Annotated in this window: 40 protein-coding genes, 1 tRNA gene and 1 pseudogene; 31 read left to right on the top strand and 11 right to left on the bottom strand. The window is 46.7% G+C overall.

Features of this window, described 5'->3' with window-relative positions:
* Positions 1 to 282 (top strand): annotated as a pseudogene (locus SPD80_RS01040) (aminotransferase); the annotation flags it as partial.
* Between the two features lie 435 nt (positions 283 to 717).
* Positions 718 to 2,289: a YfcC family protein gene (locus tag SPD80_RS01035; protein ID WP_320828065.1), complete on the top strand. Its 1,572-nt coding sequence runs from the start codon at positions 718 to 720 to the stop codon at positions 2,287 to 2,289.
* Between the two features lie 180 nt (positions 2,290 to 2,469).
* Here SPD80_RS01035 and trpS read toward each other — a convergent pair whose 3' ends face one another.
* A complete protein-coding gene (trpS, locus tag SPD80_RS01030) occupies positions 2,470 to 3,522 on the bottom strand; it encodes a tryptophan--tRNA ligase (protein ID WP_320828064.1) in 1,053 nt (350 codons plus the stop codon).
* Positions 3,523 to 3,939: 417 nt separating this feature from the next.
* On the opposite strand from trpS, the gene nrdD reads away from it, so the two are divergent.
* Positions 3,940 to 6,165, top strand: coding sequence for an anaerobic ribonucleoside-triphosphate reductase (gene nrdD / locus SPD80_RS01025; RefSeq protein WP_320828062.1), 2,226 nt, complete (start codon positions 3,940 to 3,942; stop codon positions 6,163 to 6,165).
* Positions 6,166 to 6,255: 90 nt separating this feature from the next.
* A complete protein-coding gene (gene nrdG / locus SPD80_RS01020) occupies positions 6,256 to 6,804 on the top strand; it encodes an anaerobic ribonucleoside-triphosphate reductase activating protein (protein ID WP_320828060.1) in 549 nt (182 codons plus the stop codon).
* A 3-nt stretch (positions 6,805 to 6,807) separates the two neighbouring features.
* On the opposite strand, the gene aroQ is transcribed toward nrdG, so the two are convergent.
* From aroQ to SPD80_RS00985, 7 genes are all read right to left on the bottom strand, one after another.
* Positions 6,808 to 7,797, bottom strand: coding sequence for a type II 3-dehydroquinate dehydratase (aroQ, locus tag SPD80_RS01015; protein ID WP_320828059.1), 990 nt, complete (start codon positions 7,795 to 7,797; stop codon positions 6,808 to 6,810).
* A gap of 169 nt (positions 7,798 to 7,966) precedes the next feature.
* The gene (locus SPD80_RS01010) at positions 7,967 to 9,295 is read right to left on the bottom strand and encodes a shikimate kinase (protein ID WP_320828058.1); all 1,329 of its coding nucleotides are present in this window, start codon (positions 9,293 to 9,295) and stop codon (positions 7,967 to 7,969) included.
* Positions 9,295 to 10,449: a bifunctional chorismate mutase/prephenate dehydratase gene (locus SPD80_RS01005; RefSeq protein WP_320828056.1), complete on the bottom strand. Its 1,155-nt coding sequence runs from the start codon at positions 10,447 to 10,449 to the stop codon at positions 9,295 to 9,297. Before SPD80_RS01005 ends, SPD80_RS01010 begins: the two co-directional genes overlap by 1 nt.
* Before the next feature lie 9 nt (positions 10,450 to 10,458).
* Positions 10,459 to 11,628, bottom strand: a complete 1,170-nt coding sequence (gene aroC, locus SPD80_RS01000; RefSeq protein ID WP_320828055.1) for a chorismate synthase — start codon at positions 11,626 to 11,628, stop codon at positions 10,459 to 10,461.
* A 2-nt stretch (positions 11,629 to 11,630) separates the two neighbouring features.
* Entirely contained in the window at positions 11,631 to 12,947 is a 1,317-nt protein-coding gene (aroA, locus tag SPD80_RS00995) for a 3-phosphoshikimate 1-carboxyvinyltransferase (RefSeq protein ID WP_320828054.1), read from the bottom strand.
* A gap of 10 nt (positions 12,948 to 12,957) precedes the next feature.
* Positions 12,958 to 14,040, bottom strand: coding sequence for a 3-dehydroquinate synthase (gene aroB, locus SPD80_RS00990; RefSeq protein ID WP_320605580.1), 1,083 nt, complete (start codon positions 14,038 to 14,040; stop codon positions 12,958 to 12,960).
* On the bottom strand, positions 14,037 to 14,900 hold the full coding sequence (locus SPD80_RS00985; protein ID WP_320828052.1) for a prephenate dehydrogenase: 864 nt from the start codon (positions 14,898 to 14,900) through the stop codon (positions 14,037 to 14,039). The genes aroB and SPD80_RS00985 overlap by 4 nt, the downstream gene beginning before the upstream one ends.
* 138 nt (positions 14,901 to 15,038) lie before the next feature.
* Between SPD80_RS00985 and SPD80_RS00980 the strand changes: the two genes are divergently transcribed.
* The 16 genes from SPD80_RS00980 to rsfS all read left to right on the top strand — a co-directional run bounded on the left by SPD80_RS00980 (position 15,039) and on the right by rsfS (position 29,591).
* Positions 15,039 to 15,115: transfer RNA gene (locus SPD80_RS00980), tRNA-Arg, on the top strand.
* 25 nt (positions 15,116 to 15,140) lie between these two features.
* On the top strand, positions 15,141 to 16,355 hold the full coding sequence (locus SPD80_RS00975; RefSeq protein ID WP_320828050.1) for a zinc ribbon domain-containing protein: 1,215 nt from the start codon (positions 15,141 to 15,143) through the stop codon (positions 16,353 to 16,355).
* A 159-nt stretch (positions 16,356 to 16,514) separates the two neighbouring features.
* Positions 16,515 to 17,063 (top strand): peptidylprolyl isomerase, encoded by a 549-nt coding sequence (locus SPD80_RS00970; RefSeq protein ID WP_320828049.1) that lies wholly within the window; start codon positions 16,515 to 16,517, stop codon positions 17,061 to 17,063.
* Positions 17,064 to 17,103: 40 nt separating this feature from the next.
* Positions 17,104 to 18,510, top strand: a complete 1,407-nt coding sequence (locus SPD80_RS00965) for a tetratricopeptide repeat protein (protein ID WP_320828047.1) — start codon at positions 17,104 to 17,106, stop codon at positions 18,508 to 18,510.
* Positions 18,511 to 18,579: 69 nt separating this feature from the next.
* Positions 18,580 to 19,626: a rod shape-determining protein gene (locus SPD80_RS00960; protein ID WP_320605590.1), complete on the top strand. Its 1,047-nt coding sequence runs from the start codon at positions 18,580 to 18,582 to the stop codon at positions 19,624 to 19,626.
* Between the two features lie 3 nt (positions 19,627 to 19,629).
* Complete coding sequence (mreC, locus tag SPD80_RS00955) at positions 19,630 to 20,631, top strand: rod shape-determining protein MreC (protein ID WP_320605592.1); 1,002 nt, start codon at positions 19,630 to 19,632, stop codon at positions 20,629 to 20,631.
* A 3-nt stretch (positions 20,632 to 20,634) separates the two neighbouring features.
* Positions 20,635 to 21,201 (top strand): rod shape-determining protein MreD, encoded by a 567-nt coding sequence (mreD, locus tag SPD80_RS00950; RefSeq protein ID WP_320605594.1) that lies wholly within the window; start codon positions 20,635 to 20,637, stop codon positions 21,199 to 21,201.
* Positions 21,202 to 21,209: 8 nt separating this feature from the next.
* Positions 21,210 to 23,249 carry a penicillin-binding protein 2 gene (gene mrdA / locus SPD80_RS00945; RefSeq protein WP_320605596.1) on the top strand — a complete coding sequence of 680 codons (2,040 nt, stop codon included), beginning with the start codon at positions 21,210 to 21,212 and terminating at the stop codon, positions 23,247 to 23,249.
* A 22-nt stretch (positions 23,250 to 23,271) separates the two neighbouring features.
* Positions 23,272 to 24,507, top strand: coding sequence for an FtsW/RodA/SpoVE family cell cycle protein (locus SPD80_RS00940; protein ID WP_320605598.1), 1,236 nt, complete (start codon positions 23,272 to 23,274; stop codon positions 24,505 to 24,507).
* Positions 24,508 to 24,515: 8 nt separating this feature from the next.
* On the top strand, positions 24,516 to 25,367 hold the full coding sequence (locus SPD80_RS00935) for a DUF697 domain-containing protein (RefSeq protein WP_320828045.1): 852 nt from the start codon (positions 24,516 to 24,518) through the stop codon (positions 25,365 to 25,367).
* Positions 25,368 to 25,637: 270 nt separating this feature from the next.
* Positions 25,638 to 25,997, top strand: coding sequence for a 50S ribosomal protein L21 (gene rplU / locus SPD80_RS00930; protein WP_320605603.1), 360 nt, complete (start codon positions 25,638 to 25,640; stop codon positions 25,995 to 25,997).
* 37 nt (positions 25,998 to 26,034) lie between these two features.
* Complete coding sequence (gene rpmA, locus SPD80_RS00925; protein ID WP_002563742.1) at positions 26,035 to 26,289, top strand: 50S ribosomal protein L27; 255 nt, start codon at positions 26,035 to 26,037, stop codon at positions 26,287 to 26,289.
* Between the two features lie 170 nt (positions 26,290 to 26,459).
* Positions 26,460 to 27,914: a GTPase ObgE gene (gene obgE, locus SPD80_RS00920; RefSeq protein WP_320828044.1), complete on the top strand. Its 1,455-nt coding sequence runs from the start codon at positions 26,460 to 26,462 to the stop codon at positions 27,912 to 27,914.
* Positions 27,915 to 27,917: 3 nt separating this feature from the next.
* Complete coding sequence (gene nadD, locus SPD80_RS00915) at positions 27,918 to 28,592, top strand: nicotinate-nucleotide adenylyltransferase (RefSeq protein ID WP_320605608.1); 675 nt, start codon at positions 27,918 to 27,920, stop codon at positions 28,590 to 28,592.
* Positions 28,570 to 29,238, top strand: a complete 669-nt coding sequence (gene yqeK / locus SPD80_RS00910) for a bis(5'-nucleosyl)-tetraphosphatase (symmetrical) YqeK (protein WP_320828043.1) — start codon at positions 28,570 to 28,572, stop codon at positions 29,236 to 29,238. The genes nadD and yqeK overlap by 23 nt, the downstream gene beginning before the upstream one ends.
* Positions 29,235 to 29,591 (top strand): ribosome silencing factor, encoded by a 357-nt coding sequence (rsfS, locus tag SPD80_RS00905; protein WP_320828041.1) that lies wholly within the window; start codon positions 29,235 to 29,237, stop codon positions 29,589 to 29,591. Before yqeK ends, rsfS begins: the two co-directional genes overlap by 4 nt.
* A gap of 20 nt (positions 29,592 to 29,611) precedes the next feature.
* On the opposite strand, the gene dinB is transcribed toward rsfS, so the two are convergent.
* From dinB to SPD80_RS00890, 3 genes are read right to left on the bottom strand one after another with little or no spacing between them, the layout of a single operon-like run.
* Entirely contained in the window at positions 29,612 to 30,907 is a 1,296-nt protein-coding gene (dinB, locus tag SPD80_RS00900) for a DNA polymerase IV (RefSeq protein WP_320828040.1), read from the bottom strand.
* Positions 30,908 to 30,924: 17 nt separating this feature from the next.
* Positions 30,925 to 32,169: a HAMP domain-containing sensor histidine kinase gene (locus tag SPD80_RS00895; protein WP_320828038.1), complete on the bottom strand. Its 1,245-nt coding sequence runs from the start codon at positions 32,167 to 32,169 to the stop codon at positions 30,925 to 30,927.
* 40 nt (positions 32,170 to 32,209) lie between these two features.
* Positions 32,210 to 32,890 carry a response regulator transcription factor gene (locus SPD80_RS00890; protein WP_320828036.1) on the bottom strand — a complete coding sequence of 227 codons (681 nt, stop codon included), beginning with the start codon at positions 32,888 to 32,890 and terminating at the stop codon, positions 32,210 to 32,212.
* A 247-nt stretch (positions 32,891 to 33,137) separates the two neighbouring features.
* On the opposite strand from SPD80_RS00890, the gene rpsP reads away from it, so the two are divergent.
* The 11 genes from rpsP to SPD80_RS00835 all read left to right on the top strand — a co-directional run.
* Positions 33,138 to 33,482: a 30S ribosomal protein S16 gene (gene rpsP, locus SPD80_RS00885; protein ID WP_320606265.1), complete on the top strand. Its 345-nt coding sequence runs from the start codon at positions 33,138 to 33,140 to the stop codon at positions 33,480 to 33,482.
* Positions 33,483 to 33,484: 2 nt separating this feature from the next.
* A complete protein-coding gene (locus SPD80_RS00880; RefSeq protein WP_320828034.1) occupies positions 33,485 to 33,793 on the top strand; it encodes a KH domain-containing protein in 309 nt (102 codons plus the stop codon).
* A gap of 10 nt (positions 33,794 to 33,803) precedes the next feature.
* On the top strand, positions 33,804 to 34,316 hold the full coding sequence (locus SPD80_RS00875) for a 16S rRNA processing protein RimM (RefSeq protein ID WP_320828033.1): 513 nt from the start codon (positions 33,804 to 33,806) through the stop codon (positions 34,314 to 34,316).
* Between the two features lie 11 nt (positions 34,317 to 34,327).
* Complete coding sequence (trmD, locus tag SPD80_RS00870; RefSeq protein ID WP_320605254.1) at positions 34,328 to 35,098, top strand: tRNA (guanosine(37)-N1)-methyltransferase TrmD; 771 nt, start codon at positions 34,328 to 34,330, stop codon at positions 35,096 to 35,098.
* Positions 35,076 to 35,684, top strand: a complete 609-nt coding sequence (gene lepB, locus SPD80_RS00865; RefSeq protein ID WP_320605256.1) for a signal peptidase I — start codon at positions 35,076 to 35,078, stop codon at positions 35,682 to 35,684. The genes trmD and lepB overlap by 23 nt, the downstream gene beginning before the upstream one ends.
* 25 nt (positions 35,685 to 35,709) lie before the next feature.
* Positions 35,710 to 36,621, top strand: a complete 912-nt coding sequence (locus SPD80_RS00860; RefSeq protein ID WP_320605258.1) for a glycine--tRNA ligase subunit alpha — start codon at positions 35,710 to 35,712, stop codon at positions 36,619 to 36,621.
* Positions 36,621 to 38,717, top strand: a complete 2,097-nt coding sequence (gene glyS, locus SPD80_RS00855; RefSeq protein WP_320828031.1) for a glycine--tRNA ligase subunit beta — start codon at positions 36,621 to 36,623, stop codon at positions 38,715 to 38,717. The genes SPD80_RS00860 and glyS overlap by 1 nt, the downstream gene beginning before the upstream one ends.
* A 25-nt stretch (positions 38,718 to 38,742) precedes the next feature.
* Positions 38,743 to 39,621: a pyruvate, water dikinase regulatory protein gene (locus SPD80_RS00850; protein WP_320605262.1), complete on the top strand. Its 879-nt coding sequence runs from the start codon at positions 38,743 to 38,745 to the stop codon at positions 39,619 to 39,621.
* Between the two features lie 248 nt (positions 39,622 to 39,869).
* A complete protein-coding gene (ppdK, locus tag SPD80_RS00845) occupies positions 39,870 to 42,647 on the top strand; it encodes a pyruvate, phosphate dikinase (RefSeq protein ID WP_320828029.1) in 2,778 nt (925 codons plus the stop codon).
* Positions 42,648 to 42,747: 100 nt separating this feature from the next.
* Complete coding sequence (locus SPD80_RS00840) at positions 42,748 to 43,824, top strand: deoxyguanosinetriphosphate triphosphohydrolase (RefSeq protein WP_320828027.1); 1,077 nt, start codon at positions 42,748 to 42,750, stop codon at positions 43,822 to 43,824.
* Positions 43,821 to 44,560: DUF6273 domain-containing protein (locus SPD80_RS00835; protein WP_320828025.1), on the top strand; the 740-nt coding region annotated here is incomplete at its 3' end. The genes SPD80_RS00840 and SPD80_RS00835, both read left to right, overlap by 4 nt.

Below are 44,560 nucleotides of genomic sequence, written 5' to 3'. Positions count from 1 at the left end.
CTCTTTACAAATAGAGACATCGCACAAGCATGGATTGATACGCAACAGCGCGTAAAATGGATTGCGCCAAAGGGAGTATCAACCTCGTATATACAGTTTGATATTCCTATAGATGATGAGACATTCTGTCTTGATTTGCTTAATACTTACGGTGTTTTACTTGTTCCTGGTAGCCGCTTTGAGTTGCCCTGTGGTGCTCGATTGGGCTACTGTGCTTCGCAAGATACGCTGGTTAAAGGTCTTGAGCTTGTAGGAAAAGCACTGAGTCAGTTTGATGTGTAACAGTAGGTGGTATGTAGTGCTAGACAGACTTAGCCAGAAACTTTAATTAAAAATAATTTTTTCTGGCTAAGTCAAGAATTATTCCATGAATGGTTTTTATAGTTTATACAATAAAAGATAGATAAATTAAGTATTTATGCATAAAAGTATCCTGAAATAAGGCTATCAGTGTTTTTTAGTAGCTGATAAAGAATATGGAATAAGGGGAGTGTACTGGCAATACAGGTATAAGCAGTTGATAAATCTCAACCACGTTCTTTTTAAAAAATCAAGTTTGTCCAAAAAACAACGCTCACCGACTATTGGATAACGGTCAGAAATATCTTGCCCATTTTTGCACCGAATCTGCAAAAATCATTATGTCAGTGATAGGCACCGTTTGCGTTGCCTTATTTGTTCGTTGTTGCTTATGTTTCTCGCGAAAGGAGAACGGTCATGGCAGACCAGGCACAGCCTAAGAAGAAGAGGGAGATGCTTACATCCTTCTCCATCATCTTCATTATCCTTGCTGCAGTATGTCTTATTACTGTTGCAGTAGCAGGCACCACCGAAGCTGTTACCGGCGCTACGCTCGGTGACTTTATGATGGCACCTGCTAAGGGATTTGCAGACGCTATTGACGTTTGCTTGTTCGTAATGGTACTTGGTGGATTCCTTGGAATCGTAAACAAGACCAATGCTCTTAATGATGGTATTGCGGTACTTGTTCGTAAGATGGGTGGTAACGAGATTGCTCTTATCCCTATTCTTATGGGTCTGTTTGCCATTGGCGGCTCCACCTATGGTATGTGTGAAGAGACCGTAGGTTTCTATGCGCTGCTTTCTGCAACTATGATGGCTGCTGGTTTTGATACCCTTACCGGTGCAATGATGGTTCTTCTTGGCGCTGGTGTTGGTTGCCTTGGCTCTACCGTTAACCCCTTTGCAACTGGTGTAGCATCTGCTGCTCTTACCTCTGCTGGTATTAAGGTTGACCAGTCCATTGTTTTGGGTATTGGTGCTACTTTGGCAGTTGTTTCTTACCTCATTGCTGTTATCTTTACCATTCAGTATGCTAAGCGTGTTAAGGCAGATCCTTCTCGTACGCTGCTTTCCGCTACTGAGCTTGCAAATGCAGAGGCTACCTATGGCGCTGCTTCTGAAGAGGCCAATAAGGACGTTAAGCTTACTGGCAAGCAGAAGGCTGTTCTTGGTGTCTTTGCTGCAGCATTTATCATCATGGTTATCTCCTTTGTACCTTGGGAGGACCTTGGCGTAAATGTATTTGTTTCCGATGCTGCTTCTCATGAAGAGGTTACTAAGGTAACGGCTGAAGACCTCACCAATACGTATAAGGACAAGAAGATTGGTGACCTTGCATTCACTGGTGATGTAGAGGCTGAGCTCACCACTTCTGTGACTGACAACGCTGGTTGGTCTTCCTTCCTAACTGGTACTCCTCTTGGTCAGTGGTACTTCGCAGAGTCCACCACTTGGTTCCTGCTTCTTGCTATTGTCATCGGTGTTATCGGTGGTCTTTCTGAGCATGAGATTGTTAATGAGTTCATGGCTGGCGCAGGCGACATGATGTCGGTAGTAATGATCATTGCTCTTTCCCGTGGCGTATCTGTAGTTATGGGCGCAACTGGTCTTTCTGAGTACGTTTTGAATGCTGCCGCTGATGCACTTGCTGGTACCTCTGGCGTTGTATTCTGCATTGGTAGCTACTTGCTCTACTTCCTGCTGTCCTTCCTTATTCCTTCCACGTCTGGTATGGCAACTGTTTCCATGCCTATCATGGGACCTCTGGCTCAGCAGCTCGGCTTCAACCCTGCAGTTATGATTATGATTTTCTCTGCAGCTTCTGGTGCTGTAAACCTGATTACTCCTACCAATGGTGCAATCATGGGTGGCTTGGCTCTGTCTCGTATTGAGTACGCAACATGGGTTAAGTTTGCTCTTAAGGTTGTTGCAGCTATTGCTCTGGCCTCTGTCGTTATCCTTACTATTGCAATGATGGTTCTCTAAGCCATTACCAAGTAGTATAGATAAGCCATTTTTAGGCTTGAGACTGCCTCCCATTTCTTGAATAAAGAAGTGGGAGGCATATTTATAGGGCAAGATATTCAAGAAAAGAAGGCGGATGAGACACTCTCATCCGCCTCTATGTGTAGGTAGGGTATTTGTTGGAAACTTGCTGGGATTGATTTAATAGATCATGCCCATAGCTTCGCGTACTTCATCCAGGGTTTTCTCGGCAACAGCCTGTGCCTTCTCATTGCCTTCATGGAGCACTTCTTTGATGTAAGGAAGATTGTGTTCATATGAACGACGACGTTCACGCAGGGGAGCAAAGTAGGTATTAACAGCTTCAGTAACATATTGTTTGAGCTGGCCAGCACCGCCCATACCAATTTCCTCAGCGATTTCTTGGGGATCACGACCAGTGCAAATGCTTGCAGTGGTAAGAAGTGCGCTTACACCAGGACGATTCTGAGGGTCAAAGGTAATAGTGCGATCAGAATCCGTTTTAGATTTCTTGATAAGCTTGGCGGTTTCTTCTTCAGTCATACAAAGAGAGATGGCGTTGCCATAAGACTTGGACATCTTGCGGCCATCAAGACCAGGAAGTAGGGGGGTAGAGGTAAGTAAACCAGATACCTCAGGGAATACCTTGCCATATCGTTCATTAAAACGACGCGCAATTTTGCTGGTAATTTCAATGTGAGGCAATTGATCTTTTCCTACAGGCACAATGTTGCCTTTGCAAAATAAGATGTCACAGGCCTGGTGTACCGGATAGGTGAGCAACAAACCGGTGAGTGCATGACCAGAAGCGGCTTGCTCTGCTTTTACCGTTGGATTACGTTCCATTTCTGCTTCAGTAACCAACGACAAGAAAGGAAGCATGAGCTGGTTTGCTGCAGGAATTGCAGAGTGGGTAAAAATCATGGTCTTCTCAGGGTCAATACCGCAGGCAAGATAGTCCATAACCATGTTGTATACATTGTCTTGGATATGCTCTGTGGTATCGCGGTCCGTAATAACCTGATAGTCCGCAATAATGATGTTGGTGGCTACACCAAGGTTTTGCAGGCGCACGCGTTCGGCAAGGGTGCCAAAATAGTGGCCAAGATGTAAACGCCCAGTAGGACGGTCACCAGTAAGCATGGTGTATGGTGCAACATTGCCAGATTCTATGTCATTGCGAATGGCATTGCTCCGCTTGAGTGCAACTTCGTAACTACCCTCGTTGGGCATAATAATCCTCTCGTTGTTGGTGCATTTTGTTTAGTGTAGTGCATTTGACGCATAAAGGTTATTGTCAGCATAGATAGGGGTACTCATTAAGGTCAGTGGATGAAATATGTTGAACATACGGTATGGAGCCCTCTAGAGCACCTGTGTCTTTTGATATGAAACGTACATCCATGAGGAATCTAACACAATATGCGGTGTTTGACACAAATTATCTACCTGCAACTCTTTGTAAAAGCCCAGTTCAGCACCTACTATATATTGTGGTTATCAGACGGAATAACACCAATATTTTGTGGTCTGAAAGAAATTGTGGGCATTATGCGTCCCCAAATAGAGTAGGATATAAAGTACCGAAAAGGCGATGCTTACATTGCGCTTCTCGGCAGACTAATCTACACAAAGAAGAAAGTTCCCGCCATGAAGATTATCAAGCGTAACGGCTCTGAGGTTATCTTTGACATCAATAAAATTTCTAATGCTATTAGCGCTGCTAATAATGAAGTCCCTTCTGATATGCGCCTCACGCAGCGACAAATCATCTATGCTGCAGAGAATGTACATGATCGCTGTGAGGATGCAGGACACACCGTTACGGTAGAAGAGATTCAGGACATGGTCGAGGATGAGATTATGGCCCTGGATCGCTTTGAGGTGGCTCGTAAGTATATTATTTATCGCTACGTTCAGAGTTTGAAGCGTCAAAAGAATACGACGGACGATAAAATCTTGTCGCTTATTGAGTGTAATAACGAGGATGTCAAACAGGAAAACTCCAACAAGAATCCAACGGTTAACTCGGTACAGCGCGATTATATGGCGGGTGAGGTCTCCAAGGACCTTACCATGCGCATGCTGCTACCAGAGGATGTGGTAGCCGCTCATAATGAAGGTATTATCCACTTCCATGATGCAGATTATTATGCACAACATATGCATAACTGTGATTTGGTTAATCTGGAAGATATGCTGCAAAACGGTACAGTTATTTCAGGCACTATGATAGAAAAGCCTCACAGCTTTTCCACCGCTTGCAATATTGCAACGCAGATTATTGCTCAGGTTGCTTCCAATCAGTATGGCGGTCAGTCTATTTCTTTGTCGCACCTTGCTCCGTTTGTGGACGTTTCTCGTAAAAAGATTCGCTCGCAAGTCATTGATGAGCTCAATAGCCTTGGTGTAGAGCCTGCGGCGGAGACGCTACAAGAGATTGTAGAAAAGCGTCTTCGTGACGAGATTCGTCGTGGTGTTCAGACCATTCAATATCAGGTAGTAACGCTGATGACCACAAATGGTCAGGCGCCTTTTGTAACCGTCTTTATGTATCTTAATGAAGTTGAGGATGAGCGCACCAAGAAGGACTTGGCTCTTATTATCGAAGAGACCTTGCGCCAGCGCTATGAGGGCGTTCGCAACGAGCAAGGCGTATGGATTACCCCTGCATTCCCCAAGCTTATTTATGTACTTGAGGAAGATAACATTGAGCCTGATCAGCCATTCTTCTATTTAACGCAGTTGGCTGCTAAGTGTACGGCAAAACGCTTGGTACCCGATTACATTTCCGAGAAGAAAATGAAGGAGTATAAGCTTTCCACGGGCGAGAAGGAAGGTGAAGGAGATACCTTTACCTGCATGGGTTGTCGTTCATTTTTAACGCCAGATCGTTCTGAGGGTGGATTTAATAACATTGCCCGTGCTAAGAACTACGTTCCTGGGAAGCCTAAATACTATGGTCGCTTTAATCAGGGCGTGGTAACCATTAATCTTCCTGACGTTGCTTTGTCTTCTGGCGGAGATATGAATCGCTTTTGGGAGATTTTTGACGAGCGTCTTGAACTTTGCCATAGGGCTTTGCGCTGCCGTCATGAACGTCTATTGGGAACACTTTCTGATGCGGCGCCTATCTTATGGCAGTACGGCGCACTTGCGCGTCTTGCTAAGGGTGAACCCATTGATAAGCTGTTGTACGGTGGCTACTCCACTATTTCTTTGGGGTATGCTGGCTTGTATGAGGCTACGCGCTTTATGACTGGTCATTCTCATACGGATCCTGAAGCTACGCCTTTTGCGCTTTCTATCATGCAGCACATGAACGATAAGTGCGCAGAATGGAAGGAAGCTGAGGATATTGACTATTCTCTGTATGGCACTCCTTTACAGTCTACGACCTATAAGTTTGCGAAGGCATTACAGCGTCGCTTTGGCGTTATTCCTCATATTACTGACCACGGGTACATTACTAACAGCTATCACGTTCATGTTTCGGAAAACATTGATGCCTTTAAGAAGCTTGCATTTGAAAGCCAGTTCCAACGCTTGTCTCCTGGCGGGGCTATTAGTTACGTTGAAGTTCCTAATATGCAGGATAACCTTGAAGCTGTCGTAAGTGTCATGCGCTTTATTTACGACAACATTATGTATGCGGAGCTCAATACTAAGAGTGATTACTGTCAGGTGTGTGGGTATGACGGTGAGATTACCATCGTAGAAGATACAGATGGCAAGCTCGTTTGGGAGTGCCCACATTGTGGAAACCGTAACCAAGACAAGCTTAATGTAGCACGTCGTACTTGTGGTTATATTGGCACTCAGTTCTGGAATCAGGGACGTACTGAAGAGATTAAGGATCGTGTTCTTCATCTCTAAACGGTGTAGCTGGTATACCAAATAATGCGAGCTACTAACGTGGCTCGCATTTTTATACCGATACGTTCAACGTATGTAAAGGACTTCACCATGCATTACGCTGGTATCAAATATTCAGATATTGCAAATGGAACAGGCGTGCGTACCTGCTTGTTTGTTTCTGGATGTCGCAGGCATTGCAAAGCGTGTTTTAATGCCAAAACATGGGACTTTCATTTTGGTGAAGAATTTACAGAAGAAGTTGCAGATACCATCATAGAGAGTTTGCGTCCTAGCTGGATTGAAGGGCTTACCGTATTGGGTGGCGAGCCTATGGAGCCAGAAAATCAGCGCGAGTTGGTAGATTTCTTTGAACGCGTTCGTCGTGAGTTCCCCACTAAAAGCATCTGGTGCTACACAGGTGATACCTTTGAGGAAATTAGCGAGGGCGGCTTTCATCATACGGAGGTAACAGATCGTATTTTGGCTTGTTTGGACGTGCTCGTAGATGGCATGTTTATACAGGAACTTTACGATATTACCCTGCGCTTTAGAGGTTCTTCCAACCAACGATTGATAGATGTTCCCAAGACACGTGCTGCGGGTCATGTGGTTTTATGGGAAGATGAGAAAATCTACAGCACGCATAGTATGGATTAAGCTTTAGTGGGATAAATGGTGCGCCATAGATTGAATCGCTTGGCGGTAGCCATCAAGTCCCATACCTGTAATGGTTTCAAAACAGGCTTGGCGGACATATGAAACCTTGCGAAAGTCTTCACGAGTATCCACTGCAGAAATATGCACCTCAATACAAGGAATCTGTACCGCTTTAAGTGCATCGAGAAGTGCAATGGAAGTATGGGTGTAAGCACCAGGATTAAGGATAATGCCATCGTAAATACCGTAGGCATGCTGAATCTCGTCTACTAAATCACCCTCATGGTTGGATTGATAGCAATTACACTCTTCAAAACCAAGTTTGCCAGCCTCATCATGACAGAGGTTGATAAGATCGGCGTAGGTTTGAGCACCGTATATATGAGGTTCACGGATGCCTAACATGTTGATGTTAGGCCCGTTAAGCACCAAAATCTTTTTGTGAGCTACTCTTTGTGTTTGAGCAGCGTGTGTGCGTGCAGAAGGAAAAGAAGCATTGGTGCGCGAGCTTTGCACAGAATCAAGGGCAGCAACAAGGGAAGAAATGTCGTCATGCGCACCAAAGTCTTGCGCAGCAGTAGAGGCAGAATCACCTAAGTTGTGTGTGCCAGAATGAGCTTTTTGTTTTGTGGTGCCCATCAGAGCATGTGCCTGAGCGGTAAAAGATTGACGGCGCGCAGGACTAATATGTACACGCATAGCACCATGAGGGCGCTCAGGGGGAGTTGCTTCATTATTTTTTGTACCAATAAGCAGCGCAAAGCTTTGATATACCTGATCGACAACGGCAGGACCAAAGACAATTTCTATGCCATGATCACCACGTGGAACAATGCCCAAAACGCTATCGAGTGCACTGATTTCGTCTTCATTGACTAAGGCGCTATTACTCAGGCTTATACGCAGACGTGTCATGCAGATAGTGCTGGTGAGTACGTTTTGTTTTCCACCAATGTTGTCCAAAATATGCGATGCGACGTTTGCGTAGTTCATAATTGCTTTCGGGAACTTCCCGCTACATCCTTCCTTACCCTTGCGGTGCCGTTTTGTTAAGCAATAAGTATTGCACGGTATCTTAGGTAAGAGCTGCGCGCATCTATGAGTTGCGTTCAGCTCTCCGTAAGTGGCATATGCAATGATGATTTTGTGGCGGATTACTTGTTTAAAGGCCAAGCAAACGCTTTGTTGCTTCGGCATCCGTTTGAGCAGACCCGGTAGTGCGTACTACATGGTCTGACCAGCTGTAATATAAATCCATTCGTTGGGTTGCCAGCGTTTGGATGCCTCGTGTTTGTGATAATGGCCGATTCTCAACAGACAGCTCATTGAGTGGACGGTCAATCATCACCACAACGGAATTGCGATGCAGCAAATTGTAGTTTTCTGGGCGAGTAACTACGCCGCCACCACAAGAAATAATAAGGCCAGATTCATGGCTATACTGTGCGAGAACCTCTGTTTCTATCTGCCTAAAGGCATCTTCGCCAAAGCGATTGATATAGCTTGCTACGGGCATTCCGCAGGCGAGCGCACCTGCGTTATCAAGGTCAACAAAGGGGCGCTTAAGCAGGCGAGCCAACCTTTTGCCAGTAGAGGTTTTTCCTGAACCAGGCATGCCGATAAAAGCAATGTTTGCAATATGCTGTTGGAGGTCCTTCTCAATATGCTCGATGCAATCTTTGGGCAGTTCACGCTGCTGCCATAGTTTTGAGGAAGCCCAAGCCTGTGCCACAAGCATGGACAAGCCCGTTTGAGCAGGAATGCCTAGTTGTTGTGCCTGCTGGCAAAGGTAGGTATGCAAAGGATTGTAGACAATATCCAATACACCTTTAAGCTGGGGAAGTGCCTGAAGGGTTGATATATGTAAGGGTGAGTTGTTATCGTGCGGATACATGCCAACAGGGGTGGTATTTACTATGAGTACCGCATCTTGGTGTTGTGGTAAAAGATTGGTATAGGTAGTGCTTCCCGTACGAGAAACCACAACGGGCAATGCGCGTAGCTGCTTAAGCACATAACAAATGGCACGTGAGGCGCCGCCACTCCCCAATACGAGTACTTTTTTGTGTGCAAGAAGCGTTGCAGCATGAGCAGTGTCTAACTGGGTTGTGCAAAAGTGCTCAAGCATCCAATCAAAGCCTTGTACATCGGTATTCTCGGCATAGAGCGCACCATGGGGAAGACGCATAAGAGTATTAGCCGCGCCAACTGCTTGCACAGCATCAGAGACTTTGTCAGCCAATCGAGCAACGTCAACCTTATAGGGAATGGTTACATTAAGGCCTTGCCATACGTCTGATGCAATAAATGCTTCTAGCTGGTTAGGTTCAAGCTCATAGTGTGTATACGGGGTGCTTCCTAGTTGCGCATGGATTTTGGAAGACCAGCTGTGTGCAAGTTTACGCCCAATAAGTCCAAAGGGTGTATGCGGGGTTATGAGTGAGGTTGTCTGTGGGGAAGTATGAGCAACGCTGTGGTTTTGTTTTGCCATTACACCAGCTCCGAGTAGCTTCCTAAGTAACGAAACTCTTCGCATACATCGTTAAGAGTATTCATAAGCGTACTAAATTGAGGAGCGGCAACAGGGCATTCAATATCAAAGTAGAACATAAACTCAAAGTCACGTTCTGGAATGGGGCGACTTTCTAGTTTACAGATGTTGATGTCCAAAGCATAAAATCGGGAAAGCACTTTATACAAAGTACCAGGCTCATGGCCAACAACCAGCATAAGAGAGCTACGATCAGCGCCAGGATAGACTTCAAGGCCCTTGCTTATGCAGGCAAAACGCGTATAGTTGTTGCCTTTATCTTGTATGTTTTTTGCCAACGTGGTAAGCCCGTAGAGGTCAGCACACCAGCGACTCGACAGCGCGGCGCTTGTGTTGTCCGGTGACTGAGCAACAAGCTGTGCAGCTACTGCGGTATTCTCGACAACATGAACGGTTATGCTTTTGTGCGCGTCCAAGAATTCGGAAGACTGCGCGATTGCTTGTGGATGGCTGTAAATATCAGTAACGTCTTCCATGCGGGTGCCAGGTTTTGCCAAAACACAGTGGTCAACCTTAAGGCGCAGCGTGCGCGCTATATGAAAGTCATACTTCATCATGAGGTCATACACTTGTGTGACAGAGCCTGCAGTTGAGTTTTCTAAAGGAATGACACCGTAGCGGCTAAAACCCTGTTCAACAGCATTAAATACGCCTTCAAAGGTATTAAAAAAGGATATGGTAGGGTGTCTGAACAGCTTATCGGTGGCTACCTGAGAGTAGGCACCCTCAACACCTTGGCATGCAACATGGGCTGCCTGTGGAAACAGATCTTGTGTGTGAGCCTGTGCCGCTAAGATTTCCTCACCCAACAAGGCAGTGCCTGCGGACGCGTCTAACTGAGCATGCTCAGCGGCGCGGGCTGTTTCCATAAGGAGCGAGAAAAGCACCTGGCTATAACTTTTGAGCTCATCAGGAACTTGTGAGGCCACATACGCGAGTTTTGCACGCTCGCGACTGGGGTCTAACACTGGTAAGTTGTGCGCAGCTTTGTATGCCGATACTTCAGAAACGCACTGCATGCGCTGTACAAATAAATCAATAATGTTGTCGTCAATTTCGTCTATGCGCTGACGGATGTTGGAAAGATCGTGCATACGTAACCTTTATAAGTTTGACTGTTTTTGAGTGGCAATAGTTTTTGCAAACGTGTCATAGGTTTGCTGTGCTGGGTAAGAAATGAGCTGATCTAAAAGAGCAAGAGCCATAATAGCTTCTGCTACGGGCACCGCGCGCGGAGCAATACAAGGATCATGGCGGCCAACTACATTAAGCTGAGCATTGGTTTTTTGCTTCATGTCCACAGAGTCTTGTTCAAGACCAATAGATGACGTTGGTTTTATGGCCATCCTAAATAATACGGGGGCACCCGTGGTAAGACCACCTAAGTTACCTCCTGCATTGTTGGTGGTAGGAATAACGGTTTTTTGGTCCATGCGATACGCATCGTTGTGTTCGGAGCCACGCATGGAAGAGGCTGCAAAGCCACGACCAAACTCAAGACCTTTTACGCCCCCAATGCCAAAAACAATACGCGCAATGGCAGATTCTATGCCATCAAACAAAGGTCCACCTACCCCTGCAGGCAGGCCTGTCGCAACACATTCAATAATGCCGCCTACAGAGTCGTGTGTGCGACGCGCTTGAGCAATGGCTTGTTGCATGTGTGCGCTGACTTCGTCATTAAGAACAGGGAACGTACGTCCATCGTGGAGCGCCTGCATTTGATTGCTGAGTGTTTGTAAAGAGCTTGCATCATTGGTATATGCGGCAAAGCTGTCATCTGCAATGCCTGCAACTTCACTAAGATGAGCTGCAATGGTAATGTCTACTTGTGTAAGCATCTGTAGTGCAATGCCGCCAGCAACGCAAAGCGCTGCGGTAAGCCTTCCAGAAAAATGTCCACCACCAGCAACATCTTGGAATCCAAGCCATTTTTGCTGCGCAGGAAAGTCTGCATGACCAGGACGAGGAATGCGCCTGAGCGTGTCATAGTCTGCCGAGCGCGTATTGGTATTTTTGATAAGTGCGCAAAGGGGAGCACCGCAGGTATAGCCATCGGGGTTAAGACCAGATACAAAATGAGGGATATCTGCTTCTTTGCGCGGTGTAGACCATGTGCCTTGTCCAGGTGCACGTCGTGCCATAAAGGCGGCTAAAGCCTGTTGATCAAGGCAAAAGCCAGCAGGCAGGCCTTCTACACAAACGCCAAGAGCATCGGAGTGAGACTGTCCAAAAAGGCTTACGCGTACGCTTGTGCCAAACATAGATGCCATGGTTAGTCCTGCGCCTCCTCGAGTTTCTCGATAGTGCCACCAAGCTGTACGTAGTCCTCAAAAAAGTGCGGGTATGATTTGTTGACGCACTGCGCACCACGAATGAGTACGTTGTTTGTGCAACGTGTGGCAGCAATGGCGGCCATCATAGCAATGCGATGATCATTGGCTGCATCAACGACGCCACCCGCGAGTTGAGGGACGCCTTCTATGATAAGACCATCATCTTGAATGCGAATATGTGCGCCAAGTGCATTGAGACCATTGCATACCGTCTGTAGGCGATCTGATTCTTTAAGACGTAAACGACCAGCACCTATAAGCTGAGTAGTTCCCGTGCCAAGTGCTGCAACAGCAGCTAAAGGAGGAACTAAATCAGGAAAGTCTGCCACATCCAATACACAGCCATCAATATGGTCGGCAAGAGCAATGGCAGAGCTGCCCTTACGAGAAATGCGTGCGCCAAAACGGGCAAGTGCTGCCATGATGGCGCGATCACCCTGCGCACTGGAGAGGTTGAGCTGGCTGACTGCTATGCCTGCACCACCTAATGCTGCTGCACATAGCCAAAAAGCTGAGTTTGACCAGTCTCCTTCCACGTAGACTGACTCGGGGGAACTGTAGCGAGAAGAGCCATCTACTGTGTATATGGTGACCTTTTGATCAAATTCAACCGTTTGTTCCGTATATACAGCTACGCCAAATTGCTTCATGGCATTAATGGTGAGTTGGACATACGGGCGAGACTCTACAGGTTCTGTAACTACAACTTGCAGGGTATCTGTCAAAAGTGGCGCGGCCATAAGTAGACCACTTATGTATTGGGAAGAGACATTACCGGGGATTCTAAAAATGCCGGCACGCATGGAACCAGAAACCATAAAGGGTACGGTGCCTTGAGGACTTAAGTCTGCGCCCGCCGCAATAAGCTGCTCGTACAAAGGAGAGAGTGGGCGTTGAGGCAGTTTACCACTCATAGAAATGGCTGCATTGTTACCAAGCGCACAAATCACTGGCAATAAAAAGCGGAGGGTAGAACCAGATTCACGACAATCAAGCTTTGCTCGTGGCGTCCAAAAATGGCATCCGCGTTGCTTAATGGGAACCACTCTAAATCCCGTTTGTGTTCGAGTGATACGGGCACCCAATTCACAAAGACAGCTTACGGTTGCCATGATATCGGCGCTTGTAGTGGTGCATGCAATAGTGCAGGGTTTATCGGCCAGCGAGGCACAGATAAGCAAGCGATGAGCAACCGACTTGGATGAGATTGCGTTAATGGAGCCAGTAAGCTCATGGGGGATAATGTTGACGTCCATCATGCTCCTTTTACTTGCCACAGCCTGCATCAATAAGCTGATGCAATTGAGTCAAGGAAATCGTTTGTATTGTGACTGCACCAATGGTGGTTGGCAGTATAAGATTAACGCTTTGTGCCGTGCGCTTCTTGTCATGTGTAGCAAATTCAAACAAGATGGCAGGGTCAATATTGGTAGTGGTGGGCAGACCATGAGCCTGAACAATGCGCTCAATAGGTTCCAGCAAGGAGGGGTTGCACCAACCAAGTTTGGCGGCACCACGTACGACGCAGCACAGACCAGCGGCAACGCTACTGCCATGACCGAGGGTAAAGTTGCTAGCAGCTTCAATGGCATGACCAATCGTGTGGCCAAGGTTAAGCTTTTGGCGCACGCCCTGTTCTTTTTCATCTGCTTGTACAATGGCACGTTTAATGTTCACATTGCGTGCAATGATGTCTATCAGTTCTTGTGTGTTGTAGTCAGCTGTTAGTAATGGAGTGCGCATAAGCTGATTAAACAATGCTTGATCTGCTAATACGGCATGCTTAATAACCTCTCCGGTACTATCACAAAATAGTTCAGCAGATATGGTTTTTAATACATTAACGTCTGCAATGACGACTCGAGGCTGTAAAAAAGCTCCAACAAGGTTTTTGCCCGCATGCAGATCAATAGCAGTTTTGCCTCCAACGGAAGAATCAACCATAGCAAGTAACGAGGTGGGAACTTGTACTACGTCTATGCCACGTAAATATAAAGCTGCGCATAATCCAGCCATGTCTCCGCATACACCGCCGCCTAATGCAACAATGACATCCTTGCGTGAGAGTTCTGCTGCAGCAACGCTTTCCAACAGAGTAGATAGCGTTCCAAAATGCTTGGATTTCTCACCAGCTTCAAAGACTGCCGAGAAAACCATGTAGCCAGCGTTACTGAGCGAATGCGTAACGCCTTCCAAATACAGTGGTCCTACGTTGCTGTCAGTAATAACAAACGCGCGCGTGCCAGCATTGACGTTGCGCACTATGCTGCCTACGTGTGCAAGTAGCTGCGTGCCTACATGGACGTTGTAGCTTGCTGATGGGGTAGTGACCTCAACGATAGTATTCATCGAGCCTCGGCTTCCTTTTTAAGACGGTCGCCCTCTGCAAGCAATGCCTGCAACATGGTGGCATCACCTGCATCAAGTGCGTCTTTATAGGCTTGTAAGTTTTGAATGAGGGTTTCTATCTCATGGGATAGGTTATCTGCATTATCGAGGAATAGCTCGGTCCACATGGCTGCATTAAGCCGTGCCACGCGCGTTAAATCCTTGTATGACCCTGCCGAGAAGCCCTTATGAGCTTGCGCAGCGGGACTTTTAACATAGGCATTGGAAACCACATGCGCAAGTTGGCTGGTATAGGCAATTTGCTCATCATGAAAGTCTGGTGTAGCGCAGGTAAAAGAAGCAAATCCACAGGGTTCAAGCAGGGTACGTAAACGATTAAGCAACTCCTCATGGGAATGGTGCGTCTGCACCTCTGGCAAACAAACAACTAACGGTGCATTTACAAACATGCTGGCGCGTGAATGACGGTAGCCAGAAAACTGAGTTCCTGCCATGGGATGGCAGCCAATAAAAGTCCACGTGTGGCTGGCGGCAATATGGGCACAGGTCTTGCACAAAGAGCGTTTGACGCCAGCGGTATCTATAACAAGCGTATCTGGTGCAATTAAAGAGGCATGAGCCTTAAGCCAGCGTTCGCATACTTCGGGATAGCCTGCTAGTACAATAAGCTCGCACGCTCCAATGGTTTTGTCGTTAAGTTCTCCAGTGATGCCGTCGTTCAGTGCTTCGTGTAGGATAGAGCGAGCGACGTCATAGGCATATACGGTATAGCCGCCGCGTACAAAGGCTTTTGCAAACGAGCCGCCAATTAAACCAAGACTCAAAATGCCTACGGTATGTGTGTGAGAACTTTTTGTCATTACACTCTCTATCTGCAAAAATTGTCATAAAATCTGTATGGTTATCAAATAATACTACGGATTTCATGCACAAATGTTCTGGTCTGCGTATCGTAAACGTTGGTGTAACATTTCTCGGGGTATACTTATTTATTACCTGCCCTCATAGCTCAGTGGATTAGAGCGTTCGCCTCCGGAGCGAAAGGCCGTGGGTTCGATCCCCACTGAGGGCACCATCTGCTTGTTTGCTGGAGGACTTACGTGATTTGCCCTTATTGCGGCACACATATCGCTGATGGTTTGTCGGTTTGTCCGGCATGTCATTCCACCTTGGACCTTACTATGAGTTTGCCTAAGTTGGATGGCACCTATTGCAAGACTTGTGGAGCTTTGGTTCCAGACGGCATGCACACTTGTCCTTCTTGTGGCATGCCGGTGACTAGCAGGCAGCCAACACAAGTTGTTTCTTCTTATACGCCTGCTGAACCCCAGCGTGTCCATACGGATACGATGAGTATGGATGCAGCACAAGCGGATAAAGCGGATGCAGCGCAAGCTCAAGCTAACACGTCAGCACAGTCCACGCATGCCACCTTACTTGGAAAGGTGCCTTCAGTGGGGGACTCGACATTACCACCAAAACAATCGAGTACCAGCTCACCGCTTAATAACATCCCATCCCTTGAAGAGAGCGACATCTCAGAGGGGCTCAAAGATCAAGATGATGAGTCAGCGGTAGCTGAGGCAGAACAAACAAATGCCATTCCTCGCATTGCAAGCGCACTGCCTGCAAACTCTAAGAATGGCTATGCGTTTGAAAAACTTCCAAGCCTTCGCACGGTGGTTACTGCTGCTCTAGCTTCTTTGTTGTTAGTGGGTGTTGCTGTTTTGTACTTTACGCACCCTTGGGCTCCAGATGGCTACACAAAGCAAAACACTACAGAGAAGGACATTTCTAAGGCAGGTTTTCCTGGCGTTAAGGAAAAGCTTGCGGGCCAAGATTCGGATACAGCAGCAGCTACCACACAGGTGGAGTCAGGTGACGAGCAAACCTATAAAAAGCTCGTGGAACATTATAAAAAACTGGGCAGCCTTGCTAAGAAAACCGATGAAAACGTGGAGTCGTTTAGCTCCATAGCGTTTAGTTCGGATTCAGACGCTATTAAAAAGGCAGCAGATGAGGCAACGTCTCTTTCATATCAAACCAGCAATCTTATTGCAGAGCTTCAGGCACTGGATACCACTACAGGTACGTACGTTACCCAGATTAACCAGGTGACTACGTTAGGAAACTACTTACGCAACCGCTTAGACATTGTAAATAAGGCATGGAAGGCAGTAGTAGCTTCAAACAATCCGTCTGCCGATAAATCTGACATTATGTCGATTCTTCGTTCATCTCAAAACGGGTCAAGTCAAGAAGCATATAAGTCACTTTTTGAACAAAACTATGCAAATTGGAATCCAGAATCTTAGGTTTACCTTGCATTTTATGCTTTTATGCTCGCTTGACGTGTTTCTCGATAAACCCGTCGTGTTTCGTCGTGTTTGTTAGGGACGTTCTGCTCAAAGTGTGAACAGCTTTATGTGCTGGTAAACTAATTCAGATAGCTATAGTGAAGGAGCGTGACCCAAATGAGTTTGTTTGGAGATCCACTACATACGCCTCAGTACAACATCATTGGTGATGAGGTTGCCGTGTTTACTACCAGCAAGGGTACGATTCGCGTGAGGCTAGACGGTGACGGTGCACCCATTCATGTTGGCAATTTGTGCGAGTTGGCAGAATCTGGGTTTTATGATGACTTGAAGTTTCATCGCTATGTTCCAGGTTTTGTTATTCAGGGTGGTTGTCCCAATACGCGCGATCTTACTGGCGAGGAAGTAGCTGCGGGTAAGTCTGGTGAATTTGGTATGCCTGGCACAGGTGGTCCTGGCTATTGCATCAAACATGAGTATGACACAAATCCTCGTAACAGTCATGAGGATGGTGCTTTAGCTATGGCACGTTCCATGATGCCTGATTCTGCAGGTTCGCAGTTCTATTTCTGTTTGGGTCCTCAGCACAATTTGGATAGTGGGTACACTGTTTTTGGTCAAACCATAGATGGATTTGATGTTATTGCATCTTTGCGTGCGGGAGATGTCATTGAATCTGTTCGTATTGAGCATGACAAGGCATAGCTCTACGCCCTTGTTTTTGTAGCATAATCGAAGGAGCAATATGGATCAGCAAGCATTTGAAGCAGCTCGTACTGCATATCAGCGCAAAGATTGGTCTTCTGTTGTATTTGCAATGGCAGCCGTTAAGGATCCAGGCGAGTTATTTGGCGCAGCCGATCATCTAAAAGGTAATTCATTGATGAAGCTTGGTCGTTTTGATGAAGCTGCTCAGGCATATTCTGATGCCTTGCGTGACGAGGCCTATGGTAAGCGTGGTGCTTTGTTCTGTAACCAAGGACGTGCTTTATTGGCCGCTGGTCGCAATCAAGAAGCAGTAGATGCTCTTACCAAAGCCTTGCAAGACCCTGAGTATACAACTCCATACAAGGCTCATGCTGCACTTGGCGCTGCTCAACTAGCTTTGGGTAATGTGCGTGATGCTGGTATTGCCTACCGTAATGCTGCAATTGATGAGACAAACCCCAATCCTGCAAGTGCTCTTACGAGTTTGGGTGGCTGCTTTATGCAGCTTGGACGTCCTATTGATGCAGTAGAGGCGTATCGTACGGCACTTGACTTCTCTACACCTTTAGCTAATCAAAATGCAATCTATGCTCAGCTCGGTGATGCCTATGTTGCCGCTAATCGTATGTCTGAAGCTCTTGATGCCTTTGGTCATGCGCTCGCAGATGGTAGTTATGAACTTACTGATGAGCAGCAAGCGGCGTATGCTGCCGCTCAAAAGGCCTTAAGTGCTCTTACGGGTACACAGCCTTCCGAGACAGATGCATTTTTGGAGGCTGCTGGTTATGCCGGCGCAAGTTCATATGACCCACTTGATCCTTTGGGCAAATCAGGTGAAATGATGCCTTCTCCTGAGGATACAGGCTTCTTCTCGGTAAGTGAGTCTGATCTTATTGAGGCAGAGAAGGGCAATCGTAAGGTACGTCGCAAGCATCGCCATATTGGTCGTAAGATTTTTATTACCTTGTTTATTTTGTTGTTGCTGGCAGCAGCCGCAGGTGGCGTAGCCTTCTATAAGGGATATGGGTATCCTACACAAGAAACCGTTGTTACCCAAATGTTTGACTCTGTCTCTAGCACCGGTCAGGCTACACAGTATCTGAGCAGTTCACTTTCTGCTGATCAGCAGTCAGAAATTGTTTCAAGCTTGCCGGTAGGTGCCAAGGTTTCCATTGCTGGTGTTGATCGTTCCATGAGCTCTTCTAAGGTGTATGTAACTGCTACGCTTGTAGAGGGTGGTACTCAGGATTACACCATTGACCTTATTCGTGATGGTATCTCCTGGAAAGTAACGGCTGTTACCACAAGCTATGCTTCTCAGGCAAGTAATGGCAACAACATTGCTACCAGCTCTAACACAGAGGTCGCAACGTCTGATGCTACAAGTGCACCAGCCACTTCTACCGAAGCAGCAAGCACCGAGGCATCAAGTTCTAACAAGTAGTAAAGTACAAAGTGTTTTAAGTTGTTTAGGCACGTACGTTTGTAAAATACGTCTGAAGGATACAACAACATGTCCTTTTTCGATTCATTATTTGGTGAATATGGCGGCGATCTTGCCATTGACCTAGGTACTGCAAACACGCTGGTATCCGTCCGCGGGCAGGGTATTGTTTTAAATGAACCCTCCGTTGTTGCTATTGATAAGGATGCCGAGCGTGTATTGGCAGTTGGTGCCGATGCAAAGCGCATGGTTGGACGTACCCCCGGTTCCATCATGGCCGTACGCCCCCTTAAAGATGGCGTTATTGCAGACTTTGACGTAACCGAGGTCATGCTCCGTTATTTTATCGAGAAGGCTCGAGGTTCTCGTCACTACCCATGGTCACCACGTCCTCGTGTTGTTGTATGCGTTCCTTCTGGTGTAACCTCAGTAGAGAAGCGCGCAGTATTTGAGGCAACTATTTCTGCTGGTGCTCGACAGGCTTACCTTATTGAGGAGCCTATGGCCGCAGCTATTGGCGCTGATCTTCCTATTGAGGATCCAACAGGTTCCATGGTTGTAGACATTGGTGGTGGCACTACCGAGGTTGCTGTTATTGCGATGGGTGGCATTGTTGTCTCACAATCCATTCGTACTGCGGGCGATGAGTTTGATCAAACCATTCTTGAGCACGTCCGTGATGCATACAATCTATCCATTGGTGAGCGCACCGCAGAAGACATTAAGATTAAGGTCGGCTCTGCTGCACCTTTGCGAGAAGAGCTTGATGTTGAAGTAAATGGCCGCGATGTTATTAATGGTCTTCCTAAGTCGGTTCGTATTGAATCTGAGGAAATCCGTCGTGCCTTGGATAGGCCTTTGGACGAGGTTACCAAAGCTGTTAAGGATGCTTTGGATGTTACGCCTCCAGATCTTGCAAGTGACCTTATGTATTACGGTATTTTGCTCACTGGTGGTGGTGGCCTGTTACGTGGTCTTGATTCTCGTTTGCGTGATGAGACAGGCGTTCCTGTAAACGTAAGCCCTACAGCTCTAGAGAACGTAGTTAATGGTTGCGCCCGCGTTCTTGACGCCAATGCTTTGTCGGGTGGTTTTATTCAGAGCGCAGGCCAGTAAGCCGTGGCTTTGCTTTCGCCTCACTCTGCTCGTACAACTGGAATGCCGCGCAAAGGCGCAACCGGCGGTCGTCTGGCAACAATTTTATGTATTATTGCACTTATCGTTTTTACGTTAAGTTGCAGAGAAGCAGGTCATGGTCCTATAACCATGACGCGTGATATGTTTAGTGTTATAACCACCCCTGTTCGCAGTGTAGGGTCCTTTATCTCGATGCCGTTTAAGGGTATTGGAAATATCTTTTCCAACCTTACGGCCAGCCAAGAAACCTTGAGCGAACTTAAGGCAGAAAATGACAAGTTGCGCACCAAAAATGTGGAGCTTTCTGAAGCTCAGCAGACCGCAGACCGTCTCCAGGGTCTTCTCGACCTCAAAAGTGCCTATAAGCTGCAGTCAACAGCAGCTCATGTGGTTTCTGGCTCCACTGATTCCTGGAGTTCCACTATTACTATCGATAAGGGCTCGGCTGCTGGTATGCAAATTGGCATGCCTGTTATGGATTCCACGGGCGTTATTGGCCAAATCTCTGAAGTTGGACCCACGTCTTCTGTAGTTCGTCTTATTTCCGATGAAACTTCGTCTGTCTCTGCTATGGTGCAGTCAAGCCGTGCTCAAGGCATGCTTGTTGGTTCTGCAGACGGTACACTGCGTTTAACGCTGGTGACTACTGATCAATCTGTTGCAATAGGAGATACCATTGTAACCAGTGGTTTGGGCGGCATTTACCCTAAAGGGTTACCGCTTGGTACTGTAAGTGCTCTCGAGAAAAACGCTGGAGCTATGTACTATGTCATTACAGTAAAGCCGTTTAGGACATCTTCCAGCTTTGAAGAAGTACTTGTTATTACTTCTTTAACCGATGAGCAGCAAGCAACCGCACAAGAGGCTGCACAGGCAGATAAGCAGGAATCATCGTCAACCTCTGCAACATCCACTTCTGCAAGTTCTGCCAGCGCTGCTACAGATGCTGCCAGTGATTCATCTCGCACAAAGCAAAGGAGGTAACGCATGGCAATGCAGGTAAACGATAGCAATAAAATGCGTAAGACCTTGCTTGTGGCAGCTATTGTGTGTTTTGTGCTGCAATTAGCGTTTGTCCCAAACATTGGCTTGTTTGATGGGCGTGTCAATATTTGTATGATTACTGCTTTGTATATTGCGCTGAGTATTGGTGGAAAAACTGGCGTTATTGCTGGTTTTATTGCTGGCTTGTTTTTTGATTTAACCACTACGGGACCTGTTGGTCTTATGGCGTTTGAGCTAACCTTAGCATCGTATTTTTTGGGTCTTGAGGAGCGCAATAAGCTAAGCGATGGGTATGGCATAGCTTTCCAGCACTTCCTCATTGCCTGCGTTTCTATAGAGTTGGTGTATGGACTTGCCATGCTTATGACGGGTCACTCACACAATATTTTGTATACCTTTGGCTTGCATAGCATTCCAGCCATCGTGTTGGATTGTGTGGTGTTTGCTCTTGCACTGCTTGTGTTTACTTCGCGAGCAGGGGGCTCTACACCGTCCTTCTCGGCAAAACATTCTGACCGTGGCGCACACTTTTTTGGTAAGAAGTTCTAGGACCTGATATGTCATTAGCTCTTATCATCTTGCTTATTATTGCTCTTGCTGCGATAGTTGTTGCAGCAATTGTATTTATAATTACGCGCTCTGGTACCAAGCGTTTTACCTTTGACATTGGTGGTCAAGCGCCGCGTGCTGCTGGCGGAGAAGACCATTCTACCGAGAGCGGATTTAAAACTCGTTTATATGGCTTAGCCGTATTTTCTGGTGCTATTCTTACTGCTTTGGTTGGTAAGCTGTGGAGCATGCAGCTTGTCTCGTCAGATGAATACACCAAGCAGGCAGAGAGTAACCGTACACGCTCTATCTCTACAGCAGCGCCACGAGGACGCATTTTGGATCGCAATGGCGTTGAATTGGTGGGTAATCGTTCGAGTTTGACCGTTGTGGCTAAAGCCGATGTTCTTAATGATGAGATTAAACTTCAATTGCTGGCAAATCTTTTAGGTATGCCAAAAATTGCTGTTAAAAGAAAGATTCAAGATACGTCTGCTGGTGCACAGAGCCTTCGTGTTGTTGCAAGTGACGTAAGTCGTCGTGTTGTTGCCTATTTGGGGGAACATGCCGATTTGTTTGAAGGCATTACGGTAGAGACACGTTCTACACGCAATTATCCTCAGGGTAGTTTAGCTGCGCATTTGCTGGGTTATACCGGTTTTGTTACGCAAGACTTTATTAAGAAGCATAGTACGGATGATCAAAGTGCTCCCAAATATGAATTGGGCGATATTGTTGGTCAAGCAGGTATTGAATATCAGTATGAATCTGTTTTGCAAGGCATCCATGGCGAGCAAAAAGTCTATGTTGATGCTTCGGGTAAGGTAGTGGATTATGCTACTTCGGTTGACGCAACGCCGGGTTCGGATATTACGCTTACCATTGATGCAAAGATTCAAAAAGGTGCAGAAGAGGGTTTGGCACATGCTATTCAAGCATCTCAGCGAAAAGGCAATGCGGATTGTAAAGCTGGCGCAGTTGTTGTAGTGGATGTTACGAATGGTGAAGTGCTTGCTATGGCAAGTGCGCCTACGTATGATCCGAGCGTGTTTATTGGTGGCATCTCTAATGATGACTGGTCGGAGCTTTCCGATGAGACCAATAGTTATCCACTCATGAATCGTGCGGTAGATGGCGCTTATATGTCTGCATCCACCATTAAGCCAATCAATGCGTTAGCTGCTTTAGATAACGGGCTCGCGAGCTTTGATTCTGGTTATAACTGCAGTGGTTTTTGGACGGGTTTTGGTAAAGCGTCTGGTCAGTATTGCTGGAATCACAACGGACATGGTTATATGACGCTTCAAACAGGTATTACCTTTTCTTGTGACGTTGTTTTTTATGAAATTGGCAAAAGTTTTTGGTTTGCGGATGATGCTCATAAATGGGGCATGCAAGACACCATGAAAAAATGGGGCCTTGGCTCCAAGACAGGTATTGATCTTCCAAGCGAGGGTGATGGTCGTGTGCCTGATGCGGATTGGAAGTGGAATTATTACACCACCAGTTCTGACCTTGATCGCCAGTGGAAAGGTGGAGATAACACTAACTTGGCCATTGGCCAGGGTGACTTATTAGTGACACCTATTCAACTGGTAAGTACTTATATGGGTTTAGCAAATAGAGGTACCATTTGGACGCCACGCGTGCTTAAGAGCGTTCAATCTCATTCGGGCAAAGGGACTATTTTGGAAACCAGTCCTTCCAAGCGCCTCGAACCCAAGCAAAGCAACGAGCAGTATGACATGGTGCATCGCGCGCTCGAAGGTGTAATCTATGAAGAAGACCAGGCTATGGCGGCGCATTTTACCAATCTGCCAGTGCGTGTAGCAGGTAAAACGGGTTCTGGTGAACGCGCGGGTGAGGCAGCAACGGGTTGGCTGTGTGCCTATGCTCCCGCAGATAATCCCAAGTATGCCATCGCAGCTGTTGTCGAGAAAGGCGGTTTTGGCGCAACGTCTGCCATGTATGCTGTTCGTGACACCTTAGGCGCCATCTACGATTCGCCTGATACGGCAAGTGATTCGGCAGATATCGAGACGCACTAGCAGATATTTGAGAGGGGGAGCAGTGGCTATCGAGACACCAAAAGGAAGCCTATCGGATATTGGCTTTGGCAGTATTTTGTCATCCATGTTTGGAGGCGATGCCGGTAAGTCGCCTTCTCATGCTCGTATAAGACCAGCTAAACATCGTTTTGGTAAGTACTACTTAGCCAATCTTCTTCCTGCCTTGTTGTTATGTGTGTACGGATTGTTGGTTGTTTGGTCTGCCTCTTTGACCATTCCTGAGGCATCATGGCCCCGTCAAATGCTGGGTGTTGGCATTGGTTTTATGGGTGCTGCTGTCATTCGTCGTTATGACTACAGGAACCTTGCCAACATGACCAATATATTGTTGGCAATTGATATTGCTTTGATGCTCATGCCTAAGATTCCTGGTCTGTCTTATTCTGCAAAGGGACTTACTGGCTGGGTGCAGATTCCTTTTATTCATCTGCGTATGCAGCCATCCGAGATAGCAAAGCTCGTTACTATTTTCTTAATGGCCTCGCTGAGTGCGCAGTACAATGGCAAAATTGAATCCTTACGTGATTATGTACGTCTTTGTGTATATCTTCTTATTCCTTTTGGGCTTATCCTTACCCAGCCAGACTTAGGAACTGGCCTTGTTATTTTGGTGTCTGGTGCAGCCATTATTATTTGCGCTGGAGCACGACGAAGTTGGGTGCTCGTCACCATTGCTCTTATTATTGTAGGCTCAGCTCTTATCATTATTACCTCTATGACACCTGGTCTTCCGCATCTGCTTAAGGAATATCAGCTCAATCGTCTTATTGTTTTTGTAGATCCAAATGTGAGCCCAACAGGAGATGGCTATAACTTATTGCAATCCAAGATTGCGGTAGGTTCTGGTGGCTTTTTTGGTAAGGGCATTGGCAATGCTACGCAGGCAGGTGGTGGCTTTTTGCCTGAGGCCCACACCGATTTTGTCTTTGCATTGTTGTCGGAAGAGTTTGGTTTTGTTGGTGCTGTCATTTTGCTGGCACTGTTTGCTGTGCTTATCTTTTCTGCAATTCGATTGGCACTTAAGTTGGAGTCTCCCTTTGGTAAGCTTGTTTTAGTTGGTATTGTTGCCATGTGGTCGTTCCAGCTCTTAGAAAACGTGGGTATGTGCATTGGCATCATGCCCATTACTGGTATTCCTTTGCCGTTTATTAGTTTTGGTTCGTCTTCCATGGTGGTGCAACTCATGGCAATCGGCGTTGTCCAGAGTATTTATTTACATAGGACAAAGGTGGCATAAGGAGTGGTATGCGTATTTCAAAACCCTCAGTAGATACGTTTAAGAACGCTGCCACAGTATGTATGACATCAAAGAGCGTAAAACCTATCCGTGTTCATGTATATGTGGATATGAGCGCACCCAACTTCATTATCAATGCTGTAAAAACACTCTTTGTTCCTGCTGACCCACAAGCTCAGCTGCGTATCTTAGGCATTGCTTCGGCAGTAGATAGCCCCACAAGTGTGCATCCTGCAACAGATTGTGATGTCTGTTTTGTGGTATGCGGACAAAACAATGAGGCTGCTGCTCATGTTGTGGCTCACTACGTAGAAAATCAAGTACCTTGTGCACTGCTTGCTCGCTCAAGTGTAGAGGTTCCTGCGCTTTTTTCTGAATCTGATGAGGCTCTTATGGGATTGATTGCTGCTTCTGACGCTTCTGTGCTTAAACAAAAATTGGCTTCATGGGTTGTTGCAGTACTTGCCGAGAAAGGCATTGCGTTTGCCCGCGCCTTTTGTTTTGCGCGCAAGGCAAAAGTACAACAACTGGTACATAGCTGCGCTCTTCAAAATGCTGCTGTTGGTGCTATAAACTTTATTCCTGGTGCAGATATGCCAATTATGACCACTAATCAAATGCGTTTAGCACTTGATATTGCACAGGTCTATGGTCGTGAACGAGATTTTTCACGTATGGGTGATATTGCAGCGGTTGTTGGTGCTGGCATGGTGTATCGCAGTGCTGCTCGTGCCTTGCTGGGGGCTGTTCCTTTTATGGGTATTGTGGCAAAAGCAGGTATTGGTTTTGGGGGAACTGTTTCTACCGGTCGTACTTTAGCAGCGCGCTTTGAGCTTGAAGATCATATTCAGCAAGAGTAGGCAAAAGCCCAAGCTTTTCTCAACATCCTTTGTGTGCTTAAGTTTGCAAGAGCCTTTTAAGAGGAAAAACATGGATGTCTGATGAAAGCAGCCACTTGTAAAACTATTGTGTTTGTCTTCTTAGTATTCTAATCTGTGTTGGTAAGTGTAGTTCATGAGTTTTTGTAGTGAATAACATCAGTTAGCTGGATTTTCTTGTTGACCAAGCTGTCAAGCGATGATAAAGTTACCAGCTGTTGCACTCACTCATAGCAATGAAGGGCATTAAACATGTACGCAATCATTACGACTGGCGGCAAGCAGTATAAGGTTGCCAAGGGCGACGTCATCGACGTAGAGAAGCTCGACGCGCAGCCTGGCGATAAGGTTAAGCTTGACGTCCTCATGCTCAGCGATGGCAAGACCGTTATTGTTGATCCTGAGAAGGTCTCTAAGATGTCTGTACAAGCAGAGGTCGTAGAGCAATTCAAGGGCGAGAAGCAGCTCGTCTTCAAGTTCCATAAGCGTAAGCGCTATCATCGTCTTAATGGCCACAGGCAGAACCTTACCAAGCTTTCCATTGTAAAGCTTCCTGCTAAGCCTCGTGCCGCTAAGGCTGCATCTACTGCTGACGAGTCCGCAGCAGAGTAGTTCGAGTATTTCCTAGTTGAGTAGAAGGTAGGTTAACATGGCTCACAAGAAAGGTCTCGGCTCCTCTCGTAATGGCCGCGACTCTAACGCACAACGTCTTGGCACCAAGATTTATGGTGGCCAGGCAATCAAGACCGGTCAGATTATCGTTCGTCAGCGTGGTACCCACATTACCCCTGGTGCTAACGTAGGCCGTGGCAAGGATGACACCCTGTTTGCTCTTGTTGATGGCACGGTAGAGTTCAAAAAGGGCATCAAGCACACTGTTTCTGTTATTCCTGCACAGGCATAACAAAGAACATTGGTAATGAGTGCGAGACCTCCGGCTTAGTCGGGGGTCTCGTTTTGTATGTAGTTGTGTCGTTGGTGGCACGATTGCTGCTGAGGTAACATAACCTTAGTTGTTGGAACGTTACACTAAGAGCAAGATTGATTTTCTTTGAGTCGCCAAAAGGAGGCTCTATGTCTATGTTTACAGATATGTCTCGCATCAATGTCATTGGTGGCAATGGTGGTGCTGGCTGCATGTCTTTTCGTCGAGAAGCTCATGTGCCAAAGGGCGGACCTGATGGTGGAGATGGTGGTCGTGGTGGAGATGTCATTGTTATGGCAGATCCCCAGCTTTCTTCGTTGATTGATTATCGGTACAAGCATCACTTTAAGGCCGAGCGCGGCACGCATGGCAAAGGCGCTCGCAAGCATGGTAGTGATGGTAAAGACCTCATTTTAAAGGTGCCTCTTGGCACTGTTGTGCGTGAACTTGACCCGCAGACTATGCAGCCTTTGTATGAGATTGCAGATCTTACTCATCCTGGAGAACAGGTTATTGTTGGCCCTGGTGGCGTTGGAGGCAAAGGCAACATTCACTTTGTGACCTCCACGCGTCGTGCTCCTGCATTTGCCGAGAAAGGCGAGCCTGCTATTGAGCATTGGATTGAGTTGGAAATGAAGCTCATGGCAGACGTTGCCTTAGTGGGTATGCCCTCTGTTGGCAAAAGTTCATTGATCGCACGAATCAGTGCAGCAAAGCCCAAGGTAGCAGACTATCCCTTTACCACACTCATTCCTAACCTCGGTATGGTCCGTGCTCACGATGAATCTTCGTTTGTTGTAGCAGACATTCCTGGTTTGATTGAAGGCGCAAGCAAAGGCAAAGGTTTGGGTCATGAGTTTTTGCGCCATATCGAGCGCACAGCGCTTCTTGTTCATCTGGTGGATATGACTGGTGGTTTTGAAGGTCGTGATCCAGTTGAGGATTATCGCATTATTAACAATGAGCTTTGTGCGTATGCGTCTGATTTAGCAAAACGTCCCATGATTGTTGTGGCAAACAAAATTGATATGCCTCATACAGACGATGCAGTCCAGCGCCTGCGTGAGGCAGCCACAAAAGACGGTCATCCTTTCTTTGCAATCTCTACCATAACGGGAGAGGGCTTGGATGAACTGGTTGGCCATTGTGCTACAGAGGTTGCACAGCTTCGTAAGCAGTTGCAGGTAGATATGTCTACGCCTTCTCATGACAATCTGTGGGAGGCACGCCGTCAGCGTCGTGACAAAGCATTTACCATCGAGAACCTAGGTGGGGGTGTATTCCAGGTTAAGGGCGCTGCCATTGAGCGCATGGTTGTTCAGACTGACTGGGACAATGACGAGGCAATTGTATACTTACAGCATCGTTTTGATCGCATTGGTTTGGATGATCAGCTTGCAAAGGCTGGCTGCAAGAACGGTGATGAGGTTCGCATTTTAGGGTATTCATTTGAGTACAACGGTTTTGGTGATGCTGATGACTTCGCCGAGCTTCTCGATGAAGATGATGAGTTGCTCTGTAATGAGGATGATATGACATCCGAAGAGGCCATACATCCTAGGTCCTTGGCGTCGTCAAACATACAAACAGTAGACGAGGAGTAGAAGGTGGACGCACAAGTATTTGAAGACCTTGATCTTCCGGTGCTTGGAGCTGATAGTGCAAAAACGTATCGTTTAGGCATTATGGGTGGAACCTTTGACCCCATTCATAATGGGCATCTTGTGGCTGCCGAACAGGCACTTGGAGACCTTAATCTTGATGTTGTGGTCTTTATGCCTGCAGGCAGCCCTGCTTTTAAACAAGACGCGCATGTCACGTCTGCAACGGATCGTTATGCTATGACGTTGCTTGCTACGGCAGATAACCCACATTTTGTAACGAGTCGTTTTGAGATAGAACGTGAAGGCATTACCTATACCGCGGACACACTCAGTATGTTACGAGAGGTGTATCCATCCAACGTTGAACTGTACTTTATTACAGGCGCCGATGCTATTATCGACATTGTAAAGTGGCATGACGCTTCTAAGATTGCCCGTTTGGCACGTTTGGTTGCAGCTACACGACCTGGGTATGATTTGGATAATGCTACAGATGTTATTTTTAATTCCACTATTGATTTTGATGTGACGTACCTTGAGGTTCCAGCGTTAGCTATCTCTTCAAGTTATTTGCGTAACCGTATTATTGGTGGCCAGTCATTGGCATATCTAACGCCAGACTCGGTTATTGGTTACATTGCTAAGCGAGGATTGTATGGACAGCAAAACCGTTCATAACACTAATCACATGCCTGATAAAGAGCCTCACTATAGCTCAGAGCAGCTTGCAGCGATTCGCCGTTATGAAGCTGATGTATGTGCTCATATGGAGCATAATCCTCATAGACTTGCACATAGTATGTCTGTTGCAAAGACGGCTCAGCACCTAGCCCTTGTGTATGATATTGATCCGTTTAAAGCGCGTGTGGCTGGTATCTTACATGATTGGGAGAAAGTTGCTCCCGTGGCCGCGCAACTTGAAAAGGCGCGCGATCTCAATTTGGATTTTGGCGTAGATTTGCGCTTGGTTGGTGCGTTAGTGCATGGACCTATTGCTCAGCATACCCTTGCAGTGCGGTATCCGGAGTTAAGTGCAGATATCTTGCAAGCCATAGCGCGTCATACCATTGCAGATGAGCAGATGTCTGATTTAGATAAAGTGGTTTTTGTTGCAGATGCCATAGAGCCGCTTCGAGCACCTGCGCAAACATTGGAGCACTTGCGTGCACAGGTGGGTATATGGGAGCTTGATACCCTGTTTTGGGAAACCTTTGTAGAAGGTATTTTATATGTACTCAGTACACATCGCTACCTGTATCCTAGAACAGCTGATATTTACAACACACTTGTTATGCAACGTGCCACTACAAAGGAGCATGCATGAGCGTTACCCCATTAGAGCTTGCAAAAGTTGCAGCAGCTGCTGCTAACGAGAAAAAAATAGAAGATTTGGTTCTTATTGACGTTTCTGAGGTTTCAGACATTTGTGACTATTTTCTTATTGGCACTGCAGCCAATGCCCGTTTAGCAGATTCTGTTATTGATGAGATTGAAGAAAAGGTTGGCATCAATTGTGCCGAGAAACCCATTTCTATTGAAGGTCGCGAAGATAAAACCTGGATTTTAATGGATTATGGTGTTGTTTTAGTTAACATATTTTTACCTGAACAACGTGATTTTTATCGTTTGGATAAGTTGTGGGGAGACGCCCCTGTTGTAGCGTTGTCGCTTGATTAGGATGTAACAAAGATTTGTGTTTAGGAAAGACTACCCTTACCACCTGACTGTTTGGTATCAGTGGTGTAATCACTAAAGCGCAGGTCATGCCCATAAGCTAGTGCTTGTGAACCAAAACGTTTACGTAATTGATCATAGGTTTCGGCAAGTTTTTGCTTGTCGAGACTATCCTTTTGTTTAACGGATGTGTCGGTTACAGAAGCATCAAAAAGTGAAAGCTGCGTGGCTGCTGCTCCAGAAAGCTCACTGACGCCTATACCAAGAAGGCGAATGGGCATGCCTTCCTTCCACACCTTATGTAGGAGCTCTTTGGCAGTGCGTGCTAAAACAGATTGGCTATTGGTATGGGAGAAAAGTTGAGTTTGAACCGTCTTTTGCTGAGCAAAGTCAAACTTCACTTTAAGTGTGATGGTATGACCCGCGTAGTGCTTTGCACGCAGGCGTTCTGCAGTAAGCTCGGCAACGTGGTCGATAGCTGCATAAATCTCTGTAGGGGAGCTGAGGTCGTGCGCAAAAGTGCGCTCGGATGAGATAGATTTTGGTTCATCTTTTTGTAAAAACGGCGCAACGGTACTGGTTTCTTGACCAGCGGCACGTAGCAGCATGGTAGAGCCAAAGCTGCCAAACTCTCGCATGATAGTTGCAGTATCAGCTTGTGCAAGTTGACCTAAGGTAAAGATTCCTAAGTGATGAAGCTTTTCTTCCGCTGTTTTGCCAATACCGCTCATGGCTTTTACAGGTAATGGGGCTAAAAAGGCTATGCTATCCTGCGGATATACTACGTATAGACCACAGGGCTTTTTGCGTTCGGAAGCAATTTTTGCAATGGTTTTGTTGGTACCCAAGCCAATGGAGCAGGTAATGCCCAATTGAGAAACGCGTTGTTGGATACGCTCACAAATAGTTTTGGGAGATTCTTTTGAATAGCGTCCTGGCGTGATGTCAAAAAACGCTTCATCAATGGAAACTTGTTCTATTAAGGGAGTTTCATCAAAGATGCAAGCCATGACCTTTTGGCTCATCTCGCGATACCTATCAAAATGTCCAGGAGTCCAAATGGCATGAGGGCATAAGCGACGTGCCTGTGCGGATGGCATGGCAGAGTGCACGCCAAATGTGCGCGCTTCATAGGATGCGGTGGAAACTACTCCGCGTTTATCGGCAGCACCACCCACAATGACGGGCTTACCACGCCATTGGGGATGATCAAGCTGTTCGACTGAGGCAAAAAACGCATCAAGATCAAGCAGTCCAATAGCTGGACCGTGCCAGGAATCATTTTTAGACGTAGAAGGTATGTTATGTGCATTGACCATAGCTCTAGTGTAAAGAGCTAGATGCTTACCGTAAAGGTTGTTCCGCAGGCATGGGTGCTATCTGCCCAGATGCGACCATTGTGTTCATGCACAATGTTGGCTGCTATGGCCAGACCAAGACCATAACCGCTTGTCTTTTTGGTGGTGCGAGCTTTATCGGTACGATAAAAACGGTCAAATACGCGAGGAATATCCTCGGGCGCAATATAGCTACCTTTATTGTTAATGCGCAGGTAAGAATGGCCAGAATGCGAGGAAAGTGTAACGGTTACAACGGTGTTGGCGCTTGCATATTTGCAAGCGTTGTCCACAATAACTCCTACCATGCGCTCAAGGCTTTCTTCGTCACCATGCAGATGGATTCCGTTGGTGATATTGGTTACGATTTCAATACCGCGCTCAAAAGCAAGGGCTTCAAATTGTAAGACGGTTTTTTCGACGATATAAGAATAATCAACATCTTGGTGGGGGTGTGCGGTGGTACCCTCTGCTTCCGCGGCATCCATACGTGCTAAATCGAGAAGTGCCTGCACGAGCGTTTGCATGCGATGTGCCTCATTAGAGATGCTGGTAATCCACCGCTTGTCTTCAGAAGAAATGCTGCTCTGGGGAGTGGTGAGGATTTGTGTATTAGCAAGAATAACCGCTAGGGGAGTTTTGAGTTCATGTGAAGCATCTGCAATAAATTGGCGCTGGCTGAGCCACGCGTTTTCTACTGGTTTGACAGCCCAGTTAGCTATAACACGTGCCAGCATGATGAGCACTAACATGACGCCAATAAAGAGCGATACGTTTACGAGCAAATGGCGCTGCAGCACTACATCTACGGTAGACGTGTCAGCCACGGCAATGCGCAGGTTTTTATCGGAAAGCAGTTTGACTTTCCAACTAAGATGAGAGGAGGGTATCTTACCTTTGGTAGTGCCTTTCTCGGCATATTCAGACACGATAGATTTTAAAATGCTGGAATCAACTTGAGAGAAATTAGTTTTCTCTTGTATCATTTCTCCGTCTGTAGTGTAAACAGCGCGAGCCACCAACATGTGTGATGCAATACGTTGATCGGAAGTATCAGTATCTGATTTACCAATGACCAGCTGAACACTGGATGCGTCGCTCACTCCATAGTCAAGGGTGAGGTTAAGAGAGCTATTCATGAGCATGTAGGTGTTATAAAAGGAGCTGCCAAGCACCACGAGCAAGATAACACCCAGCAGGGCGCTCGTCAGTACAATGTAGCTCCTTTTAAGTCTTTTTAACATGATGTAAAGAGTATCCTACAAACTTTATATCCTATAGACGTTAGGCTCCAACAATTTGCTCAAGACGATAGCCCAGCATACGCAAGGTAGTGATGTGGACAGTGGACTTAAGATGCGTAATCTTCTTACGTAAGAAGGAAATATACGCCTCCACAGAGTTCTCGGAAGCATCACCATCAATATTCCAAACACGGGTGAGAAGATCCTGCTTAGAAATGATTCTGCCTTTAGAGTTCATAAGCATGGCCATAACTTCGTACTCCTTTTGAGAAAGGTGTACGGTTTTATCGCCACAGCGCAGGTCATGGGTGGAAAGATCAAGCAAAAGGTCACCAAAAGAGAGCTCATCAATTACCACGTCACCTTGGCGGCGGGTGAGAGCCCGGACACGCGCCACAAGTTCTATGCCCTCAAATGGCTTGGTCATATAGTCATCAGCGCCAGCGTTAAGACCTTCTACCTTATCGGCAATTTGAGTGCGTGCCGTAAGCATCAAAACAGGAAGCGAATTGCCTTTCTCACGCATCTTAGAAACAAGTGTCATGCCATCCATCTCGGGAAGCATGATGTCTAATACAAGAGCGTCAAACCTTCCGCTGTTTGCTTCTGCTAGACCAGTTTTACCATCGTAAGCTGCTTCTGCTTTAAAGCCGTTATCCTCCAATATTTTGCAAATTGCATCGGACATATTTTTCTCGTCTTCGCATACCAAGATGTTCATCTGGAACTCCTTTTGCTATGGCTACATCATAGTGATGTGTGGATGTTTATAACGTACCTATATAAATATACCTTTTCAGGTTTCTAAAAAAATGCAGTTCATAAGAATTTCTTTCATATTTTTTACGAAGTTTGCATGTCGCTTTTCAGATGCGCGCAGATGTCATATCATTATCTATTGCTTTGTAGCTTTGCGGCAAACCAATTCTTATTACACGTGCCGCATTCGTTTAAAGAGGAGTTTTACTTTGGCAGTCAAGATTCGTTTGGCCCGTCATGGTGCCAAGAAGCGTCCCTTCTACCGCGTTGTTGTTGCAGATGGCCGTATGCCTCGCGATGGTCGTTACATCGAGCTGGTTGGTCGCTACAACCCCCTCACCACTCCCAAGACCATCGAGATTGATCTTGAGAAGGTAGATGCTTGGGTAGCTAAGGGTGCTCAGCCCACCAATGCCGTTGCTCACCTCATTGATATTGCTCGCGGTGCTGCTCCAGAGCCTTCCAAGAAGGACAAGAAGTCCAAGAAGCAGATTGCAAAGGACGCCGCTGCTGCTGAGGAAGCTGCTGCTGCCGCTGCAGAGTCTGCAGAGTAAGTATGTCTTTTGATGCGGAAGAGGAGTACGTCTCTCAGGCTACTGAGGGAAGCACCTCTGAGGGTTTGCCATCAGATCAGGTGGCAGACCTTGTTGAGTATGTTGTCTGCGGTTTAGTAGACGACGTCAATTCCGTGTCGCTTGATGTTACCGATAGCGACGATGGAACGCTCATCGAGGTATCGTGCTCTGAAGAAGACACAGGCAAAGTAATTGGTAGGCGCGGGCGGACTATTAAAGCAATTCGTACCCTTGCGCGTGCATTAGGCCAACGCGTTGGCACGTCAGTTGAGGTAGAAGTTCTAGGTTAGGTATCTAACATTGTTTGAAGAGCTTAAACCCATAGCTCGCGTGGTAAAGACACATGGCAAAAAGGGGGAGGTCGTATGTGTTCCTACAGACGGCCTTCCCCTTCTTTTGCATTCTGGAATGCATATTTGTGTGCTGCCACCTGAGTTACAAGGTGATCGATGGTATACAGTGCAGTCTGCTTGTGATAGCAGTTCTGGCCAACTGGTCCAACTTAAAGAAGTTATGCATATGTCCCACGCAGAAGAACTGGTGGGCAAGATCCTTATGGCTCATGTAAGGGATTTGCCCAAAGATATAGACTTTCAAGATCCCAATGTTCTTATCGGCAAGGAAGTCTATGACGAGCAGGCGGGTTATTTGGGTATTTTAGAAGAAATTATGCGTGGCCCTTCTCAGGATACGTGGGTTATTCATGGACCTTTTGATGAGGTATTGCTTCCTGCGGTTGCAGAATTTGTTTTAGGCTTTGATGAGCAAGGCGCTCTTCATGTGACTGTCCCCAATGGACTTATCGAGTACTAAAGGAGCTGGTAATGAAGCATTCTTACGAAGCTCTTAGCGTATTTCCTGAGGTATTTGATTCTTATTTTGGCGCATCAATTTTAGGCAAAGCTCAGGCGCGGGGTATTTTTTCTTTTACGGCTCATAACTTACGTGACTGGACGCATGACCGTCATAAAACAGTAGATGATGCGCCTTTTGGTGGTGGCGCTGGCATGCTTATGAAGCCTGCTCCCATCTTTGAGGCGCTTGATGATATAGTTGCTGCATCTGCCGAGAAACCCTACGTAGTATTTTTTACTCCTACGGGTACGCCGTTTACCCAGCAGGTAGCTGAGCGTTTGAGCAAAAAGCCCCATATTGTCTTTATGTGTGGTCGTTACGAGGGTATTGATCAGCGTGCGTATTCTTTGGCAGATGAAGAGCTTTCACTAGGAGACTACGTACTTACTGGTGGAGAACTTGCTTGTATGGTTGTAGTAGATGCTCTGGTACGCCTTTTGCCTGGAGCGCTTGGGGATGAGATGAGTTCACAAGACGAATCTTTTTCTGACGGATTGCTTGAATATGAGCAGTACACCAGACCCTCAAGCTATCGTGGCATGGACGTTCCTGATGTACTTCTTTCGGGTGATCATGGCAAGATTGCATCATGGAGACGTGCAAATGCTCTGGAACGTACTGTTTTACGCCGTCCTGACTTGCTTGCACACGCTACTCTATCTAAAGAGGAGCGTCTGTTTGTACAGCGGCTATTGGATGCTCAGATAAAGGAGAAGGATGAGTCTCGACACTATCGATAAGCCCCATGAGCCTATCGACAAGAAAACAAAAAAGATTGAGACGCCAAAAAAGAATGTGCCATGGTTTGTGCAGACATTGGGCGTTGTGATTGCTGCCTTAGTATTGTCTATGTTTATTCGCACGTTTGTGGCGGAAGTGTATCTTGTCCCTTCAGGCTCTATGCTGCAAACCATCCAATTGGGTGATCGGTTGGTGGGCGAGAAAATCACCTATCGTTTTGCGGAGCCAAAGGCCGGGGACATTGTTACGTTTAAAAGTCCTGAGGATAATACAACTATTCTCGTAAAGCGAGTTATTGCTACTGGTGGTCAAACAGTTGCATTGCAAGAGGGTAAGGTTGTGGTTGATGGCAAGGCGTTGGATGAACCGTATACTGCTGGTAAGCTTTCATATCCTCTAGATCAAGTCGCTGTAGAAGGTGGTTTGTCCTATCCTTACACTGTTCCAAAAGGATATGTATGGGTTATGGGAGATAATCGTACGAATTCATTGGATTCTCGTTATTTTGGTCCTGTTCCCGTAGCTAACATTACGTCTCGTTGCCTGTTTATTTATTGGCCCTTTGAAGACGCAAGTATGTTGTAATTGCATGAGGAAAGGTATGTGGCATATGAGTAATACGCCTCTTACATTCCAAGATATGATCTTGGCGCTTGAGCATTATTGGGCAAAACAAGGGTGTACGGTCATGCAGCCCTACGATAGTGAGGTTGGTGCTGGTACATTCCATACTGCAACGCTCTTGCGCTCGCTTGGCCCTGCTGCTTGGCGTACTTGCTACCCACAGCCTTGTCGTCGTCCTGCTGATGGTAGGTATGGCGAGAACCCCAATCGTTTGCAGCATTATTATCAATTTCAGGTAATTCTTAAGCCTTCTCCCTCTGATTCTCAAGAGCTGTATCTGGATTCACTGAAGGCTATTGGTCTTGACCCTGCAGAGCATGACGTACGCTTTGTAGAAGATGACTGGGAAAGTCCTACACTTGGTGCTTGGGGTCTAGGCTGGGAAGTCTGGATGGATGGTATGGAGGTTACTCAGTTTACCTACTTCCAACAAGTAGGCGGTATTGAGGTTAATCCCATTCCTGTTGAGATTACGTATGGCCTCGAGCGCATTGCCATGTATGCACAGGGTGTTAATTCGGTATATGACATAGTTTGGAGTTATTTGCCTGATGGAACGCCCATGACTTATGGCGAAGTATTTCTCGAGAATGAGCGTGAGTTTTCTACCTATAATTTTGAAGTGGCAGATGTAGCTTTAATGCGTCGTAAGTTTGACGAGTATGAGGCAGAGTGCCATGCCTGTCTTGATCGTAACCTTCCTCTTCCTGCCTATGATTGTGTTATGAAATGCAGCCATGCATTTAATTTACTTGATTCTCGTGGTGCCATTTCTGCTACTGAACGCGCTAATTACATTTTACGTGTTCGCACCGTGGCTAAACTCTGCTGTGAGTGTTATTTAGCAGAAGTTGCCAGTGTATCTGATACTTCCAAGCAGGCAGGGGAGGTAGCCTAATGGCTCAGACGCAGAACTTTTTGCTTGAAATTGGCACTGAAGAAATGCCATCAGCGCCTTTGATTAACGCACGTACTCAACTAAGCAAACTTATGACTCAAGGTCTGAGTGAAGCTGGTCTTTCCTATGGCTCTGTTCGTGTTATTACCAGTCCTCGTCGTCTGGCCATTGTAGTCCAGGATCTTTCGACGGCAACTGAGGAAATCCATGAGGTAAAACGTGGCCCTGCAACGGCTGTTGCCTTTGATGAGCAGGGCAATTACACCAAGGCTGCCATGGGGTTTGCTCGCAAATTTGGTATTGACGCTACTCAGTTGCTGTGTAGGGTAGATGCCGATGGTCGTGAGTATGTGTTTGCAGAGAATAACATTGCCTCGCGCGCCGCCTTGCCCATTTTGACGCAGCTTTGCCACGATCTTATCGGCGCTATTGAGTGGCCTAACTATCGTAGTCAGCGTTGGGGTTGTGTGCGTGAATCATTTGTGCGCCCCATTCGTTGGATTTGTGCCTTGCTGGGGTCTGAAGTTGTGCCAGTAACGTATGGTGATGTCACGTCTTCAAACACTACGCGTGGTCATCGCGTGCTTTCTGAGGGCATCTATACAGTTGCTTCTCCTGATGTATACGAGAAGGTCCTCAAAGACGCATACGTTCTTTCTGCAGAAGCACGCACTCAGGTGATTCGTGAACAGATTGCTCAGGTAGAAGCAGCGCGCCCAGGCAGTCATGTTGATACTCCTCAGCGCATTTTTGATGAGGTAGTTAATTTGTGTGAGTGGCCTAGCGTTATGGTTGGTACGTTTGATGAGGCATTCTTGGCTGTTCCTAACGAGATTATTTGCGAATCTATGCTTTCCAACCAGCGCTATTTCCCCATCTATGACGCTGACGGTAAGCTTACTCGTGAGTTTGTTATTGTTTCCAATGGTAATCCTGCTTGTGAAGCAACTATTGTAAATGGCAATGAGCGTGTGGTTCGTGCTCGCTTGGATGATGCTAAATTTTTCTATGAGGAAGATTGTAAGGTTCCTCTGGATGACTTTGTTCAGCGTCTGGATTGCGTGGTATTCCAAGAAAAACTTGGCACCGTGCTCCAAAAGGTTCACCGTATAGAACGTATTGCTCGCGCTGCGGCTTTGGCCATCAATCTGGATGATGCTCAAATCGCTCATGTTGTTCGTGCTGCTCATTTGGCAAAGGCAGACTTAGTGAGCCAAGCAGTCATTGAATTTACGAGCCAACAAGGTGTTATGGGTGGTTATTATGCGGCAGCAGCAGGGGAAAACCCTGAGGTAGCGGTGGCAGTCTCACAGCATTATCGTCCTCGTTTTGCCGGTGATGTTCTGCCTGAAAACACGTATGGCAAGCTTGTTGCCTTGGCAGATAAGCTGGACACGGTAACTGCTTTGTTTGCTATTGGTGAACCTCCAACTGGATCTTCTGATCCTTTTGCGGTGCGTCGCGCCGCTATTGGCATCATTGCACTTTTGCGCGAGCTTCCTGTTATGAGTTTACGCGCGCTTATCAATTGCGCACTTGATAGTCTTGCGGCGCAAGGCATCTCTTTTGATAAAGATAGCGTTGCTGCACAAATAGCCACTTTCTTTATGGGTCGCTTGGCAACAATTGCCAAGGATGAAGGCGCCAAGACCGATACCATTGAGGCAGTCTCTGCTGTTCAGATTATCGATCCACAAGAGTTTCTCAATCGTGTTGCTGCGCTCGATCAAGCGCGTGCAACTGAGCCAGAGCTTTTCCAGGCCTTGGCTGGCGCTTTTGCTCGCGCTTCTCATTTGGCAGATGCTTCTTTGGGCAGCCAGGTTGATGTATCCATCCTTACAGAACCCGAGCAGCAGCTCCTTGATTCCATTATTGCTGGCGAGAAAAACGTTGGAGAAGCGATGGAATCTGGAGACTTTGCTGCAGCATTACGCGCGCTTGCCCAGCTTAAGGAGTCCATCGACCGATTCTTTGATGAAGTCATGGTTATGGACAAGGATGATACAGTTAGAACTAATCGCTTGAGGCTGCTCAATCGTTTTTGCAGCGTCTTCGCAGATGTAGCTAATATTGGAGCATTGGTTCGCAAGAACTAGGTGCTTGTTGAAAGGAATACGTGACGTGAAGGCAAACTTTGATCTTGTGGACGACACAGTCTGTGAAGACGTGCCCGTCGTACATATTTTGTCTGACTCTTTGGGTGACACAGCAAGTGAAGTTGTTAATGCTGCTGCCTGTCAATTTCCTGATGAATCCATTCGTATTGAGCGCTTGGCAAAGGTCTCTAACATCGAACAGGTGCGCGGGTATCTGGATAGCTTGAGTGACCCTGATAAGCAAACGGCTGTATTCCATACCATTGTTGATGCTCGTTTGCGTGCTGATGTTCGTCGTGAACTTGATCACCGTGGCATCCCTTCAATTGATTTGATGGGTCCTGCCATTACCGTGATGTCGAGCCTAACGGGTGAAGAACCCAAGAATATTCCTGGTGTTATTCACAACACGGATGATCGTTACTTCCGTCGTGTTGAGGCTATGGAGTTCTTTGTTGAGCATGATGACGGTCGTAATCCTCAAGATTTGGACAAAGCGGATGTTATTTTGGTTGGTGTTTCTCGTACCTCTAAAACGCCTTTGTCCATGTATCTTGCTTTCCTTGGTTTCAAGGTGGCAAATGTACCTCTTGCCTTGGGTGTGGAGCCTCCCGCAGAGCTTTTGAGTGTAAACCCCTCCAATATTTTTGGTCTGGTATCTTCTACAGACGTTTTAGCGGCAATTCGTCAACGTCGTTTGTCTGATGATGCTGCCTTTGCCATTGCTGGCTCCTATGCAGATCCACAGGAAATTGATGTGGAACAGGACGATGCTCGTAAGTTTATGAAGCGCCTTGGCTGCATCATTATTAACACTGAAGGCAAAGCTGTGGAGGAAACTGCGTCCGAAATTATTGAGCATATAGAGTCAATTCGTAAGACGCGTGCTGCTTTGGCAGAGTAAGTCAGAGTCTTATACACAAAAGCTCAACTTTGTATACATGGTATATACAGGAGATGTTCACAGCATCTCCTGTTTTTATAACTCAGTACCAATATTGAGTTCCTTTTTATCCGTCCACGGAAAATATGAGCCTATGAGCGGTTTTCGCTGTCCCAAATTTGTTGCCATTGGTAACAATTGGACTAGGACTTATCGTGTAAAGCGTGAGTTGGTTGCATACGCTGTGTGCATGGACCCAAGGAGTGTAAATGGCTGATACAAAGCATGTTTACCGCTTCGGTAAGGACGCAACAGGTGTTGACGTCACTGAAGCAGCAGGAAAAACAGTCGATGAAGCCAAGTACATTGTCGGCGGTAAAGGTGCAAACCTTGCCGAGATGGCTCGCATTGGTCTTCCGGTTCCTCCAGGATTTTCCATTACTTGTCAGACTTGTGTAGCGTATTCAAGCGCTGGTAACACGTGGACTGACCAGGCTGTTCTGGACGAGATTGCTGCAGCTCGAGAAGATCTTGAGCAGCGTATGGGCAAGAAACTCGGCGATCCACATAATCCCTTGCTTGTTTCCGTTCGTTCTGGCGCACCATTCTCAATGCCTGGCATGATGGACACAGTGCTTAACCTTGGTCTTAACGATGTTTCTGTTAACGGTCTTATTGCTCAGACAGAAAATCCTCGTTTTGGTTGGGATTCATATCGTCGCTTTATTCAGATGTTCTCTAACGTTGTTATGGGCGTAGATGCTGATTTATTTGAGAATGCTCTTACCTCTCGTAAATTGGCCAAGGGCGTTAAGAGTGACACCGATTTAACTGCTGATGATCTTAAGGATTTGGCAGCTCAGTTTAAAGAGATTTTCTCTAAACATGTAGACGCCAAAGAGCATCCTGAGGTAGTGGATGGCTCTGGTAAGGTATCGTTCCCACAAGACCCTCATCTGCAGCTTAAGCTTGCTATTGAGGCAGTATTTGGTAGCTGGATGAATGGTCGCGCCATTCTGTATCGCAAGCAAAACAAAATATCTGATGATCTTGGTACTGCTGTAAACGTACAGGTTATGGTTTTTGGCAACAAAGGCGAGACTTCTGCCACGGGTGTTGCCTTTACTCGTAACCCTGCGGATGGTACCAACGAGCGTTACGGTGATTTCTTGGTTAATGCCCAAGGTGAGGATGTTGTTGCAGGTATTCGTAACACAGAACCCATTGGTGACCTTATAAAGATGCCTGCTTTTAAGGAGTCTGGTGAGGAGCTTTTCCATATCTTTGAGGTATTGGAAGACCATTATCGTGACATGATGGATATTGAGTTTACTATCGAGCAAGGTAAACTCTGGATGCTTCAGACCCGTGTTGGTAAGCGTACTGCTTTGTCTGCTCTTAAAGTTGCCATTGACATGCAGCGTGAAGGACGTATCTCTAAAGAAGAAGCCGTTCTTCGTGTTAATCCTGCTCAGCTTGATCAATTGCTACATCCACAACTTGATCCAAGCGCAAAGGTTGATGTTTTAGCAACCGGTCTTAATGCAAGTCCTGGCGCCGCTGTTGGTGAAGTTGTTTTCTCGTCTGATGACGCTGTTAAGTTTGCCGAGCAAAATCGTCCATGCATTTTGGTTCGTTGGGAAACCAATCCAGATGACCTTAAGGGCATGGTTGCTGCGGAAGGTATTCTTACCAGTCATGGTGGCAAAACAAGCCATGCTGCCGTTATTGCTCGTGGTATGGGTTCTCCTTGCGTGTGTGGTGTAGAGGCGCTCAAGATTGATGCCACTCGTAAGGAAGCACGCGTCTCGGGTACCAATGTTGTTTTGCATGAAGGCGATGTTATTTCTATTGATGGCACCACTGGTCGCGTGGTTCTGGGCTCGGTTGCGCTGGTTCGCCCTGATCTTACTGGTGATCTTGAGGTTATTCTCGAGTGGGCAGATGAGGTTCGCCTAGATGCTTCTCGTGGACGCAACATGGGCGTTCGTGCTAATGCAGATAATCCTGAGGACGCCCAGCTTTCTCGCGATTTTGGTGCAGAAGGTATTGGTCTGTGCCGTACCGAGCATATGTTCTTGGGTGAGCGCAAGCAGATTATTCAGTCGTTCATTTTGGCTGAGTCTGATGGCGTTAAAGAGCATGCTCTTGGTCAGCTTCTTGATGCCCAAAAGGGTGACTTCTTAGGCATGTTTGAAGCTATGAATGGCCGTACGGTTATTGTTCGCTTGCTTGATCCACCTCTGCATGAGTTCTTGGATAATCCTCGCAGCATTGATGTGGAAATTGCTCACATGGAGGAGCAAGGCGCCCCCAAATCTCAAATTGCCGAGAAGCGCGATTTGCTGCGTCGTATTGATTCTATGGCTGAGGCTAATCCCATGCTTGGCCTGCGTGGTTGCCGCTTGGGTATTGTTTATCCTGAGCTTATTGACATGCAGATTCGTGCCATTGCATCTGCTACTGCAGAACTCAAGAGTCGTGGGCTTGACCCCAAGCCTGAGGTAATGGTGCCCTTGATATCTACTGCTGAGGAGCTCATTCAGCTTCGTTCTCAGATTGAGAAGGACATTGAGGAAGTAAGTGCTCGCTATGGTATTGAGCTCGACATTCCCATTGGTACCATGATTGAGCTTCCACGCGCTGCTCTTGAGGCAGACGAGGTTGGTAAATATGCTGATTTCTTCAGCTTTGGTACGAATGACCTTACGCAGACTACCTTTGGTTTTTCTCGCGATGATGTTGAGAGTGCCTTTATTCCAACCTATCTTCGTCGCAAGATTTTGTCCTCCAATCCTTTTGAGACACTTGACTCTGGCGTAAACAAGCTTGTCAAGATTGCTCTGGAAGGTGGCCGCGCTGCTAATCCGCGCATAGTTTGTGGTGTTTGCGGTGAGACTGGTGGCGATCCTGAGTCCATTCATACCTACTATGAGGATGGCTTGGACTATGTAAGCTGCTCGCCTTATCGTGTGCCCATTGCACGTCTGACGGCTGCTCAGGCTAAGATTTTGGCAAATGGTGGCGCCATCAAACTTGATGCATAAGCATCTTTAAGAGTCCTGTAAGGGGAGGGGTTGCAAAACTCCTCCCTTCTTGCTGCATACAGGAAGTGTTCTGTTACACTGCTAGCAGAAAGGAGAAAGTATGTCTCATCAAACTCAGCTGGCGTATAGAGAAGTGCTCGAACAACGCGAGCATGACATCTTGTCTCCGTATGCAGCCTTTTCTGATGAAACTGTCGGTCGTCTGCATGAAGAGGAAGCAGATGTATATCGTACTAACTTCCAGTGTGACCGCGACCGTATTTTGCATTGCAAAAGCTTTCGGCGTTTGGCACACAAAACACAGGTTTTTCTAGCGCCTGAGGGAGATCATTATCGTACGCGCCTTACGCATTCACTTGAGGTTACGCAGATTGCACGTGATATTGCTCGTCCTTTGCGTCTTAATGAAGACCTCACGGAAGCTATTGGCTTAGGTCATGATCTTGGTCACACACCGTTTGGTCATACGGGGGAGCGTACGCTTTCTAAGGCTTTAGCAGAGATTCATCAGCAGTCTATAGACCAAGTGGGCATGACTCAGGAGTCTCTTATTTTTAAGCATAATGAGCAAAGTGCTCGTATCGTTGATTTTCTCGAGAAAAACGGCAAAGGTCTTAACCTGACGCGTGAAGTTGTAGATGGCATTGTTTGTCATACGGGCAAGCAAAAGGCAATGACATTAGAGGGGCAGATTGTTGCATTGGCAGATCGTATTGCCTATGTTTCTCATGATATTGATGACGCTACGCGAGCTGGTCTTTTGACTGAGGACGACTTGCCGTATGGACCACGCCAGGTATTGGGGCATTCTTCATCGCAACGTATTGCCACCATGGTGGAAGATGTGATCGCTACCAGCCAAAACAGTGACACCATTCGTATGTCTCCCAAGGTGTTTGAGGCTATGATGGACCTGCGTTCTTTCTTGAATGACAATATCTATACAAAAAGTGATGCGAAAGTGGAAGAACCTAAGGCAAATCAGCTTATTTATGTACTGTTTTTCTACTTTGTGCAGCATATGGAGGCAATTCCTGCAGAATATCGCATTCATGACCAAGATAAACCAGAGATACAAGTAGCCGATTTTATCGCTGGTATGACAGATCGCTATGCCATTAGGACATTCCAAAATCTTATGGTGCCTCGTGCATGGCGAATGGGAGGTTCCTTGTGAGTTTTGGAAAAGCACTTCGTATTGTGGTGTCATTGCTCATTGTGGCAATTGGTGCAGCGGCGGTTTATATTGCTTATACAGGCACACCGCTTCCGTTTATTCAAGGCTCTGCAAATACGACGGATATTCTTGCTCAGCAAAATGCTCCTCAAGAAAAGAGTCTTGATGATTATAGCTGGAGTGAACTTTCTCAGATTTCCAAGGAAATTGCTGCTGCTCCAACTGATGATGCAGCGCGCTCAATTGCGCAAAAGTATAAGCTTGTGGATGAGCATGGCGCTTTAAGCAATGAAGAGGTTCGCATTGAGCTGCGCGATGGTAGCGTTGCATCTGCCCAACTTGTGGGCATTCGTCATGACGATAAGTCCGATGGCTCGGGCAAAGCAGGCTTAACTTTTGTAACTAAACAAGCACTTGGTCAGCAGAGCATGAACAGCAATGGCGATAATGCCGGTGGTTGGGAAGCATCACAGATGCGCAGCTGGCTTGCTTCTACTGAACTGCCTCAGCTTCCTCATGAGCTTCAATCTGTACTTGTGCCTGTTAAAAAAGCAACTAACAATGCAGGTAATGCCCGTGATGCGTCTGCAGTAAGTACAACTGATGACAAGCTGTGGCTTTTATCGGCAACCGAAGTATGCGGCAAAATTGATTGGTTTGCTCATGAGTATGGCAAGCAGTTTGCCTATCTTGATGATGTGGTCAATGCAGAAGGCATGCAGTATGAGCGGTATGT

The sequence above is a fragment of the Atopobium sp. genome (assembly GCF_034113385.1).
In the GTDB taxonomy this organism is placed as follows: domain Bacteria; phylum Actinomycetota; class Coriobacteriia; order Coriobacteriales; family Atopobiaceae; genus Atopobium.
The sequence above is the reverse complement of the archived record's forward strand: the minus strand, read 5'-3'. Positions and strand labels throughout refer to the sequence as shown.

What these genes read in the sequence shown, in the direction of transcription:
- rsfS (WP_320828041.1), top strand. Translation starts at nt 29,235, where the DNA reads ATGAGCGTTACCCCATTAGAGCTTGCAAAAGTTGCAGCAGCTGCTGCT.
- trmD (WP_320605254.1), top strand. Translation starts at nt 34,328, where the DNA reads ATGAAGCATTCTTACGAAGCTCTTAGCGTATTTCCTGAGGTATTTGAT.
- mreD (WP_320605594.1), top strand. Translation starts at nt 20,635, where the DNA reads ATGGCAATGCAGGTAAACGATAGCAATAAAATGCGTAAGACCTTGCTT.
- rpmA (WP_002563742.1), top strand. Translation starts at nt 26,035, where the DNA reads ATGGCTCACAAGAAAGGTCTCGGCTCCTCTCGTAATGGCCGCGACTCT.
- trpS (WP_320828064.1), bottom strand. Translation starts at nt 3,522, where the DNA reads ATGCCCAACGAGGGTAGTTACGAAGTTGCACTCAAGCGGAGCAATGCC.
- SPD80_RS00860 (WP_320605258.1), top strand. Translation starts at nt 35,710, where the DNA reads ATGAGTAATACGCCTCTTACATTCCAAGATATGATCTTGGCGCTTGAG.
- aroC (WP_320828055.1), bottom strand. Translation starts at nt 11,628, where the DNA reads ATGGCATCTATGTTTGGCACAAGCGTACGCGTAAGCCTTTTTGGACAG.
- mrdA (WP_320605596.1), top strand. Translation starts at nt 21,210, where the DNA reads ATGTCATTAGCTCTTATCATCTTGCTTATTATTGCTCTTGCTGCGATA.
- aroA (WP_320828054.1), bottom strand. Translation starts at nt 12,947, where the DNA reads ATGGACGTCAACATTATCCCCCATGAGCTTACTGGCTCCATTAACGCA.
- nrdG (WP_320828060.1), top strand. Translation starts at nt 6,256, where the DNA reads ATGCATTACGCTGGTATCAAATATTCAGATATTGCAAATGGAACAGGC.
- SPD80_RS00840 (WP_320828027.1), top strand. Translation starts at nt 42,748, where the DNA reads ATGTCTCATCAAACTCAGCTGGCGTATAGAGAAGTGCTCGAACAACGC.
- SPD80_RS00880 (WP_320828034.1), top strand. Translation starts at nt 33,485, where the DNA reads ATGTCTTTTGATGCGGAAGAGGAGTACGTCTCTCAGGCTACTGAGGGA.
- yqeK (WP_320828043.1), top strand. Translation starts at nt 28,570, where the DNA reads ATGGACAGCAAAACCGTTCATAACACTAATCACATGCCTGATAAAGAG.
- SPD80_RS00895 (WP_320828038.1), bottom strand. Translation starts at nt 32,169, where the DNA reads ATGTTAAAAAGACTTAAAAGGAGCTACATTGTACTGACGAGCGCCCTG.
- SPD80_RS00970 (WP_320828049.1), top strand. Translation starts at nt 16,515, where the DNA reads ATGAGTTTGTTTGGAGATCCACTACATACGCCTCAGTACAACATCATT.
- SPD80_RS00965 (WP_320828047.1), top strand. Translation starts at nt 17,104, where the DNA reads ATGGATCAGCAAGCATTTGAAGCAGCTCGTACTGCATATCAGCGCAAA.
- glyS (WP_320828031.1), top strand. Translation starts at nt 36,621, where the DNA reads ATGGCTCAGACGCAGAACTTTTTGCTTGAAATTGGCACTGAAGAAATG.
- SPD80_RS00890 (WP_320828036.1), bottom strand. Translation starts at nt 32,890, where the DNA reads ATGAACATCTTGGTATGCGAAGACGAGAAAAATATGTCCGATGCAATT.
- SPD80_RS01010 (WP_320828058.1), bottom strand. Translation starts at nt 9,295, where the DNA reads ATGGCAAAACAAAACCACAGCGTTGCTCATACTTCCCCACAGACAACC.
- nrdD (WP_320828062.1), top strand. Translation starts at nt 3,940, where the DNA reads ATGAAGATTATCAAGCGTAACGGCTCTGAGGTTATCTTTGACATCAAT.
- aroB (WP_320605580.1), bottom strand. Translation starts at nt 14,040, where the DNA reads ATGAATACTATCGTTGAGGTCACTACCCCATCAGCAAGCTACAACGTC.
- aroQ (WP_320828059.1), bottom strand. Translation starts at nt 7,797, where the DNA reads ATGAACTACGCAAACGTCGCATCGCATATTTTGGACAACATTGGTGGA.
- obgE (WP_320828044.1), top strand. Translation starts at nt 26,460, where the DNA reads ATGTCTATGTTTACAGATATGTCTCGCATCAATGTCATTGGTGGCAAT.
- SPD80_RS01005 (WP_320828056.1), bottom strand. Translation starts at nt 10,449, where the DNA reads ATGCACGATCTTTCCAACATCCGTCAGCGCATAGACGAAATTGACGAC.
- SPD80_RS00985 (WP_320828052.1), bottom strand. Translation starts at nt 14,900, where the DNA reads ATGACAAAAAGTTCTCACACACATACCGTAGGCATTTTGAGTCTTGGT.
- dinB (WP_320828040.1), bottom strand. Translation starts at nt 30,907, where the DNA reads ATGGTCAATGCACATAACATACCTTCTACGTCTAAAAATGATTCCTGG.
- ppdK (WP_320828029.1), top strand. Translation starts at nt 39,870, where the DNA reads ATGGCTGATACAAAGCATGTTTACCGCTTCGGTAAGGACGCAACAGGT.
- lepB (WP_320605256.1), top strand. Translation starts at nt 35,076, where the DNA reads ATGAGTCTCGACACTATCGATAAGCCCCATGAGCCTATCGACAAGAAA.
- SPD80_RS01035 (WP_320828065.1), top strand. Translation starts at nt 718, where the DNA reads ATGGCAGACCAGGCACAGCCTAAGAAGAAGAGGGAGATGCTTACATCC.
- SPD80_RS00960 (WP_320605590.1), top strand. Translation starts at nt 18,580, where the DNA reads ATGTCCTTTTTCGATTCATTATTTGGTGAATATGGCGGCGATCTTGCC.
- rplU (WP_320605603.1), top strand. Translation starts at nt 25,638, where the DNA reads ATGTACGCAATCATTACGACTGGCGGCAAGCAGTATAAGGTTGCCAAG.
- SPD80_RS00935 (WP_320828045.1), top strand. Translation starts at nt 24,516, where the DNA reads ATGCGTATTTCAAAACCCTCAGTAGATACGTTTAAGAACGCTGCCACA.